The organism is Pricia antarctica (assembly GCF_900101815.1).
Classification (GTDB): domain Bacteria; phylum Bacteroidota; class Bacteroidia; order Flavobacteriales; family Flavobacteriaceae; genus Pricia; species Pricia antarctica.
Window position 1 is genome coordinate 1 of record NZ_FNAO01000007.1, and the last position, 57,671, is coordinate 57,671.

Below are 57,671 nucleotides of genomic sequence, written 5' to 3' on the forward strand. Positions count from 1 at the left end.
GCCAACAGTTGTCGCCGGAAATATCTTTATCATGGAAGCACCCATTGACCATGCCCTGTAAATTTCCGATGGGGTAAAGGCCCCCGGGAAAATAGAAATTTTTTTGTCCACACAGTTAAGGATAACTTTTTCATTAATAATGGGTGTTACGATAAACCGGGCCCCGGCATCAAGGGCCTTATCCAGGTCATTTTCGCTACAAACGGTTCCCGCCCCTATATTCATGCTAGTGGAATAATTATCAACGGCATACTTAATCATCTCTCCTGCCTGTGCGGTATTCATCGTTATCTCAATGGTCGTCAGGCCAGCGTCATAAAATTGGGGTAGAATATTTTTAAAATCATCAAAAGCCAAATTTCTTACTATTCCGACAATCGGGACTTTTGAAAACAGTTCCCAAGAAAATGGATTTTCTCTCATAAGCTTTGTCCCTTTGATTTTAACGATTCATATTGGAATATCTTGATCTGGCCTGCAATGGCGGCCTTATCGACCAGCTCACCGGAAATTAAAATAGTATCTTTTAACAGACCGAGTTCCTCCAAGGCCAATCTGTAAAGTTCATATAATTTGCTGTCGCTGCACAAAATCAACTGACACCCCATCTTTCGGCGAAGATGTTTTAATTCCTCTCCAATTAATAGCCCACTTAGAAAAAGGAAGTTCTGTTCCTTGTTCAACTTATCGAAAAGCCGGTTCGTCCTAACGGTAAATAAACTGTTCAGCACATTGGCGGATCTGGATTTCCCGACCCCTGATTTAAATGCATCCAGTTCCTTTTGAGAACATCTGTCCAGATCTATCGTTTCGACCGATTGTTTTAAAATGCTGTAATCGGCCATTAGGCCGAAAATCTCACCGGTCATAAAGGTCTGGAAGTCGATCAGCCGGTTATCCCTCAGCACAATATGTTTGGAATGCGTTCCCGGGAATATCAGAATAGATTCTTTTAATTGGTTCTTCGACAAATAAGCTGAGGCCGCCAACCCGATTAGCTGTGTCTCCTCGCCCCGCATTACATCGGTGTCGCTTTGGACACCCGAGATGAGCAGGATATGATGGGGGAAATCCTCCTGTGGATCAAGATGCACGATACTTGCTTCACTTCCGTCCACGGAAAAGGGTAATGTAGCATATGGGAGCTCCCTAAGGCCTATAGAGGAGGAGGCCATCCCTGAAATCACTATTGGAACGTTATCCAGTCCAATGGATGACGTATGGGATAATAGACCTATTTGCTCGCTTAACCGTTGCCGGAAAAAGCGATCCCGGGAACTGCTGCTCGTTCCTTCCTCGTTTTTCCAGGCATTGAAGGTTTCGGAGATACCATCGGTGGTACGCACTTCGCCGATAACTTGTTGATCAACAATGTTTACCAACTGTAACCGGAAAGAGGATGTGCCCCAATCACAGCACAATAAATAATTCTTCATCCTATCGAGTTTTTGTCATTATTGCCCTTCCTGCCCGCTCCAGGGAAGCGACCGGGCGAGTATGGTCAATAACAGTGGTGCAAATTCATTCCCCTGTCCTTATTTTGATTACTATCTTCTTTACCGGCGCATCGTTATCGACCTTGATTCCCGGACGATGGGCATCCTGCGGAAAGAAAATAAAGAACTGTTCCGGGTCCCCGATATAATATTTTCCTTCCCCTGTATAAAATGCTATGTCCTTAGGGCCGTCATAAGGCTCGGTAAGCTTCAGTGATGTAAAAGGTTCAATGCCCATCCATTCCTTCCCCTTGATGACGTATTGGATATCGCTATAATGCCGATGCGATTCCCACTTTCCCTGTTCGAATGATTTCCCGGGGCCTTCGGTTATGATAACGTACACATTTTTACCGTCTATTTGGAAAGTACCGGGCCCGATATCTTCAAGATCGGTTGTCCTCAGGTACTCAAAGGCTTTGTCCCATCCCGTTTTGTTGGCGCGGTATTGTCTTGCGAATTCCTTTTTATCTATGGACCGATGGGGCTTTAGCTGCAGCCCGTTCAGCCAATCATGGCCGTTGTACCACTGTAGGGTCTTTTTTGAAACGTTATTGTTTTCTTTCTGGGCCATAGTATTAAAGCTTATAAGGAAAAAAGAGATAAAAATTATCATTGTTAGTTTAAAGTGACGTTCCGTTTTCATATTGTAAAAAATTTAAGGTGAACATTAGATATGGTTGATAAACGTGTTACCAGTTATGGATGGAACCATCGGGGGCCTTCAGGACCGGATGCGAGAATTTCGACCCTTCGGTTATCTCCATTATAAGGTCGGCCTTCTTAGGATCGAACTTGACCCCCAGTCCCGGATTCGGGTTAAGGTACAGTTTGCCTTTCCTGAAGTCTATAAAATCCTCGTTGAAATAGGCCGGCCTTTCCGGTTCCCCTCCACCCAGTTCCATCATGCACCTGGATGGACTGCTCGACCCCAAGACGTGCACCAATGCAGCTGTTGCAAGTGGCCCGGTAAAGTGGGGTATCATGCCCACATAATGCGTCTCGCACATGGAAGCTATCTTCTTGAACTGCGAAAGACCGCCGGTATTGGGCACGGTAACACGGGAATAATCGATCAAGTGCTGCTCCACGAGCTCGTTGATGTCCCAGATATCCCCGAACTGCTCCCCTACGGCGATGGGTACCTTGGTCATGGTCCTCATCGTCCTGTAGGCTCCCGGGTTTTCGGACCTTATCAGGTCCTCTACAAAGTAGGGCTGCAGCTCTTCCAGTGCGGAACAGATCTTAATCGTCTCGGGAGGATCGAACCTGGTATGCAGGTCGATCGCCCAGTTGCCCTTGCCCCCCACGGCATTATCCATTCTTTTGCAGGATTCGATCGTTTTGTCCGCATTTCCATAGAAATCGAAAGGTTCTTCGCCATTGCCCCCTGTCGGGCCGATCCTATAGCACCTTAGCCCCGCCTCGATACAATCTATGGCTCTCTGCTCCGGTGTTGTGGCCATGGAGGCCCGGAAACCCGTGGCGTAGCACTCCACGGAATCCCTGGACGCACCGCCCATCAGGTCGTAGACCGGTACGTCGAGAGCCTTTCCCTTAAGGTCCCAAAGTGCCATCTCCAGCGCCCCCAGGGCATGAAGCTTTTCCCTTCCGGGGGGGTAGAACATGCCCCTGTATATATTCTGCCATATATACTCTATCCTGAAGGGGTCCTGCCCGATCATCATTCCGGCACATTGTTCGATCATGTCCCGGGAACCGCCCTCGCCGATACCGATGATCCCGCCATCGGTCTCTATCTCCACGATCCCCCGGGCCTGGTTGAACAGGGGCTTGTTGTACCCCGGGGCACCGTAATACCTGATCTTCGTGATCTTCATCCCGGAGCCCGCCTCTTCAAATTCAAGGCCGTCCCCCGCTCTAAGGAGCTGCAGACCACCAATTGCGGCCGCACAGCCTAGAAACCCAGATCTTAAAAAGTTACGTCTTTCCATGATTTCTTCTTGGTTTAAATGATATACATAATTTTTGGCGCTACCGATCTTATAAAGTCCCGGGATCCACCTAAGGCCTAACATGCCCTGTGCTATATATTTCTTCTGAAATAATCCTGTCCATACTTTAATCGGTCCTTTCTATATCTACAAATCGCATACCCGTTTTCAACAGTCTATAATCATCATGTTTTATAAAAGCATCGAATATTCCCGTGTTCTCTTCAAGATCCACATCGTAAAACACTAATTCGGTATCGCCTATATTGACCCCTTTTTCCTTTATTGCCTTTCCAAATTGAACGACCGCCTTGCCCGCCTCCTCAACGGGGTCGAAACGAAGCGTGATCTTGTATTTTCCCTGTTCACTGTGGACGATCCATTGTCCCCAGCGGCGACCGGAAAGAATTCCCGGTCCGCCCCAGTCGAACCTGGAAAGCACGGTCACTTTTTCGGCCGGATCGCCGATGTATATCGGCTGGACGCCGTTAACTCCATATTTGGCCCTGTCCTGGGTAACCTCCCTCCACCAGTTCTCATAGCTTGAGAGATAGTCATATACTATTTCGGGATGTTTTCCAGCTATATTGTACATCTCGCTGGAATCCTTCTGGACATCGTACAGCTCCAAACTCTCAAGTACGCTTTTCAGTTCACCGTCCCTTGGTTGAAAAATTATACCGTGGGGGTTATCCTGCGGGGCGACCAACTTGTACCGCGGTCCCCTCACCGCAAAATGCATGTATTCGAAGGGCACATCGGACTGATGCAGCTGAAAGTAGAGCAGGCGCTCCGGCAGGTCCGCCACCTTTTGTTCGATTAGCGGCAAGAGCGATAGGCCGTCGATCTCTACCCCATCCGCCGGCGATACCTTGCAAGCCTCCAAAAGGGTCGGCAGGACGTCGATCACGCACGCGGCATTGTCTATTTTTATCGCACCGGCGAATTTTGAAGGATATTTAATGAAAAAGGGAACGCGGATACCGCTTTCGTACACGCTTGTTTTGGTACCCCGTAGGTTGTAATTATACCTGCCAGGGATATTGTCGTTCTTCGTCCTGCGGTCCCTAGGGCCGTTATCCGACATAAAGATAACGATTGTACTATCCTCGATCCCCAGTTCCTTCAACAGCCCCATTACCCGGCCCACGTTTGCGTCGACGTTGGACACCATCGCGTACAATCGGGCATTGTTCTCGTGAAGGCCCATCTTCCTATAGGGATCCACCTTGTCGTCGTTTATGGTCAGCGGTAAATGTACGAGGGGGGTCGAAATATATGCAAGGAAGGGCTTTTTATCCTCGTGGCTTTGGCGTATGAACTGCATACCGGAATCAAAGAATATATCGTCGCAATATCCCTCATAACGTTTGGATACATTATTGTGCTCCAATATGGGGTCGTAATATGTATTACCCGGAGGACCCGCAGGCTGTCCGATACCCCCTCCCTTATGGACCAGCGCCTCTTGAAAACCGTTGTCCGTTGGCCTCATTGGGTAACTGTCCCCAAGGTGCCATTTTCCGAAAATCCCTGTTCGGTAACCGGAATCACCTAAAGTTTCCGCAATGGTCACCTCCTTGGCCTGCATAAGGCCTGCATAATAAAAAACACTTAGCATTCCAGTCCTATATGGCCACCTTCCCGTCATTACCGCGGCCCGGGTAGTAGAACAACTTGGGTATGAATAAAAACGGGTGAACTCGACGCTCTCCCTTCCCAATGCATCTATATTGGGAGATTTTACATATGGGTTGCCGTGGATACCAAGGTCCCCATAGCCCAGGTCGTCCGTCATGATCATGACAATGTTGGGACGCGATTGGGAATAGTTAAATTGGAATGTAAGGATAAAAATCAAGAAACAACCAATCTTAATTCCGTGGTTCACCAAAATAAATTTAAAATGAATCATTGTTTAGTTGTTAATTTGATACAAAAATGAACTGAGTATTAATAACCTGGGGTTTGCTTTAAAAGGGATGCGACCTTATGCCATCGTTCAATCTGGCAATGCAAAGGCGATATAATTATCCCCAGGCTTTAAGCCACGTGTTCCTCCTGCGGCCGCAATGACAATATATTGTTTATCATTTACTTCATAGGTAATAGGCGTGGCGAATCCAGCAGCGGGAAGTTGGTGCTCCCAAACGACTTTTCCGGTGGTTTTATCGAGCGCCCGTATTCTTTCGTCCCTGGTACCCGCTATGAATATTAGATCGCTCCCGGTCACAATAGGCCCCCCATAAATTTCCGTGCCGGTAATGGGTATACCGCGTTCGGTCAGTTCGGGAAACTCCCCGACGGGTACCTTCCATAGGTATTCGCCACTACTTATATCAATTGCGCTCACGGTTCCCCATGGTGGCTTAATTCCGGGGTAGCCCTGTTCGTCATAAACTTTGGTCCGGAGCTTTACATCATAGACCCCCTCAAATCCAAAAATATCCTTATCGGATTCACCAACGGCCGAATTTAGGTCGGAATGGGCTCCTCTGACTACTTCTGGTTCTGTTTGTTCCCTATATAAATAATCCATAATCAAATTTCTTTCAATATCCGTTAAATGGCCGAACGAAGGCATTCGTACTCCACCATTTAATAAAAGGCTCGCAAGATCCTTTTGTGGGTAGTTATCCTTGACATTGCTTATGTCCGGAAAATCGCGGCCATTGCCCTTTTTGTCCGATCCGTGACAAGACGCACAGTTCATAGCATATAGCTCTTGCCCCGAAAAGGCTTTTTCTTTCGTTTGATCCAACTTAGGGTTCTTTTCCATTGCAAGTATCCATGGATTATCGTTTGACGGTTGGTACAATATACCGTCTCGATCTATGGCGTTCCCGCCCCATTCAGCACCCCCGCTAATTCCAAAAGACAAGATTCCTTTCAGACTGGGTGGGGCCCACTTGTTATCCGTCCGGTAGCGCTCGAATATCTTCCTTGTATATGCTTCCGCTTCAGGGGAGATGTTCGAAATATCATCTTCCGTATACATTTGACGGGAAAATGGCAAAGGTTTTTCCGGATACTTTTGGGTGGGCCAAGGGTGTTCACCCGGAAGGCCGTTTGTTGGTACAGCCCTTTCCTCAATGGGAAAGACAGATACCCCGGACTCTTGATCAAGAACGTAGACCAATCCATCTTTAGTGGCCTGAACGACTACCTTCAACTTCTTTCCATCTTTGGTAATGGTCGTAAGGCTAGGCGGCTGTGGTATGTCCCTGTCCCAAAGATCGTGATGGACGGTTTGGAAGTACCACTTCAAACTTCCATCCTCGGCGTTCAAAGCAACTACACAATCGGAAAATAGGTTTTTCCCATCCCTATTTCCTCCATAATAGTCCCCGGAAGGCGAGCCTGTCCCGAAAAACACTACGCCTTCCTGTTCATCCAATACCATACCGGACCAATTATTCGCACCGCCATGTTGTTGATAGGCATTTGGGGGCCACGTTTCATATCCTTCTTCCCCGGGATGTGGGATGGTATGGAAAACCCACTCCAACTCTCCGGTAATTACATTAAATGCCCGTATCGAACCAGGTGCCGCATCTCCCGATTCGGATACTGCAGATCCAATTACCAGGGTATTATTATAGATGACCCCCGGCGATGTCGCCCGGACCCTTAATTTGTTCACGTCATTAGTTATCCCATCATCCAATCCCTCGCGCAGATCTACAATCCCATTGGCCCCAAAAGAGGATTTCAATTTACCCGTTTTGGCATCCACCGCATATAAATTTGATTCAACGGTATAAAATATTCTTTTATCCCCACCATCTTCCCAGTACATGACCCCTCTATTTATGTAGCCAACATCGTCCGGCGAAAATTTCCAGATTTCCTCTCCCGTAGCCGCATTCAGCGCAAACAGCCTCAGATCTGCCGTAGTCCCGTAAAGGATCCCGTCGACCACTATGGGCTGGCATTCTATCAGTCTCGGACGTCTGGTATTGTCTTTGGTTGTATCAGTGACCGATTGCCTGGTATCGTACATCCAGGCAACCTCCAACCTATTAACATTTTCTTTTGTGATCTGGTCCAAGGGGGAGTACCTGTTCCCGGCTTTATCGCCTCCATAGACCGGAAAATTCTTTCCTGTTGCATAAATCGATGGTATCGATTTTGAAGTGGGACCACCACATGAAAATAGGGTTACAAAAACTATTGAAAGTAATATGTACCTAATCGAGTTTTTAAACATAATTCTAAAAAGTATAAACTTCATAACAGCATCATAAAATCTATCATCGCAATAGCCCTCATTCTGCGCCCCATTGTTATTTTCTAAAAAGTAGGATACAAGATGAGTTTGACGTAGGCCCGGCAACCTTGCCCACACCCCATCCCTTTGGGACCGATCCTTCTTGAAAACCGCTCTTACCAATCAATGACCGAATTATCGTCCGGATCAAATTTGGGAAGATACGGTCTGGGTTCACCGACCTCGTTCATTAGTTTGTTCTCATCGATAGTAATGCCCAGCCCAGGTCCCGTAGGTATAGGCCGGTAGCCATCCACAACAGGGGGCAAGGGCACTGCCAGAAGTTCATGTTCCCTATTTCCCCTTTCCTGAACTAGGAAATTGGGAACGCAGGCGGCAATCTGGAGACTCGCGGCCAGCGAACAGGGGCCGTTCGGGTTATGGGGAGCAATGGGTGCATAATAGGCTTCCGCCATTCCGGCGATGATCTTTAGTTCGGTAATGCCCCCGGCATAATTGACATCGGGCTGAAGTATCATGGCCGCTCCCTTCTCCAATATTTCCCGAAAGCCCCACTTGGTGAAAATACGTTCTCCTGTGGCAAGGGGAACCAGTGTTTTTTTTGCAAGATCGGCCATTACATCTACGTTCAGGGCCTGCACTACCTCTTCCAGGAACCATGGTCTATGTGGTTCCAATGCTTTTATTAAAGAACTCGCCGTAGTGGGCTGGACGGACCCATGAAAATCGATGGCAATATCAACATCCGGATACTGTGCCTTAAGAGCGGCAAAGCGTTCTACCACCTCATCGATCATTTTAGTTCCCTCGTTATATTTGAAAGGCGATCGCGAGCCTTTCGGTCCGACCTTCATATGCCTCACGCCCGTCTTAAAATCGGGTTCTGTACCGTAGACCAAGGCCTTATCACGGGTGGGGCCTCCTAAAAGTTCATATACGGGTACACCAAGGGCCTTCCCTTTTATATCCCAGAGGGCTTGGTCAATTCCCGAGACGATGGCGGTCTTTATTGGTCCGCCCCGATAGAAAGCACCCCGGTGTATGGCCTGCCAATGTTTTACGACGGGACGCGGATCCTTTCCGATAAGGTAGGTGCTGCCCACCTCCATTGCCCCCGCCGCACAGGCCTTCGCATCGTCCTTGAGCATCTCGCCCCACCCGGTGATGCCGGCGTCGGTCGAGATCTTTACGAAGACCCAGGAGTTTTTTAGGACAAAGGTCTCTACCTTGGTAATCTTTATCTTGTCCTTGGGGCCGATCAGGGGAGTACCCACAAAAGGTTTTGGAGCAGCTGCGCTTAGACCGGTAATGCCTACTGTGGCCGCCACCGCCGTGGTGACCGTGCCCTTTAAAAAATCCCTTCTTTTGTTAGAATTATTGCCTAGTGTTTCCATATATGGTATTTAAGTTAAACATTAATATAAATTTATAAGATTGCCACAATTCATTGTTCTTTGCACGCCTCACGGGCAATCAACAAAAACGATAATACATCACCCGCACCATTTCATAGGGTACGTCAACGAGCTCGCTTCCCAAATTGGTCTGCGAGGGGTATGGGTACACCTTGCCCTGAGCCCCCTGAACGCCCCTTCCTGTAGAAAAAATCGGGCTGGTTTCGTCGGTTTTTTTTTGATATGTGGGTATCACTTCGGTGCCTTCGTACACGTTGACCTGAACGGAAAGAATGCCTGTGGCAAACACTATAAAAAAGATTGTTGCGTGAATTGGTAAAAGCCTTTGCGGATATTTTAATTTCATTGCTTTAAATTTATAAAAAGTGATATTTATTTTTTGATAATGAAAACCCCAAGATTCCTTGTCGAGCTATCCCGTGGATATTTCATACTTTTACCGTTGCTATATTAATAATAAACACAACCCCTATCCTATAAAAACGGTGTTCAAGGCTTGTGCAGAGTTTTGAATATACTTTGAATATCTGAAATGAAGGACGCCGAACGGTTGAAATATTGCCTAAACCAAATTGAGCGAAAACTGAATTGGGACAAATCGGTATTCTGGAAGGAACCTGAATTTGTTCAACTGGCCGAAATTATTTCCAAAGCTTCGGATATTTCGATCAGTCCACATACTTTAAAACGGCTTTTTGGAAAAATTAAATACAAGGCGTATTACAATCCGCAGCGCGCTACCAAGAATGCCTTGGCAAAGTATCTCGGATTTTCCGACTGGATGGGTTTCGTCGATCATTACAACGAAAAAATAGATAGGGAAAACGTCCCTCCAAAAATTTCCTTTTGGAAAAGTAAGCTTTTCAAAGCTGGACTACTTTTAGTATCGGGCATTTTGATTTCATTTGTATTCATGCAGTGGTTTATTGCGGCCGACCCTCGAGAAGGCCAAGATGAAACACTTCCTTTTACATTTGACCTGACAGATTCGATCGGCCCGGTACCCTATACCGTCTCGGTCAATTACAATATTGAAAAATTCCCCAATGACAGCACGTATGTCAATTTTGATTTTACACACCCGCTGTTCGGCCCACAAATTATAAAGTTAGATCAAGAACGGTCACTTCATAATTATACCTATCAAATTCCCGGATATTATCAAGTTACATTGCAAGATAACCGACATTCGCTTTCTACCCGCAACGTGCTGGCTACCTCGGATGATTGGGAGAGTTATTTGTATTATGAGGATAAACAAGGACTTTGGCTCGACAATAAAATAAAACCTTCTGAAAAAAGCGGGTATTTGTATTATAATCCAGAAACTTTGGTCGAAAACGGCTTTGATGTGAATGCGGTCTATTACACCATCCATCGATTTTTTAGGGAGTTTGAAATCGATGGGGATAATTTTGAAATGAAGGTCAGGTTCAAAAACTCGAAAGAAACCGGTGGAATTACTTGTTATGATTTTGTTACTCGATTGTATGGCAAAAACAATCTTGTCTATTTGAACCTAATGGAAACTGGATGTTCGGGATATTCGGGCATAAAAATAGGGGACACAGAGATTACCGGGGACCAAGAAAACCTTTCCGCCTTTACATTTAATGACGAAAGTTGGAATGTTTTGAATGTAGTGGTCAAAAATCAAAAGGTTCGTTTCTCCTTGAATGGTAAACTGATATATACAGGAGCTTACCAAGGGTCAAATGGTAAGATTGTCGGAATAGAGCATGTTTTCAAAGGTACTGGGATGCTGGATTATATTCGGTTAAAAGATTTTGGAACGCAAGTTGAGTTTTTTGATGATTTTGAGTAGGGAAACCTATTTTCGGCCGACGGATCACGTTATTGCTTGAAAATCAGTGGAAGTATGATGAAAAGGTAATTTTTGAGAGTTCTGCAGGAAAGCCAATTTTTTTCCAATAATAAAAGAATTGCCGTTGGAAACTCATTGTACTCATGATTCGTTTTTACTTCCTTTAGGAAATCAGCATTGTCTGCAAGCAGTGGTTGCACAATTTCAGGATGCTTGCCAGCTAGATTATGCAACTGCATACGGTCTTTTTCAATATCGTACAATTCCGTTCCGTTCACCAAGCGCCATTTAAATTTAATAATACAGTATTTTCAACATCATGGGGAGTGCGCCAGTCTTGTCGACTATGCACAAAAATGGAGCGTTCACTTAACTCTTTTGACTTACCCATGAGTAACGGAGAAAAGTCAACGCCATCTAATTTGACATTCTCATCAATTTTTAAATTGCATAACCCTGCCAAAGTGGGCAGCAGATCTATATGGGCCGTTACTTCATTGATATCTTAACCTCCTTGTACTTTACCATCTTTCCATCGGATAAAAAACGGTACTCTATGACAACCGTCGGTTCTATCGTTCTTTTTACCTCTCAGGCCCATATTAAAACCTATTTATCCATCTTTGCTTATGCCATCGGAAGTGCCATTGTCGGTCATAAAAATGAGTGTAGTATTATCAGCGAGCTTTTTCTTTTTTAGTAATTTCTCTAGCTTCCCGAAATTTTCGTCAATGTTGGTGATCATTCCATAGAACTCCGGATTCACAATTTCCTTTACCTTTAGATGTTGATAGGGTTTTGCATACTTTTCATCCACATAAATAGGGCTGTGTGGCGCATTCGAAGGCAGATAAATAAAAAATGGTTTACCTTTATTAATCTCCATAAATGTCATGGCTTCTTGAAACCAAACATCTGTACAATAGCCCTCGAATTGCTGTGGTTGATGATTTACATAAAAACATCATTGAAATAATTATTGCCCCAATAATCCGATAATTCACCAACACCGCCCGCTTTGTGATGAACGGCAACATCAAAGCCTAGATCCGTTGGTCGTACAGGATACTTATCACCTAAGTGCCATTTGCCAAAAATGCCGGTTGTATATCCGTTTTGTTTAAAAATTTGGGCCATTATATTTGCATCCTCCGAAAGTACATCCCTACCCTTATAGGTAGCCAAAGCCCCGTTATTAATTGGGTAACGCCTGGTCAGATTGCCCCTCGAGTGGGCGTACATACAGGATTCACATGAAAATCGGTCAGTCTTACGGACTGCTTGTAGAAAGTATCGATATTTGGAGTTTGAATCCATGGGTTTCCGTGGGCACCGAGTTCTCCGATACCTTGGTCATTAGTTAATATCAGGATGACGTTTGGTTGTTTTCCGTAGTCAGAATGAGTTTGTGAAATTCCCATGAGGGAAACCAAACCAAAAAGCAATAGGAAAATTTTTCGTATAGTTTAATTTATTTTGAATCCCATTCAAGTCTATCAATACTGATACCACGATAGGGCCATTCTACGCTTGATATGTACCACTGACCATCTTCCCCTTGAAAAATTTCCGGGGCATGAGCTTTTAAAATGGTTATTTCATTTTCTTGATCTATACCAAAATCGGTCAGGTCATCCGAATTGTACACATAGGCCTTCTGGGTGTAGGCACCTTGAATTTCCTTTCCGTCCCAGTCGTCTTCCCAAGCACAAACAAATAGGTAAAACGTGTTATTATGGAAAAGTAAAGTGGGCGATTCAGGGTCGAATTTGTTGGTCTGGAGTATGGTACTAGGGTCACTCCAGTTCATAAAATCTTTTGATGTGACCATTCGAACACTTTTAATGGAGCAATAGGTAAGATAATAAATACCCTTATAAAAAAGCAAATTTGGGTCGCGGGCACCGTCAGCATCTGAAAATAGTTCTCCTTTTGGCTCCCAATCATACAAATTTGATGATACAGCAAGCCTTATGGGGCTATGTCCATATACCATTTGATACAGTGCGTCTTTTTTAATGATATAGGGAGCGTGGTTGGCGGGTATTTCGCCCGGTCGGTCTTTTGGGGTCAATACTTTTGAAAGGTCATTATAGTGATGTTCTTTAACAGTTTCCTTAAAACTTGTTGTCAATGATACGGCGTGAAAAGAAGCATATTCGCCTTGGTGAATGCCCTTATTCAAAGGTTTGGTCTCAACAAGTGGATGCGTAATACCGAAGATGTGCCACTTGCCATCATCGCCTTTTACAAATGTATGGTCATTGGGTACCCATTCATCGTACCACTTGTCCTCCTTCAATTCTGGTGTGTCAGGGCCACAAAAGTAATCCCCGTCGGGTTTGTAGATCCGTACATATTCGCTGGCTTGTTTTGGTACTAATATATCATCTTGCGCTCTAAGATTTGCACAATATGCAATTAGCATCCCAGTACAAAGAAAAAGTTTAAGGTAGCTGGTCATGGCATTTTAAATTTTAATTCCCGTTCAGTTTTTTTGTTTCATTTGCAATACGCTCCCGCTGCTTGACACTTCACCCGTATTTCAATAAATATTCAAATATCGGAGTGCTGTGATAGCCTTTTATCTGCTTGTCCTCAATTTCTTGACTTAGATCGCAATCAAAGCGAACCAAGATTACATGATTCTTTTTCCAATAACGGTTAGGATTGAAAAAATGGGAAATACCCCATGTAATTCCCTGACCGTTTTCGGTATCCGTAAAGGCATCGGGTTACAAAGGGACCGGCGGCATCTAACATTAGCTCGACAGAAGTTGCAATTTCAAAATTCATCCAATCTTTGGCAAAGTTCAGGCATCGATATATAAACGGCTCATTCTTGTACATGTTTTTATTGGTGTCGGAGTGCCTACGGTGGCATCGTTATCGGAGTTGAACGGCATGTTGCAATCGTGACCAAAACGGGCCATTTTATCAATATTCGGGGTATGTATGTTCGGATGTCCATAGGCGCCGCTGTCGTCCGAAACCATATCATCGGCTATTATGAAAACGATATTCGGGCGTTCATCCCCTTAATTTTCAATTTCTTTTTTTGATGAACAGGCCGTTGTGAAAATAGTAATAAACAGTAAAGCGGAAAGTTTGAAGCTATTCTTCATAATGCATTTAATTCGAATATGAATTCAAGTTGACCCGCAATAGGTAATCATCTGCGGTTATGAACACATACCTTTCATCGTCGCTGAGTTCACAATTCCATGTATTTTTATCGGTTCTGATCGTATGCCTGAAAATAGGGCCTGGGAAATCTGGTTCTCTTTTATGGCCGTCTTCTGTACGACTAACAACCAATTTAATTACAAGAAATGGAATTGACATAGGATGCCTATTTCGATTTTTTATACTGCTCTGTCATGGGATGAAAGCCGATTTCGACACCGTCCAACATTTGTTGGTATTGTTCGGGCCTTTCCTTTTTCACCCATTCGAGAACATCTACGGAAATCGCATGAACAGGATGGTATATGGTACTTCCCGGCTTCATCTCTATATCGTATTCGAGGGTTCTTTTTCGTAATTTGTCAAGGATATCACCGTACTCGGGGTTTTCCGCCAAATTGTGCAACTCTTGGGGATCCTTCTCCAAATCATACAGTTCTTCTTTTGGTTTTGTAGGTTCGAAGAATATTTTTTGGGCGTCGTTTAGTTTGCCCTCCTTTTTCAACCTCCGCATTACATGAACCGCAGGCCTATAGAATTCCAAATAGGCTTGGTGGGCATCAAAAGGGACTTCCGGCCTATCATTTCGGATGTAGGCCCATTTGCCAGAGGTGACTGCCCTTGATTTTTCTTCGATCTCGTCCCATAGGTCACGGGCGCCGTACACATAATCCCGTTTGAAATTTTTATCGAAAATAGGTTTACCGGTCATATATTCAGGTACTTCGATGCCGGCGAAATCGAGAATTGTGGCTGTAATATCGGTAGCCGATACGACATCTTTCCGTATTCTATCTCCATCCAAACCTTTTGGGGAATACACGATAAGCGGAATATGAAGACCGGGATCCTGTAGGTATCCCTTGCCACGAATATTACAACGTCCATTATCACCAATAAAGATAACTATCGTATTATCGGCCATGCCCTTATCTTTCAGTTCTTGAAAAATCATGCCCACTTCATTGTCGAGGTACTCGATTTGGTCAAGGTATTTCGCCCAGTCCAAACGGATGATAGGATCATTCGCCATGAATTTCGGCAGTTCTACCTCGTTCGGGTCGACTGGGTGTTTCGATTGCTCCCTGACCTCGTTCCACCAATCTCCTCGGTGGCTCGCAACAAGCTGAATCTGGGCAAAGAAAGGTTGATCTCCCTTTTCAAAAGTGTCGTATTTATCGAAGATTCCGAATTGTGTTTTTCCGTCCCACGGGCCTAAGGGCTCATGCTTAAAATTGACATCTATTTTTCGCCCTTTTCCCATCACGCCATGATGCCCTAAAATTGTGGTGTATCCAGCCTTACGAAGCCAATAGGTAAAGGGTTTGAAATTTTCGTCGAGCGGCACGTCGCGATTACTCCTATGGTTGTGGGCATTGATCTTTACCTGGTGGGTACCCGTTAACATGGCAGAACGACTGGGCGAGCAGATAGGGTTCGTAACAAAGCAATTATCGAACCGAATACCTTCTTCGGCCATTTTGTTCAGGTTCGGGGTCTTGACGGCTTTCATTCCATAGCATTCGAGATCAAGGCTCATGTCTTCGGCCATTAACCAAATGATGTTTGGCTTCGATTGGCTAAGCCTATTAGATTTTTCTTGGGCCAAAATGGTGCATGCGAACAAAAGACAAATGTGGGTAAATGCAAAATTATTCATTTTCGAATTTTAGTTGTTAGAGATGCCCTTTCAAGAATGTGAATTACATTTTCTATATTCAATTCCATATTTTCGTTCTAAAATGTGGGTACTGCCTCTGCCTCCCATGCGGCCAATTCTTTCTTTAGATTGGACTCTTGCTCCAAATTTTCACCTATCAAATTGTGCTGTTCCGAAAGATCTTCCCTTACATTGAACAGTTCAAATTTTCCACTATGGTATTTGACCAGTTTCCAATCTCCCGAAATGACCGAAGCATACTGATCTTCATAACTTCGAAAAAAATAAAGGTTTCGCTTTGCCAAGATGCCGCCTTTTATGATAGGCATAAGGCTTTCCCCATTGATCCAATCGTCGGTACAGGGCTCGCCGGAGGCGATTTCAATGAGGGTGGGATAAATATCCAACGATTGCACCGGAATATCGGTCGTCGTATTTGGCTTGGTAAGTCCGGGGTAATCAATGATAAAAGGCACTCTCGCCCCGCCTTCCCCTAGGGTATTGCCTCCGGTTTTGCCGCCGCTCAATGGCGACTGATCAAAAAAACCACCTTGATCGGAAATCAGCAATACTACGGTGTTTTCGGCCATTCCTTTTTCTTTAAGCGCTTTTCGAACCCGACCGACGGACTCGTCCATGGCCGTAACCATGGCGGCATAATTGGCGAATCTATCTTCTAAGCCTTTCTTCTTATATTTTTCCACGAGATCTTTGGGTCCCTCATGTGGGCCATGAACATTATAGTACCACAACGAAAGCATAAAAGGTTGTGCTTTGTCATAGGTGTCTATAAAATTTTCGGCCTTGTCGGTCAAGACATCCGTAAGGTACTTATTTTTTGGAACGTCTTCCAACGGATTGTCTATCTTAAAATAAGGGGGATAATAATTGTTGGGGTGGCCCGCGTTCGCCGTACCATATTGTTCGTCAAAACCTTGTTTTATAGGATGATACGGCTCATGGCCCAAGTGCCATTTACCAATGAACATGTTGTAGTAACCATATTCCTTTAGACGTTCCGCATAGGTTATCTCTTCCAAAGGTAACCAATTATGGGAAGGCATTTGAACAGGGTCCTTTGGCCATAAATGGAATTCTTCATCCGTTCTGCCATTTTTAAAGCCTGCCTCATCTCCTCCCGGAATATGCCGTACCATTTGAAAGCGGACGGGTTCTTTGCCGGTCAATAATGAAGCGCGACTCGGGCTACAGGTGGGTGTTGCAATATAGGCCCGCGTAAATTCGAGTCCGTTTTTTTTCAATTTGTCAATGTTCGGTGTATGGAAGAGTTTTGTCCTGTACCCAAGATCTACCCATCCCCAATCGTCCACAAATAGCAAAACGATATTGGGCTTTTCAACAGTTTGGGTCGTTTCTGCCTGAGCTGTTTCCTTTACCGATTTTTTATCGGCCTTGCAGGCTACTGAAAATGTCAGTAGGATTGTGACTACGGCTGTAAGTGTGCGGTTGTTTTTCATTTTGTTGATTTAGAAAATACGTTATTCAATAAAAAAGGACGATTCAGGAATCTTGGACTTTGCCATCGAAGGCCCTTTCCATTGTAGGTCAATGGTATTTTCTTTATTAGGTTTATTTTGATAGTATACCCGAATTGGGTGGTAGCCGGCTTTCAAGTTCATTTTGCCCTCTCGTAGCGTTCCGGCGGCATAGTCATAATCGGCATCGATGACGCTGGCCTCATGAATACGGACGAAAGTTTTGTTAGTCGCATTTAGATAAAAGGTATATGCTCCATTTTCAGGAATTTTTATGTAACCCTCAAAAAGATAGACATTGCCCTGATTGCTATCGATTTGTTCCGGCGCTGGTGATTTAACAGTACCTTGTGCTACGGCTGTTAAGGTAGTTACCTGTGGCAACCAGGGAGCCTTGCTTTCATAGGCCCTCCACTTCACACCATTTTTTACATTTGAAATATGACTTGCGGGCACCAACTGGTCATCATAGGGCCGGGCTGCGGTACTATTAGGCATTCGCACTTGTAGTACGCTCTCTTTCATTTGCTTCTGTAGTTCGGCCATATCATTATTGCCAGCTAGGTTTTTCGCCTGATGGGTATCTTCGATAACGTTATAGAACTCGAAATCGTCGTCGGCATCTTGAATGTTATAGCGCAGACCTACGAGGTCGCCAACGCGCATCATTTGCATCTGCTTTCGAAGCCTACCACGATTATTGGGTGAAAATTCATTGTACTCGGGTGTTTTACCGCCTTGATTGTACTCCACATAAACGAGGCTTTCTTCCTGTTCTCCTTGTCCGGTCAAACTCGGTAGTAAAGATACGCCATCGCTATTGATGGGCGCCGGTAGGCCTGCGGCATCGGTAAAGGTGGGAAGCCAATCGTATCCGATACTTGGGGATTCCACGAGCTGATCGGCAGGAATTCTGGAAGGCCATCGAGCGATGGTCGGAACCCGTTCGCCACCTTCGAGGACATCTCTTTTTATGCCATCGAAAGGACCGAAACTATTGAAGAAATTGGCGGCAAAATCTTCGTCTGGTAGATAACTTTCTATGGAAGGCCCATTGTCGGAAGTAAAAATGACCAAGGTATTTTTATCTATATCAAGATCCGCCAACAACTGAAAAATATCCCCCACGGCATCATCGATTCTTCGGGTGCTGGTCGCATAGCGTTTATACACATTCGGCCAAGCTACCTCTGCGGTTTCGGGATTGTTGTCATGGTCATAGGTGGCATCCGCATAGTCCGGATGGATCCAAGAATCAACTTCCCCCGAGGCACTATTAATCATGTTTCCCGGTTTTCCCAACCATTGCAACCCCCCGTTAAGACCACCACCTTCGGGATATGCCTGTGTTGGAATTTCCGTAACGGCATGTGGGGTGTCATAGGCCAAAAACATAAAAAATGGGGTATTTTTTTCGGCGGTTGTCTGTTCGACGATCCATTTTTTGGCAACGGCGGTCCAGAGATCTCCGGTATAGCATTTATCCAGACCTTTGCTTACCTCATTTTTATTTTCATACACTTCTTTTGCGCCACGGTAGACGCCTTCTACCGGATAATGCTCGTGTCCGTCTACATGGCGCATATATCCATAGTAATAGTCAAAACCTCTATTTAATGGATGTGCCGGCCATGAATCGCCATCTTCCGACCATCGACTGGATCCCATTAATCCCCATTTTCCGATGGCGGCGGTTGCATACCCCGCCTTTTGCATGACATTGCCCACCGTATGGTTATCGGCCAAGGCTTTGTCGAATTGCCCATCGCGCACATTGGCATGGCCCTGACTTAGCCCGGACAGGAAAGAAGATCTCGACGGTGCGCAAACTGGTGCCGCGGTATAGTGATGGGTAAGCATAGCACCTTCTGCGGCCATTTTATCAAGATTGGGTGTCTTGGTCCACGGTTCACTATGATCGTTCTCTTTTTTACGCTGGTTTTGAAAAAACACCCCTACGTCACCATAACCAAGATCATCGGTCAAGATGTAGATGATATTCGGTTTTTGAATGGCCTGCTCCGTCTTTTGTAAAATAACATTTTCCTTTTTCCCGGAACACGAAAACAGGATTGAGCTGGTGACGATTGCTGTTAGAAGTTGCGTCGTGAATTTGAGTGTAGTCATCTGCTTTTTAGTTGTGAATTGAATTTGTCTTAGGCTGGATATTCCAATTAATCTATGGAAATTCTTTCAAGACAAGAATTTCGTTCCTTTTTACTTTTACTGTTAAATTTAATATTCTACAAAGCTGATTTTGATTATGTTACTTAAACTTTGAAAACCCTTTATTTCCTTTGATTTTTAAACGTTCTCTGGAGGAAGTGTCAGCGTTTAAAACCTTTGTTGAGGTTCCGTCATAGGTGTTCTTCAACACTTCAACATTTTCACAATTTTTAAAATCGAATTGTGATGCATCGGGGTATAAAGAGGGAGCCGTTTTGGTCTGCTTGATGGTATTTCCTGTAATAATTAGGCCGTCGACACGATCCGCCCACACGATACGATTGTCAAAAGTGGCGATGGTATTGTTCTCGAACCGGATATTGCGATCGTACAATTCAGTCTGGTCAAAACTTTTTCCAAGACGGGGCGTGATGTTCAGTACGGCGTGCTCCATACCGCTATAGGCGCAGTATTCAAAATTGTTATTATGGATCAAAACGTCTTCAACGGCACCCGATTCGAACCAAAAATAGGTTTCCCCTCGAAAGAAGACAGAGGACATCATGGAAGAAAACTCGTTGTTTTCGATTAGGATTTTCAAGGGTGTCTTTAAAACAATATTACGGGCCCTATGATCTTTTATGATACAACCACGCATCGTAAAGGTCGGGTTCCATGTTTTGTTTTCCAAAATATCACCTTGGGCCAGATTTTCGGGAAGTTTGTTCTTAAAGCGGAGCTCGGAATATTTTTCGTTTACAACGGAAACCACGACCACCTCATTTTCAGATGCCCTTTTCGGACTCGGATTTTGAATAAACCATATTCTATCGCCCACCCCTGCAAATTCGAATCCCATCTGCTCAAAGTGCTTGAGTTCGATTCGAACGGTATGGTCATCCAATATTTTATCGACTTCTACATAGGTGCCATGAACATTGGTACCATCGTCGAGCATGTGTTTAAAGGTGCAGTTTTCTATTAGAATATCACCTTTGCAATTCGCGAAATGCGTAGCATCGGCAATGGTCGAAACGACACGGTCGGAGCCTTCACGAACATAGATGCCACATTTGGAAATGGTTATATTTTCGGTTCGTTCGAAGAGAAATCCCATCCCTAGTGCATGATGAATGGTAATATCTTCAAAATGGATGTACTTTGATGATGTTACTTGAAAGGCCGGTGCATAGCGATTATGGTCATGGTCTCCTTTTGAATTTAGAATCGAACCAATAGGTGGATACTGTTTTAACTTCTCATGAAACCGTAATATGCCATTGGGCCGTTGCTCTACCCAACGGGGTCTGCTCGACATGTCCCAAGCCCCGTGTGCCACTCGTTTGTGTTTGGCATCGAAGGCAAGGGTGCTTCCCAATTCGGGAAAAACAAAGCCATCGATATTGGGGAAAAGTATGCGATCGTTTTTCAATTCCCACGAAAATCCCTCAGTAAAGGGCTTAAGATCGCGCCATCCTTCTTTTTTATCCACGGCAATAACTTCCCCTTGAAAGACAAAGGGAATGTCCCAATCTAAAATCAAGTTTTTAACGTTCACCTTACCGCAATTGTTGAATTGAAAAGGTGCCACCTGACCATGGAAAATAAACTCGGCACCATTACCTTCAATTTCAACGGAATCGAAGTCCTCGAACAAAAAAACGATACTTTTTAGTCCGTTCCCGTGGTTGGTGATATAGGTGAATTTTTCTAGGGCGTAATCGGGTAAGAAGGAATAGGTTCCCTTTTCGAAAACCAGTTTTACCGACTTTTCGGAAATATTTTCTAGTGCCTCCCGGAGTATGGGAGTCATATCGCCGGGCTCCGGTTTTATCGTGATTGTCTGTTGGGCGCTCGCTGAAATGGTTCCAAGAAGGAGGAACATAATATAGAGACAAAACCTATGGCCGATTTTTTTATTCATTCTTAGTGTTCTTTACAAATTTACCCCTGTTCCTTGCAAAGAACTATCGTGATCCCACGTAATCAACCAGGGATCTCTCGTTTCTTTTTGGAAGGTTTTCATCTTAACGATCAGTTCATCAAGTTTTTGTTTATAATCGGGGTTGTATGCCAAATTCTTCAGTTCATCAGGATCTTTTAAGAGGTCGTAGAGTTCAAATTCGGGTCTAAACAGATAGTTTTTCACCTTGCGCTTGCCAAAATACTCCTTGTCATTGCGATAAACTTCCTGCCAAGTGGATGCCGCCCACAGATCGGATGCAAAGGGGTATTCGGCACGCCATTCTATATTTCGTATCAACTTATAATTGCCGCTACGAACTACTCGCATGGGGTAGTACATGGTAATCTCATGAAAAGTATGCGAGGCGTAAACTTCGTTCCAATCTTTTGGGTTATCCTCATTAAGTACATTTTTAAATGACTTGCCATGTAATTTATATGGCTTGGGATCTATCTTGGCCATGTCTATTATGGTTGGCGTAAGATCGGCCCACGTAATCATCGCATCTACCACATAGCCTTTCTTTTTTACGAACGGGTCTTTGACGATACAGGGCAGTTTCATGCCCGGTTCGTACAAGGTTGTTTTTGCCCCAGGGAAGGCCATTCCGTTGTCGGAGATGTAAATTACGATGGTGTTGTCCGCTTTTCCGGAATCTTTCAATAGTTGCATAAGCTTGCCAAAACCTTGATCTATTCTTGAGATGCTTTGGTAATACTGTGCAATTTCTTCCCTTGATTCCTTACTGTCCGGTAAAAAGTCGGGAACAAGCACATCTTTAGGGTCGTAAGTGACGGTTTCAACACCGGGGTAGCCCTCTGGTCTGTTTCCGAAACTGTTCGGGGCATCCCAGCGCGATGGGTCGGTCGAGTTCGCACGATGGGGATCATCGGTACAGAAATAAAGAAAAAATGGTTTTTCACTTGTTAACACGCCTTGACATTTTTCGGCCATTTCATACGTGCTTCTGGGGTTTGCCTCGAGTACCTTTTGAAAGTGGTATACTGATTCCGGTGCTAAATGGTATTTTCCGATCCTTGCGGTTTCATAGCCCGATTTTTCCAGTATTTTAGGTAATGATTTCACAGTATCATAGGTACTAAAATGATGGTAATCATGTACATGGCCATAAGAGCCTGTGGCATGGCCATATTTGCCCGTAAGAATTACCGAACGACTGGCAGCACAACTGGCACTGGTACAATAGGCATTGGTAAAGCGGGCACCTTCGGCGGCCAGCTTGTCCAAATTGGGGGTTTTGATTACGGGGTTGCCATAAGCCCCGATGGCATCGAGGCCGTGGTCATCGGCTACGAATAGGATGATATTGGGACGATTCAAGTTCTTTGTGCTAATAGCGCTTTTTTGTGCCTCCGATTTCTCGGCACACGAAAAAATTATTGTGAACAGAATTGCCAATATGCCAAGGATAGATAATTGGTTTGTAGTTCTTTTCATTTTAATTCTTCTGTTTATTTTTTTCAAGGGAATGGTTCTTCTCACAATATTTATCTTAAAGCGACCAAGCTTTCCCTCCCGTCATTTTGTTCAGATCTCCACAAGAAACATATTCTCCCGGAACCGGTAAATAGGCAAGTACTTCTTCACCCACATATTCGGTACATTTGTAGCCCCAGATGGTCAAATCCCTTATTTTTGACGCATACGGAAGTTCTTTTTTACCCTCTCCTTGCAATGCGGCCAACATGACCGGGGCAAGATCTTCCGTTACAAGTTCACTCGCTTTTGATTTCCCGGAAGCTTTTAGGGCTTTGGCCGTCAACTGATCCAGGGTAGCTTTAAGCTGATCCTGCTGTTTTTTCTCCATGACCTCTTTCGCAAAGCTGTCCAAAAAAACATGAACGTTTACTTCGGAAGCCGATTTGGTATCGGTTTTGGGGAGTATGGCATCTACCAGATTTTTAAGAACAGCACCTTGCTCTGGCGATAAGAATTCAGGTGCACAAACTACTTTTTGATTGCCCTGGCAACTTTGTACAATACCCATGAATATCGGGGCCGCAATTACGTAGCCCATCGACATGCCCATTTGCATCAATGCTTTTCTTCTATCCATCATAAGTTTCCTTTTTTAAGTTCTTGTGCCGCATGATTGGCCGCCCGTGCGGTAAAGGCCATGTAGGTCAGCGATGGGTTTACGCAACTTGCGGACGCCATAAATGCACCATCGGTGACATACACATTGGGTACGGCATGTACTTGGTTATGCCCGTTCAGTACCGATGTCTTGGCACTTCTTCCCATTCGGGCAGTCCCCATTTCATGAATTCCATGACCTATGTTGTACTTGCTGTTATTCGTATTAATATCTTCAAATCCGGCTTTTTTTAACATTTCGGCAGCTTGCGTAACAATGTCCTCACGCATTTTAAACTCGTTGTCCCGTATTTCGGCATCAAAGGTTACGGTGGGCAATCCCCATCCGTCCAATTTGTCATAATCAAGGGTCATACGGTTATCTTCATACGGAAGAATTTCTCCGAAACCACCTACGCCCATTGTCCATCCGCCGGGTTTTAAAATGGCCTCTTTCAAAGCGACGCCCATGGATAGTTCGGCAACGGAATCTTTCCAGTTTTTGCGACTCGCACTGCCTTGGTAGCCGAAGCCACGTATATAATCTTTGCTTTTTGATTTTGCATCTATATTTTTAAATCTGGGGATATAGACTCCGCCCGGTCTTCGGCCTTTGTAATATTTATCATCATAACCATCGATTTTGCCATTGGCCCCGGCACCCAGGTGATGGTCCATAACGTTTCTTCCGACTTGATCGGAATCATTGCCCATTCCGTTAGGAAAGCGGTCCGATTTAGATTGTAATAGGATAGAGGCAGATGCCATGGACGAAGCACACAAAAAGATTACTTTGGCATTAAAAACTAACTCTTCTTTGGTAAGCCTATCGATTACTTTGACCCCGCTCGCTTTTTTGGTATCTGGATCGTAGATAACCTCGGAAACGATCGAATCGGGCCTTAAGGTTAGGTTGCCTGTGCGTTCGGCAGCGGGTAGGGTAGAGGAATTGCTACTGAAGTATCCGCCAAAAGGGCAACCTCTTGAACAGCGGTTTCTAAATTGGCATTTGGTACGGCCCTCGAAGGGTTTGTCGCCTGTTATGTGGGCAATTCTACCCGCGGTAATTATTCTACCGTCAAGATTTTTATAAACCTCGTCCCTGAAATGTTGTTCCACGCAATTGAGTTCCATCATCGGTAAAAACTGACCATCGGGGAGTTGGGGGAGTCCTACATTTTCACCCGAAACTCCAATATAGGTCTCCACTTTATCATACCATGGTGCAATGTCTTTATAGCGAACCGGCCAATCGACTCCGTGCCCATCATTTTTATTCGCTTCAAAATCAAGATCACTCCAGCGGTAACTGTGCCGGCCCCAGGTTATCGAACGCCCACCAACGTGGTAGCCCCGCATCCAATTAAAGGGTTTGGTCTCGTTATACGGATGGTCAAGATCGTTTACGAACCACTTATAGGAATCTGGACTTTTTCCCTTATTGGTTCTACTTTGTTTGGGTCGTTTTGCTTTTTCGGCTATGGAGAGTTCTTCGCCATGGGGAAAGTCCCACGGGTCCATATTGGCAGTGGTATAATCCTTTATATGCTCGACCATTCTGCCACGTTCCAAAATCAAGGTTTTTAGACCGTTTTCGCAGAGCTCCTTGGCCGCCCAGCCACCACTAATACCTGTTCCTACCACAATCGCATCGTAGGAATCTTGTTCTTCATTAAAATAAAATTTACTCATTTGGTGAATGTTTTAAACGGATATAGTATTAAATGCTTCGAATGTGATTAATCTAAAGTCAAGCCAAGACCTTCGAGCAATCAAATGTATCTTTTGAACTACGTCTTCGTTAAAAAAGAATGGTTTTGAGAAGTAGTTTTCTTATGAGTGCCATGGTCTTATACGGTATTGTTGATATGAGTTCAAAAGAAATCCAATTTTATAAAATAAAAGTATTTAGGAGTTTATATTATGTTTCTCTGCGTAAATGGGAAAATGAGTTGGAAAATTCAAAACGAGCCTATTGAAATTGCCCAACACGAATCATTTATCGGAAAGGCCCTTGTTCTTTTTAATGTGTATCATGGTGTTATTGTCAGATTGTTCGATTCTAAGAGGCCAGGTAAAACCGTTGAAGGTGTTTTTCGTTATTGTTACATCTTCACAATAATCCAAACTGATCGGTGGCAATTTTGAACCTGTCGGATAATCGGTGCTGAGGTCTATCGTATTTCCTTCAATAAGCAGACCCTTTACGGATCGGGCATGCACCAACAATCCATTATAACTTTTAATCACATTATTGGTAAAGCGAATATTCTGATGGTATTTCTCATCGCCCAAGCGCTGTTCATCGGTAAGCATGGGCGACACAAACAGGGGATAGCCCTCACCATCGCCAAATCCAATATCTACGAAGGTATTGTTGTTTATGGTAATGTCGCGAACCCCACCGGACTCATACCAGGCTTTGTTGTCGCCTTCGATAAGAATACCATTCATTTGGGAGGAAAAATAATTGTTCTCGATTAATACCTTTCCCTTGGTCGAAATAAGGGCGCTGCGCGCCCGGTTCTCCCTAACAATGTTCTTCGTCATTACTATATCAGGGTTCCAGGTAATATTTTCAAAGGAGAGCGGACCCGTTGGTAGATTTTCAGGAACTTCGGAAACCGTAATCAGCATGCGGTTATCATTTAGAATTTTTATGTCATCAACGGTAGTAGCGGAAATCGGTAAGACGGTTTCCCGCGAGGTAAACATAATGTTATCGCCCGGTTCGGCAAAGGTCAATCCCCATTGTTGCTGATGGCTAATGGAACACATAAACGTATTGTCACCTCTGTTTTCATCGATATTCACATAGGCCCCATGTACGTTGATACCGTCATCGAGCATATGTTGCAATAGACAATTTTCGACCTTGATCAGGCCCTTACAACCCAAAAAGTGCGCGGCATCGGCACGTGTTGAAAAATTGCGGATTTCCCTAGAGGTTACCACCAATTTATTTAGCGTAATATTTTCGCAACGTTCGGCGATCAGGGCCATACCTCCCGCGGCATAGACCGTTACGTTTTGAATAAAAATGTCTTTTGAATTTGATGCGTGTATGGCCTGTGCAAACCTATTGCCACCGGGGCTTGGGCCATAGGTGGCAAATAGGGTGCCTATCGGAGGAGTTTCCTTAGTGATATTCGTAAACTTGGCCTTGTTATAGTCCAACTTGACAATTTTCACATCGCTTCCTGAATACTTTAAAAAATAATCTTTGGTATTCCAAATGGGTGCCCTTGTTTTTGGGTCGAACGCAATATTCTGGCCGATACCATCTTGCCAATCGTAATGATTGAACAGGATTTCGTTATCCTTTACCTCAAATCCGAATTTTGGATTGGCAACTTCTGCGATAAAGGAATTCTCGTTCGTGTCGTTCTCGATTACTTTTAATTCGTTGACAAAAGATTTTTCCCAATCGATGCTGAAATTCTTCAAGACGGTATTGGTCGAACCGTCGATTATTATGGGACAGATTTTTCCATGGAACATGAAGGTCGAACCATTGCCGTCTAACGTAAGATTCTCAAAACCGAACAGCGGAAAAGCCATACGTTTAATACTATTGTCGTGATTGGCTACCGCCCGATAGGCTTCCACCGCATTTTCAGGATAAAATTCATATTGTCCCTTTGGAAAAAACAAGGTCACGTTCTTTTTCCCTTTTAAAGATTCCAGTAGTAGGTTGACATCAAGTGTGACATCCTTGCCCGGTCGAATACCATGATCGCCCACATTGATTACCTGTGCGTGAATAGCGCCCATAAGAAAAAAGTAAACTGCCGCCGTATATAGGAATTTGATCATGTGATTGGTTTTTAAATATTAAGATTACCTCGCCAATTACGAATTAGGAGGCAGTGGAATTTGATTTTCAGTGCGCCATTCGACCAATTCTTTTGTCAATTGTTGCGTAAGCTTTGGCTTCACCTCTGCAAGGTTAATGGCTTCGGAATGGTCTGATTTCAGATCATAAAGTTCCAGTTTGCCATCGGCCAAAAATTGGATCAACTTATAATTCCCCTTCCGGATTATGGAACAGGTACCATGCTTATATTGACTGGCAAGGGGCCAAAAAAGAGGTCTTTCCGAAGAGGATTCAGCATCCTTTTGAAAAAGATCAGTGAGTGAGTTACCGTCCAATTGTGCTTTATAATCGATGCCGGCTACATCCATTAAGGTCGGAAAATAATCAAGTACCGAGATAGGGGCAGCGGTTCTTCGAGCTCGTATTTTACCGGGCCAATTAATCATGGCGGGTACTTTGATCCCACCTTCATAAATTTCCCCTTTCGCACCCCGTAATAGTTTGTTTTCCGAAGCTATAGGGTGGTATCCGTAATCCGAAGTGAATACGATCATGGTATTCTCCCGAAGATCATTTTGATTCAAATAATCGACAATTTTCTTCATATTGTCATCCATAGATTCCACCATCGTGGCATCGAAAGGTACCTCCCACATTTTTTATAAAACCCCTGCCTTCGGGATAGTATTTCATCACGGCTTTGGTCTTATGGTTCTGTACCCAACTGAAATCCCCCGGATCAGGCTGGCATAATTTTTTCTGGATAGGCCAATTCATGGCCAGTTCTTTTTCGGGATAGGGGCCGACGATATGCCATTTGCCCAAATGAATGGATTGGTAACCGGCAGTGGCAAGTGGCTCCGCATAAATCGGATGTTCGCGACCGACCGTCCACCGAGAGAAAATGTTTTCCTGTGCATCGCCTTTTTCCAGTACGGGTACGGTATAGACCCCCGTGCGAAAAGATTGCTTGCCGGTAAGCAAGGCTGTTCGTGAAGGGGAACATGTGGGATACATATAGGCATTATCAAAGATCAGGCTTTCTTTGGCTAGAACATCAATGGCAGGGGTTTCGAAATAGGTTGAACCGTTAAAGCCAACATCGGCATAACCAAAATCATCGGCCAGTACGAAAATAATGTTCGGGGGTTGTTCTTGCCCATGCATGGGAAAACCTAACAACAAGGACAGATAAAATACGAAGGCGTAACTTACTTTCATTTGATTGAGGGTCTATTTCTGTTTAACATAATCGAGGGCCGGTAAACGTTTGCCCGTTTTATAGTCCAATCGCTTTCCGTAATAAATATAGTTGTCGAAAACGTCTCCATTGCCCAAGGTGCGCGGATCTCCCTGAGAAACAAGTTCTTTTTCCATGGTAGCCCTGAGTTGTTTCATTTCTTCGGCATATTCGGGCAGGCCGGCCAAATTTTTCATACAATGGGAATCTTGCTGAATGTCGTACAGTTCCTCCTCCGGTCGTTTGTCGAAGTTCATTTCAAAAAAATGGTATTCATCATCCTCGGGTTTAAGGTCCGTCAGGTAGCTTTTGGTGGGAGAGCCATCGCAATTTAAATAATCAAATTCGGGATTGCCGACGGGCCACCGTTCGGGTTTGATATTGTGGGAATAGAGATATTTGGACGTACGAATGGCGCGAACAGGATACCCCAGATCGATGCCGTCTTCATTGGAACGACCCACATCGTGACGTTCCTTGCCCAGTAAGGCATGGTCGCGAGCGGCATCGATCTGTCCCGATTTCTGGGAGGTTAGAATATCTATAAAACTGCTTCCGGTCATTTGAATATCGCGTGTTGTTCCGGTAACTTCCATAAATGTGGGTGCCAAATCGGAAAAACTGACAAAATCATCGACCGTACGGCCCGAGAGAATTTTGCCTTTCCAATAGGCGATCAGGGGAACATGAAAACCTTCTTCATAAATCTGCCCTTTTACACGCGGGAAGGGCATGCCATGGTCGGAGGAAATCACGACGAGCGTATTGCTTAACAATCCTTTTTCTTCCAAGATCTTTATTGCCCTGCCCACTTGGGTATCGAACCATTCCACCTCATTGGCATAGTCCAAAAGGTCACCTCTGATAGTTTCGTTGTCGGGGTAGAAGGGAGGCACATCGGCTTCTTCCAGTTTTTTGCCGGCTTTTTTCCAGGAATCCAATTCATAAAACCGATGAGGTTCTTTAGCGCCCAACCAAAAGCAAAAAGGGGCATTAGATCCATTTTTATCCAAAAAGGTCTCGAAGTTGCCGCTGTAATCGATATCCGAGATTCCCTTGTAGGGAGGGGTAAGTGTCAATTCATTATACTCCGGCCCGGCCGGATTGTCTTCGGTGTCGTAAACGCCTGGTCCCCATCCCTTACCGGTATAGCCAACATGATACCCCTTTCGTGCCAGCAGGGCCGGATAGGTCTTGAACTCTGAAGGAAAACGGCCATTGTGGTCCGTCGCTTCCTTGAGTTGCCAACTGTATTTGCCGGTGAGTATGCACGCACGCGCCGGCGAACATTTAGGGTTTCCGTTGTAGGCATTGTTAAAAACAAGGCCCTGCTTGGCCAAGCTATCGATAGCTGGGGTGTTGATAAACGTATCGCCATAAGCCCCAAAACTTTTCATAGAGGCATCATCGGCGATACAAAACAGGATATTGGGTTTTTTAGTGGAATTTTGACCATTTATGACACTTATTGATATAAGCAGAAAGAGGCCGAGTGTAATGTTATGTTTTTTGATGTTTCGCATATCTTGTTTTAATTTAGGATAAAGTAAATGGAAAACTGGCTAGGTAATGTCGTTGATGGTAAACGGATTGTATCTGGGAGTATATTTACATTTTTTTTGCTTGGCTATATTTTCCGGGAGATACCTTATACTTATTTTTAAAGAGCTTACTGAAATGAGTACGACTTTTGAAGCCGATCATAATGGAAACTTCATTGACCGATAGTTCTTGTTTTTGAGTTAAGAGTTCTGCAGCCTTTTTTAATCGGTACATTTTCAGTAGTTCAAAAGGAGTATGGTTTGTAAGTGCCTTTACTTTTTGGTAAAAATGGGTTCGATTTAAGTATAATTTTCTAGCAAATTGGTCGATTTCCAAATCTTGATTATCCAAATTCTCGGCCATTAGATTGTACAACTTTTCAAGAAAGGCATTGTCATTTCTATTGTTGATGTCATTATCATGTGTAAGTGGAATTCCTACCTCGAACCGCTCACGTAATCTTGTTTTGTTTTCCAACAGACCCTCACTTTGGGCAATCAGCTGTCGAACATCGAAAGGTTTTTTAATATAGGCATCGGCACCATCGCGAATACCCCTGATATGGTCGTCTATGTCTGTTAGCGCTGTCAAAAGAATAATGGGAATATGGCTTGTTGCCATATCTGATTTGATTTGTTTGCAAAGTTCAAGGCCGTTCAATTTAGGCATTTGAATATCGCTCACGATTAAATCTGGCCATTCATCCTCCATTGCACTTAAACATTCCTGACCGTCATTGAAGGTTTTGACCTTATAGAATTTAGATAGAAATTGTGATACATAATGTCTCATATCCGCGTTGTCCTCTACATAAAATATGAGATTTTCAGTATAATTTCCACTTGCCTTTATTTGTGCGGTATCGACTTTTAGATCTAATTGACTTTGAATGGAAAATTCTTTTTCAGCTAACAAAATGGTCTGCTCTCGTCGCTCTTGATCTAAGGCTGATTCTTTTTTAACTATGGGCAGACGAACATGAATCGTTGTGCCTTTTTCCAATTTACTTTCTGCCTCGATATAGCCGTAATGCATTTCGATCAGTCTTTTCGAAAATGCTAGGCCAATTCCAGAACCTGTGGAATGTATATTGTTCTTGTTATGTGATTGGTAGAACCTTTCGAAGATATGTGGAAGATCTTCTGCATCGATTCCTTTTCCAGTATTTTTTACTGACACAATTAAGTCCTTATCATTACTCTCATATTCTATGGTTATGTTGGCGTTGTCGCTAGAATATTTAAAAGCATTGCTCAATAAATTGTTGAATACTTTTTCTAATTTATCTCGATCCGCTGAGACTACAATATTGGAATGCTTACCAATAACCTCCAATTGTCGATTGTTGTTTGTGGCCAAAAACCTAAAGTCAATAAGTAGGTCTTCTAAGAAGACATCAAAATAAAATCGTGTATAATTCATTTCGATGAGGTTGGCTTCGGCGCGCTCAAAATCGTGTACTTGATCGACCAAGTGTGTTATTTTCCGAGATTGTCTCTGAATGATATTCAATTTCTCCTTGACATCGGCATTCCCTTTATATCTCTCGGATAATATTCTAACGGGGCTGGTTATAAGATTAAGAGGAGTCTTTAATTCGTGGGAAATATTCGCTAAAAAGCGGAGTTTGGCTGCATTCACTTCCTTCTCCTTGTTTTTTTCAAGTTGTTCGATTTCGACATTGTGCCGTAACGATTGTATTTTTAAAATGTAATACAATACTATACCGAGAATTAACAATGCCAGTAGGGCATAAAGCAAATAGGCTAACGGGGTTTTCCAAAAAGGGGGGGCTATAGAAATATTCAGAATTTTGGGTTCGGTCCATTCCCCGATGGAATTTGATGCCGCCACCTCAAGTTTATATTTTCCCGGTTGCAGTCCGTTATAATTCAGGATGCGCTGATCCGATGGTGCTTCGATCCAGTTAGTATCAATGGGCAACAATTTATATTTTATAAAGTGATTTTCCGGGGCGGCATAGTGCAGTGCATGAAGTTCTACGGAAAAAACGTTCTCATTATATTTTAAATTTAATGTGTCGGTATTGGAGAGCCGTTTTGGCAGAATAACCCGTCCTGCCAAGGTATCCATGGGGCGGATCGTTTTATTGAAAATTTTTAAATCTCCGAATTGCAAATTGGGAAGTTGTTCCTTGTCCGGAATATTCCCTGGTTTAAAATAACAAAATCCTTCAAGGCCTGTGACTACGAAATATCCATTGTCCAGTAGTGATGCACCATACCAAAAGTCTTCAAATGGTAATCCGTCTTCTTTACTGAACCGCCTAAATTTTTGTTCTTTGGTATTAAATTTATTCAGGCCTATATTTGTCGTAACCCACAGGTTTTGTTCATGGTCGATTAGAATGCTTTTTACCACATTGTTGGAGAGACCTTGTTTTTCCGAAAAAGACAAAAATTCCGGTTTTCCATCACTTTTCATCACTTTGCAGATTCCCGCACCCTCAGTACCTATCCATAATTCTCCCCTGGAAGAACGTACGATGTTCGATACAAAATTATTTGGCAACGCCCTATTGGACCCATCATTTCGATATTGGTCTATTTGGATCGCCGCCATTGGACGATTGTCCTTAACAGCTAACCTGAACAAACCATCTTCTGCAGTTCCGAGCCATATGTAATCAAATAGAGGGTCGGCATAAACATATCGTACCAACGAGAGTTTGGCATTTCTAAAAAGTGAATGGTCGTTCAAAGCTTCGATATGTAAAACTTTCCCGAAGGGATTTAAGGTTATCCTATACCCCCCATTTCTACAACCCAGCCAGATATTGCCTTTTTTATCTTCGGTTATTTTGTACGGTTCCGTGGCATCGAAGCCTGGTAGCGAAGAGGTATCTATGCGCTTTGGAACCAGTTCGCCGGCATCTAATTTAAAATACCCTACGCCCGTGATTTTAAACCATGTATTTTTTTTGGAATCCACATAAATGGCAGATACACGAGATAAATACGATTCATTTAATGTAAAAGCAAGCGGGTCAAAATTGCCCGATATTGTATTGAAGAGCGCCAATCCCCCGCGATTTGTGGTTAAATAAAATCTATTCTTATCTAATTTTGCTAGTTGTCTTAAATGCCCGTTGCTTACTCCGAAATTAAATTCAATTTCTCCATGAACCGATTTGAACGGATTGCCAGTTTGGGCGAACCTGTATAGTCCCTTGTCAAAAGTGCTCAACCAAAACCCATTATTCTTTGTTGACATGAAAGCGCTGACCCGAAGCAGCCCGGTCGAGGACTTAAAAATCAAAAAATTACCAAGACTGCCCGATGCTAGTGACTGTATCGTATCGATGCGGATAGCCCCTTCGTTCAGGGTTCCCAGCCAAAGATGGCCTGTCTCATCAAAAGTGGCACTGTTAAAGTTATAGGTGTTTAAAATGTTAATTCGAAGTAGGTCATAGGTATACTGCTTTCCTTCTTTTTTAAAGGATATAAGGGCTATCCCGCTGGACAAAGTCACGAGAAGGGTATTGTCGGTAATTTTGGTAATGGACCTGCTAAAGTCAATTTCGCTGGGTAATATCTTTTGAAACTGACCGCTTTCAGGGCTAAAACCGATTAGTCCCTTCGAAGTCGCGTACACGTAATGATCTCCGTCCAAAGTTACCGGACTAAAAAATTCTATAGGCCCATCAATAAAATCTTCCGGAGGTAAAAACTGCCCCCTTAATGTATAGTCTTTATTAAAGACGAGGATACCCTCTTTTTCGGTGGCGCAGAGCACAAAACCTGTATCGTCGATGGTGATGTCTCGGATAATAGGTCCTTTGACGCCCTTTTTTGCAAGCAGATTGGAATAGATAGTGTTAAAATTTTCAGAAGTATAGTGGTACAGCGAAATACCCGAATCGGTTCCTATCCATATATTTCCTTTAATGTCTTCTTTGATCGCCCTGACCCGGTTATTGACAAGGACGATATTGTCGACTTTGTTTTTAAAGGTTTTTAAGTCGTAACCGTCATATCGATTAAGTCCATCGTAGGTGCCTATCCACATGTATCCCCTTGAATCTTCCAAAATTGACGTGATGCCGTTATGGGCCAAGCCTTCAGAAATAGTTAGGTGTTGGGCATAGTCTAGCTTTTCTTCTTGTCCATGCGCCAAAATGGCAAGCAGAAAAAAAAAGAACAAACCAATCAATCGTCTACATTTGGTATGCATTAATTCAAGAGCTAATTAGTTTCGAAAATAGTAATATAAATAAAAAATAATTCTGATTTCCAACGTCTAAGTTAACGATTGATCATTTAAATGGAAGACATTAAAAATGTTTGAATCTTTATACTTTAAATTGTGTAAACGCCATTACGGCAAAATACTTTAAATTGAGTATACGCCGTTAGGGCAAATTCTTTATCCTAATTAATTTTTGATTACTTCTTTAATCTGTACTATGGGAGACAAAACAATTATTAATAGAGACAAAGAATTATAGCTTAAAAATAACTTTGTGCTTGTTATTCCATTCGTCAAAATACTTTACCTAAATAAAAATAAACCCCCAACTGAGGGTATTAAAATGACAAGAAAATTATGAAAAAAATTATTTTAGTTTGCCTAATATTCTTTATTGCCATGTCATCCTGTAAGCAGGGGCCTGAAAACAAGAGTAAAGTTGAAGATGTAGAAACAAAAAAACCAAATATCGTTATCATCTATGCCGATGATCTAGGGTACGGAGAACTTGGGGCGTATGGAGCTACGGAACTAAAAACGCCCAATCTTGACAAGTTGGCCAATGGAGGGGTACGTTTTACCAATGGGTACGCTTCTTCCGCTACTTGTACCCCAAGTCGGTATGCGCTATTGACAGGAAGTTATCCTTGGCGCAATAAGAGCGCAAAAATCCTTCCCGGTACGGCTCCGCTTATTATCGATACGGCCCAGATGACCATACCCAAAATGCTGAAAGGCAAAGGATATCATACTGGAATCGTTGGTAAGTGGCATTTGGGGCTTGGGACCGGAAATGTAGATTGGAATCAAAAAATTGCACCTGGGCCGAACGAAGTGGGATTTGATTACAGTAATATTCTGGCTGCGACCCAGGATAGGGTTCCCACGGTGTATATTAAAAACGGACATGTGGTCAATCTTGATCCTAACGACCCGATTGAAGTCGATTATAAGAAGAATTTTGCAGGAGAGCCAACAGGTTTGGAAAATCCTGAACTGCTTAAAATGAAATGGCATCATGGCCACAACAATAGTATTGTAAATGGAATACCCCGAATCGGATTTATGAAAGGTGGTGAAGCTGCCAAATGGGTGGATGAAGATATGGCGGACACTTTTTTGAGCGAAGCGCAACACTATGTCAAGGCGCACAAAGACGAACCCTTTTTCTTGTATTACGCCTTGCAACAACCGCACGTGCCCCGTACCCCTAATCCTCGTTTTGTTGGTTCATCTGGCCTTGGACCACGAGGCGATGTCATCGTGGAGGCCGATTGGTGCGTTGGCGAATTCGTTAAAACTCTTGAAACTGAGGGGTTATTAGAGAATACACTAATTATTTTTTCGAGTGATAATGGACCGGTACTCAATGATGGCTATTATGACGATGCCGTTGAGAAGCTGGGCAATCACAAACCTGGAGGTCCCTTGCGAGGCGGCAAATATAGTTTGTTCGATGCAGGTACACGTGTCCCGTTCTTTACCTATTGGAAAGGCCATATAAAACCTATGGTTTCCGATGCTATAATTTCCCAATTAGATTTACTTTCTTCCTTAGCTGAATTGGTCGATAGCCCTGTGAAAGGAGAGGATAGTGAGCCGTTGTTAAACGTTCTTTTAGGCGAAAGTGACACTGGTCGGGATGAAATGGTGCTTGAAGCCACTTCAAGAACCGCATTTCGAAAAGGGGATTGGGTTATGATTCCACCCTATGATGGCCCGGCGATTGCCAAAGAGGTGCAAATCGAGCTAGGTAACTCAGATGAATACCAATTGTATAATTTAAAGGAGGATATCGCACAGCCAAATAATCTCGCTTCTGCCAATCCGGAAAAACTTCAGGAAATGATAACCGCTTTTGAAGCTATCAGAGGAAAAGAGTATAAAAAAACAGAACAACTGGAGCTAAAATGACCTTCATTTGAGACCACTTTGGAAATATACTACTGAAATAGGTCTCATATCCTGATACCTTATAAATGGAATCAAAAAAAGATTTTGTCACGCAATTAATCGTCGAATCGCCAGGAAGGATAAATCTTATCGGAGAGCACAACGATTATAACAATGGTTATGTACTACCTGCCGCAATCGATAGAACGATAACATTTCGAATGGGAAAGAACGGGTCAGAAAAGCAATGTCGAATTAAGAGCAAAGGTTACGGTGATATACTTTACGTAGACCTTGGAAATATTGCGAAAAGCAACGAAGGATGGCAAAATTATCTTTTGGGCGTACTCTATGAAATTGGCCTTCGAACTGATAAATTAAAGGGATTCGATTGTACAATAGAAAGTAATTTGCCCATTGGGTCGGGAGTTAGTTCTTTGGCAGCCTTGAAGTGCGGTCTTGCTTATGGCCTCAACGAACTTTTCGGGTTAGGGTTGTCCAAACTTGAAATCATAAAATTATCGCAGACCGCAGAACACCAAGTGATGGAACTACCATTCTATATAAGGAATGAACATTATGAACTTCACTAAATAATTTAATTTTTCTCCTCTTCAACTTGAGTTTTGGGAGCAAACTCAACGTTGATAATCAAAATTTCCCTAGCTCCTGCGGAAGTAGGACAACCAATTATCTCCAATCCTTACCTTTTGGACCCACTACGCTGGTCCGCTGGGGATTCTTTCCGTTCCAGTTTTCCATGCCCTCTTTCAGCGGTACAGGATCGCGAGCGGCGAAAAGCCGCTCACCCTCTCTTTTCCTTACCCAAAAAATTTAAAGATTTTAAACTTCATTTTACGCAATCTTAATAAAACAATCTTAATTAAGTTGAATGAACAATTATCGGAAAAAAGATAGCTTTTTTCCGATAATTACAATTTGTATTACTATTTTAAACATTTGTTGAGCAGGCTTTTGAAAATAAATCGGAATTTAGGGGCAACAATACTATAGTTGGAAACTACCTGATTTTAACCGTAAAAATGTAACTTAAAAAACTAATAATGAATTTTAGAAATTTCACCGCCTTATGCTTAGTGATTACTACTTTGGCTTCGTGCGGTAACCAAAATAAGAAAGAAAAGACTGAGATAAGTGAGACAGATACCACCGAGGTTTTTAAACCCAATTGGGAATCAATAAAAGCACATTACAAAGACCCCAAGTGGTTCAGCGATGATAAATTTGGCATTTTTATACACTGGGGGGCATATTCGGTGCCCGCTTTTGGTTCGGAATGGTATCCGAGACAAATGTACATGGATACCGCCACCTTTTCTGCACAATTAAAATTGGGGGAAAAAGGGCCGAATGCCACATATACCTATCATAAAAAGACTTGGGGCGACCAGAAGGAGTTTGGATACAAAGATTTTATTCCTATATTCAAAGCTGAAAAATTCGATGCCAAAGAATGGATTGATCTTTTCAAGAAATCGGGTGCGAGATATGTAGTTCCCGTTGCCGACCATCACGACGGATTTGCCATGTATAACTCCAATACCACCCGATGGAACGCCTTCGAAATGGGTCCCAAAAGGGACGTGTTGGGCGAACTCTTTGAGGAAGGGCGCAAGCAGGGCCTTAAAATGGGCGCTTCGTCACATTTCGCCTTTAATTGGTCATTTTATAACAAAAAGGACAAGTTCGACACCGTAGAACCCGAATTTGCCGACCTCTATTCCAGCAAGGGCAAGGATCTTGAAGAACCGGTCTCCGAGAAATTCAAGCACCGTTGGTGGGACAGAACCGTTGATTTAATCGATAATTATCAACCCGATATTCTGTATTTTGATTTTTATGTAGATATCGACGACTTTGCCGATTTGCGCCCAAAATTGGCAGCCTATTATTATAATAAAGGAATCGAATGGGGAAAAGAGGTCGTTATCAACGACAAAAACTTTGACCATGAGGCCTTTCCCGAAGGAACCGTAATCTACGATTTAGAGCGAGGAAAGTTACCGGGCATTAGAAAATTGCCTTGGCAGACCGATACATCCATTGGTAAAAATTCATGGTCGTATGTGACCGATTGGGATTCAAAAACCCCGAACCAATTAATCGATGATCTGGTGGATATTGTTTCCAAGAACGGAAATTTATTGTTGAATGTGGGGCCGAAGGCAGATGGTACCATACCGGACGATCAAAAGAAAATTCTCTTACAGATTGGTGCTTGGCTTGCGACAAATGGAGATGCCATTTATGGTACCCGGTATTGGAAGACTTTTGGTGAAGGTCCGACTGAAGTTAAGAAGGGACACCATTCCGAAGGAAAGAACAAAGAGTTTACGGGCCAAGATATACGTTTTACCCAGAAAGGGAATACTCTTTATGCCATTATGTTGGCTTGGCCAAAAGCTGGCAAAATCAATATTGAATCCCTGGGCAGCAAAAGTGAATATGCCAAAGATCTTAATATTAAGGGGATCCGGCTTTTGGGAAGCGATGCCAAAATCAGTTTCGATCAAACTGAAAACGGGCTTTCTATTGAAAACCTAGGGAACAAAACTGGTGATTATGCGCATGTTCTAGAAATTACGATGTGATGGTGTTACCCTGATTGTATGTCTCATGGCGGCACGTATGTCTTGGTAGGACTTTCTAAAGGCCAACTGACCTTTTCACATGCCGCTATACATGCCAAAGAAACGACGCTTATGTGAAGCAGAAATGCGACTCTGGAAGATTTTGAACATGTAATCTCGGTTCTGGAAAAGGGCGAATTCCCCAAAAATTCGTTTATTACTCACAACGTTCGTTACGATCAAATGATCGACCAATTCGATAATTGGTTAGATCCGGCGAACGGCGTCATTAAGGCAACAGTCGATTTTTATGGGGACATTTTAGTATAAAAACCATTGATGCATCCGTACCCACATGGTATTTAAATCTTTGAGACCTTGAAAAATACAATTATCAATCATCCCAATACGTATCGATGACCTCCTGGATGTGCGGATAGTTTTTGTCCGTTTCATTTAGGTCTTCCCTTAATTGAAGCAATTGTTTTTTCAAATCTAAAATCGTTTCTTGATATGCAGGATCTTTATAGGCATTGTTCATTTCTTTGGGGTCTTTTTTCAAATCGTAAAATTCCCAAGCCGGAGGGGTATGGTTGGTAAAATCGTTGCCCCAGCTCTCTTTGTTCCATACGGCATTGGGGTCATCGGTATCGACCCAATATTTTCCGTAGAAAAAGATCAGTTTATACTCCTTGGTACGGATTCCGAAATGTGCCGGGTTTTGGTGGCGGTGAGCCAGGTGCATCCAGTATCGGTAATAGGTGGACTGTTGCCAACCCTCAGGTTCTTTTCCGGTCTCCAGAATTTCCTTGAAACTCTTTCCCTGCATATAATCGGGAGTTTTTCCACCGGCCATTTCGATTAGCGTAGGTGCGAAATCCGTATTGTTGATGATGGCATCGGTATGGCTTCCCGCCTTGATTTTTTCAGGATATCTTACAAAAAAAGGCATCCGCATCGATTCGTCATACATCCATCGTTTGTCAATATAATCATGTTCACCGAGCATAAAACCTTGGTCGCCGGTGTATACAATGATGGTATTTTCCAACAGACCTTCTTCTTCCAAATAATCCAATAACCGTTTAACATTATCATCGACTCCTTTTACACAGCGTAGATACCGTTTTAGGTATTCTTGATAGACTTTACTGGTATGTGCTTTTTCTTCAGGAGAATTCTTGAATTTTTCGATTTGCTTGCCATGGTAGTCCTCGGCGTTGCCATAATTTTTATAAATAGTACTATCGATGTATAGGTTCATCGCCTGGTTACGGATTAGATTTCGATGCGACACCGAGGAGCCGAGAATGCGGGTTAAAGAATCGTTCTTGCCCCGTGTTCCAACTGATCCATTATTACCATTGTCATAAAGACTTTCCGGCTCAGGAATAAAGGTATTTTTTAGATAATCATCGTATCTGGGAGCATTCTCAAAATCGTCATGGGGCGCCTTGAAATGGTGCATTAAGAAAAATGGACGGTTTGGGTCCCTTTTGTTCTTTAGGTAATCTAAAGTGGCATCCGTGATTTTATCCGATGAATGGCCAGATGTCTTGACTACGTTTTTTGGCCAGGCTTTGTCGCCCTGAACAAGAAATTCAGGATCAAAATACTGTCCTTGTCCCGGTAACACATAATAATAATCGAATGATGCTGGCTCCTCATGCAGATGCCATTTGCCCACAATGGCGGTCTGATATCCTAATTTTTTCATCTCTTGGGGCAAATATTGTTTCTCGACAGGCAGCATCCCCTCAAGGTCGAGCACTCCATTTGCTTGGGAGTTCTGGCCTGTGATAATGGCGGCCCTACTAGGTGTGCAAATCGAATTACTAACAAAACAATTGTCGAAAATCATTCCATCGCTTGCAATCTTATCAAGGGTGGGGGTAGGGTTTAAACTAGCCAAACGGCTACCGTATATTCCGAAAGCTTGGGTCGTATGGTCATCGGCCATAATGTAAATGATGTTGGGTCTTTCTACATCATCGGGAGTCGTCTTTTTTGGATTACATGATAAAAATAAAACAGTGCAAAGCAGGAGGTACTTGTAATTTTGAATCATAATTTCTTAGTTAGTATTGTATTCGTCGAGTGATTCGAGTGTCAATGGATCGTTCATTTCTTTTTGCAATTGCAAAAGACTATTAAAAAGTTCCGTTACTTTGGTTTTATACTCCGGATCTTCGGCCAAATCATTCATCTCCTCTGGATCCTTGTTCATATCGAACAACAGCACCTTGTTCAATTTTGGATATACAAGTAATTTGAACCCGTCTTTTCGTATCATGCGTTGAAAGTTGATGTAACCGTTGTAAATGGCCTCGTAATGACTTTTCGTGCGACTACCATCAACCAGATCCATTACGCTATTAAAAAAGACATAATCGGGTTTTTCAACACCGGCTATTTCTAAACTCGTGGCCATTGCATCCTGTAAATAAATATTGGCATCGACTTTTTTATTTTTTGGAACGTCCGGTCCAACGATCATGAACGGCGAGCGTATGCTGTGATCAAATTGTGTCTGCTTTCCTAAAAGGCCGTGCCTACCCATTGCCAATCCATGGTCCGATGTGAAAATGATATAGGTATTGTCCATCTTACCCGTTGCTTCCAATCCATCCAAAATTTCACCGATCTGCTCGTCCATATGTGTAATCAAGGCATAGTATTCATGAATATGGGTTTTGATGGCAAATTCCGTTCTGGGAAACGGGGCAAGTGCCTCGTCCCGTAACCCTGGTCCGTTACCTATACTGTCTTTAAAGGGATACATGGGCAAAAAACTATCCGGAACACTAATATCGTCCAGCGAATACATGTCCAAATATTTCTGGGGTGCTTGCCTAGGGTCATGTGCCGCGTTAAAAGCCAAATACATAAAGAAGGGATTTTCACTTTTTTTGGTCTGCTCGATAAAACCGAGGGCATCGTCCTTAAGTACTTCGCTCCAATGTTTGCCGCCTTCCCAAAAACCGCCGTATTTCATATCGGTGGGTGACCAAGTGGTATCATTTTCACTAAGGGGCCGGTTATACCCGACCGCTTTGATCTCTTTTTCAGATTTTCCCTCTTCAATCATCTTATTTATATATGGTATAGTGTTCATGTGGCTCCAAGAATCCCGTGGCATTCCCGGTCGCACATGTTCTACATGCTGAAAAACACTGGTTGCAGGAGCGTCGACATGCCATTTTCCGGTCATATAAGTGTCATAGCCTACACTTTCCATGAGTTTGCCCCAAGTTTTGTCCATGTCTTTGCCCGCTACCCAACCCTGTCTAAATTTATCGACGTCCCATACACTTCTGCCGGATATGATCATGGCCCTTGATGCCGCGCAGACCGCACCGTTCCAAGCGCCCATGTTATAAGCGTGCGTAAAGGTTGTTCCGTCATTTACCAAACGGTTCAGGTTCGGGGTCTTGACTTCTTTGTTGCCCAATGCACTAATTGCGGTGTAAGTCAAATCATCGGCAAAAATGAATACTACATTTGGCATTGTCGGGGGTACTTCCTTTTTTTCGGATTTACATCCAACAAAGGCAATCATAATCAGTGCTACTACTAGTTTCTTCATTTTTCAATTTGAGTGTAATAGGATGGTATTTTTTTTGCCATTGGAATCTATAAAATTACTTTCAAGTCTGTAACTTCCTTTTGTAAGCTTTCCTTCTAAAACCGCAAAAGGTCGGTTTTCATCGACGTTGGCCTTTAAAGCAACATCGCCCAAATTGACAATTGCCTTTGTAGGATATATTTTTCGTCCTTGGGGCAAAACATCCCGAAAAGAAGTTTCTGCAATTTCTTCTGCGGAAGCATTTAGCGCCAAACCTGATTCGGGAGGATATCGGTATAACTGGAACCTGTAATTTCCATCTTCGACCACCTTGAAACTATAATAGCCTTCAAGGGCTTTCTCACCCTCCCGAATCAGCCTCTGGTTCCATGGAATCGCATTTTCTGAATGAATATCATGCACGGTAACCATAACCGGGTTCGCTTCTTCATACCCTAGAGGAATTTCGGCATACGGTATATAAGCTTCAATATCTGCCCACCACATGTCATAAAAATCCTGCATTTTTTCGACCCGATCGGGATGCTCCGCGGCAATATCATTGTTTTGACCGGGATCTTCAACGGTGTTATAGAGCTCGGCCTCATTCACCAAACGCCATTTGTTCTGCATAACGCATGGGTTTCGCCCTTTTATAGGACATTGGTTTGGTTGAGTGTCGATGACCAACATGCGATTGGTACTATTTTCTGTTCCGGCCACTGTCTTTACTATGCTTTTTCCATATAGCGGTTTTTTGGCCTTGAATTCTATTCCCGTTGCTAAAGTAGGCAGAAAATCTACATGGGCGACCAAAAAAGGGTATCCCGATAAGTCCATCGCATTTCTACGCGCCATTGCCGATGGCGATTTAGTGGTCTAACATACCCATCAAATCTGGCCCGATGATGACCAATACATCGCTTAACAGTGCTTTATTTTTCGTAATTTACTATTACTATTTTTTATAATATGTCAAACGTTCGGGAAAAAGACAATACAATTGAAAGATGGTTCAATCTGCATGCCGATGAACTATTCAGTTGGGCTTTTCACAAAACATCCTCCAAAGAAATAGCCGAAGACCTGGTACAGGAAACCTTTTTATCCGCTGTAAAGGGCTTCAAAAATTTTAAGAATGAAAGTAAACCCAAAACCTGGCTTTTTGCGATATTGAACAATAAAATAATCGATTTTTATCGTAAAATGGCCAAATCATCTGCTATAAACGGTATAAGTGCAGAACAAAAATTTATCAAGCAGACCAACTCTTTTTTCGATTCAAACCAAAATTGGAAAATTACCGGAAACGAAGTTGCATGGGAAGAAGAAGTCCACCTTTTGGATAACAGTGAATTCAAATGAGCAACAACAGGTGTATGCGGCAGTAATTTCGGAATACGATGCCCGAATCGGGGAATTGTTCGACACCTTAAAAGTATTGGGAATCGATGAAAATACCCTGGTTGTTTTCTCTTCTGATAATGGACCGGAAATAACGGGAACTAAAAAAGTTACTGAAGATAATTCCACTGGCCCCGGTTTGGGCACCTATTATTCGGTAGGTGAAACAGGGGGACTCAAAGGGCGTAAGCGCTCCCTCTTCGCGGGGGGTGTTCAAATTCCATTTTTAGTGCGTTGGCCCGGTAAAGTAACCGCTGGAAAGGTCGATAAAACAACGGAATTGGCCAGCGTAGATCTGCTGCCAACTTTTTTGGAACTGGCAAGAACCTCGTTTCCCAAGGATTACGAACCCGATGGCGTGAGCATTGCATCTGCCGTTTCAGGGAAGGCCTTTGATCGACAAAAGCCCATCTTTTGGGATTGGCGTTATTCCAGCGATCGACCCCATTTTTGGCCAAGTGCGGCCGTGCAGCAAAACAACTGGAAACTGCTGACGAATAATACATCGGGAAGAACCGAACTTTATAATATTGCTTCCGATTGGTCTGAGCAAAAGGACCTGTCCGCTGAAAACCTGGAAAAACGTAAAGAACTAATGGAAAAGCTCAAAGCCTTTGAAGAGACAATACCCAAAAACCCTCCTGAAAATTGCTTTGCGGAAATGAGAAAAAACTTGGAATAGCAACGGCAAACATACTAAAATTGTTGTTCTAAATAGGTGGTCGAATCAAACAGAATGGGTGTTGCCACGATACTTTGAACATGCATCGGTTTGGGATTACTTGAAACAAAATAGTCCCTGAATACCCGAAAGCGACATCTGGATTTGACAGAATGATTAACTAACGAAAATAATGTAATGATGAAAGTACCAAAACGAACGATGAACAAGTATTGTTTTATACTGCTGGTAGCATTGGCTTTTTTGTTCTCATGTAAAGAAAAACAAGAAGAACCCATAAAATCGGAAACAAGGCCAAACATAATTCTGGTGATAACGGATGATCAAGGGTATGGAGACTTGGGCAGCACGGGTAATCCAATTATAAAGACCCCAACGATCGACAATTTTTCAAAGGAGGCGGTGGCCCTTACTAACTACCATGTAGGTACTACCTGCGCCCCGACTAGGGCAGGTTTATTGACCGGCAGAAATTGTAATAGAAATGGCGTATGGCATACTATTATGGGGGCTTCCATTTTGAATAGGGACGAAATAACGATGGCAGATGTGTTTCACCAGAACGGCTACAAAACAGCGATGTTCGGCAAATGGCATTTAGGGGATGAACATCCATTTCACCCCTATGAAAGAGGGTTTGATGAGACTTTTTATCATGGAGGTGGCGGTGTAGGGCAAACTCCCGACTATTGGAACAATGATTATTTTGGCGATACCTATTTTAGGAACGGCATCCCGGAAAAAACCGAGGGTTATTGTACGGATGTCTGGTTTAATGAGGCGCTAAAATTTATAGCCGATAAAAAGGACGAACCCTTCTTTTGTTACCTAAGCCTCAATGCGCCCCACGGACCGTACAATGTGCCAGAGGAATATTACAGTTTGTATAAGGATGAAACGGCTATAAGTGAAACCCAAAAGCGTTTTTATGGCATGATTACCAATATAGACGACAATTTTTCCAAACTCCTGAAAAAACTTGATACCTTGGGTATTGCAGAAAATACAATCGTAATATTCACCACCGACAACGGTACGGCGGCAGGCTATAAGGTCGATGATAAAACTGTTAAAATTGATGGTTATAACGCAGGTATGCGGGGTATAAAAGGCAGTGAATATGATGGAGGGCACAGAGTACCTTTTTTTATTAAATGGCCGGATAGGAATATTGGAGGTGGAAAACAACTTTCGAATCTCACAGCGCATGTAGACATGCTGCCAACCCTAGCCGCATTGGCAGACATCGATTTTAAGCCGGTAAAAACTATGGATGGCAAGGACATCAGCAGCTACTTACTTGGCACGGATGATATTCCGGACAGAATGCTGGTCACCGACACACAGCGCGTGCCCTGGCCTATTAAAGGAAAACAAAGTAGCGTAATGGATGGAAACTGGCGACTTGTAAATGGTAAGGAACTTTATAATATAGAAAAGGACCCTGGTGAAGAAATGAATCTGGCCGACCAAAATTCGGACAGGGTCAATAAAATGAATGCCTTTTACGAAAACTGGTGGACAGATGTTATAAAAGAGACAAAATATTCGGTTATAGATATAGGAAGTGGCGGAACAGATGTGCTAACCTGTCATGATGCGCATACAACAGATTATTATCCCCCGTGGAACCAAGAATTGATCCGGGAAGGCAAACCAATGAAACCGGCACCCTTTTCTGTAAATTTTGTAAAAACAGGAACCTATAAATTTTATTTGGGCAGATGGCCTCGGGAAAGCGAACTTGCTTTGGGCGACGAAGTGCTTGACGAGATACCGGCCACACCGTATACCGATGGCAGAATCAATGGCAAAGCAATGAATTTTACCAAAGCCCATTTGAAAATAGGAGAAAAGCAGGTAGAAGTGAACGTGGATAATACCGCCAAGGCTGCAATACTTGAGATGGAGGTTCGCCAAGGGGAAACAGAACTATTGGGATATTTCGATATGACGGACGGTACGCCAAGCAACGCTTTTTACATCGATGTAGAATTCGTCGATTAAACCAATTTAAAATCATTTACAGCAAGACTTCCTCTATGTATTAGAAAAATCGTCAATCTTAGGGTCAACTAAAGAAGCAAATGACCATAAATAGTTTGTATGAAAACTAGGATACATTTCGCACCCAATTACTTCTACGACCCAACGCATCCCATTACCATTGCGCTCATTGGAGTAGGAGGGACAGGCTCTTTGATGTTGGCAAGGTTGGCACGTATAGATTTTGCATTACGCCAGATAGGACACCCAGGGTTGCATTTAGTCGCTTATGATTCCGATGTTGTTGAAAAAAACAATGTTGGCAGACAGTTATATACACTTTGTGATATTGGGGAGTATAAAGGGGTCAATGCCGTCAATAAGGTAAACGTTGCCTTTGGGCTTCAATGGGATGGTATTCCTATGGATTCGCTCCCTGATGGCGAGGATGTTAGGGCGAACATCATAATTACTTGCGTAGATAATGCACGATTTAGAACGCTATTGTCAAAATCGCTTCATTTTCCTTTCAAAGGTTCTGAATATCAAACCATGTTCTATTGGTTGGATATTGGAAACAGTAGGGATACAGGGCAGTTCGTTTTGGGAACGTTGTTCAAGGAAGAAAGAAACATTGATGGGGAGGATTTTGAATTGGTGGACAACTTGAAAAACATTATCGACTTTTTCCCCGATCTGGATGCGCAAGATACACCTATTCTGCAGGGAGCGGGATGTGCTTACTCCGATAAGTTGAACGAGCAATCATTGTTTATTAACGATGTGTTGGTTGCCCATGCTTCTGATTGTTTGTTTCGGTTGCTTTACCATAAACTAATCAAAAAACATGGCGCATTTGTGAATTTGGAATCGGGTAAAGTAAGCTCTATCAGTATTTGAGTTTCAAGATAAAAGTTAAGGGAATAAAATAGAATTCGATTATGGAAAGACTAAACTACAAGGGTATAAAATTGAAATAGAACGGGAAGATTACCCTCAAAACCTGTTAAATGATTGGGACGGCCACGTATTATTTTGTCTACATCATAGACGATATGATTTGCAAAACGACACCGATTTCGATACCGATGAATTTGAGCATTGGAATGTGGTGAAAGAAGCGATTGAAGATGAATAGAGTCCATTGGTACTATTGCCGGTCTATTTGTACGATCATGTCGGTATAACCATTAAATCCAGTCCATTCGGTTGTCGGTGGGATAGCGGTCAAATCGGATTTGCTTTTATAGATAGACCGACAATGAAACAATGGGGCTTAAATGAAGGCGACAAAACTGCCGACGAATTGGAAGAAATAGTTGTAGGTAATGTTCAATTGTACGATGACTATCAAAGGGGCAATGTTTTCGGATATACCATAACGACACACATGGGAACATTTTGGATAGTTGTTGTGGTTATTATGGTGATTTGGGCAAAATGGATATGGTCGAGGAAGCCAAATCTATTATCGATAATGAAATAAAACAAAAGGCAATGGAACACATTTTAAGAGTAAAGAAGTGGATAAGGTCACAAGTTCCTTTTATTTATAGGGAATCATTCAGGCAAATTCAATCATAAATTTTAATTCCAATAGTGAGGTAGATATAAATGAAAAGATAGGTCGGTGGGAAAATGTCCCTGATTTCTGCTTTAACCAAGGTAGTCTTACAATTTTTTAAGCAAAGTTGGATTGATAAGGAAAACTACATAATGTTTTACCTATGTTTTACCTACGAATAAAAAAAGGCCTCCAATTTCTTGAAGGCCCCGTATTTAATGGTAGCGTGAGGGGGACTTGAACCCCCGGCCTCCGGGTTATGAATCCGACGCTCTAACCAGCTGAGCTACCACGCCATCGCGTTTTTAAAACGGCTGCAAATATAGAATTTAATTTTCGCTTCTTCAAAAATCCTTTCCTAAAAAGATTCTTTCGCTTTTGTTTTTTTATCATGGGGAAATCTATATATTGCCCGAAAGAAAATATCCCAAATGGACGATAAAATAAAATTTCAACTTGAATTCGTAATACAGTCATCACCGCAGTTACTATATCAGTATTTATCTACCCCATCTGGACTTTCAGAATGGTTCGCCGATAACGTGAACTCCCGTGGCGAAAAGTTTACGTTTATTTGGGACGGTTCTGAAGAAGAAGCAAAATTGCTGAAGCGCAAGAGCGATGAATTTGTAAAGTTCGCTTGGGAAGAATCTGAAGATGGTTCTTTCTTTGAAATGAAAATTATCGTTGACGAAATTACCAAAGACGTATCCCTTTTTATCACCGATTTCGCGGACGAAGACGAGGTAGAGGAATCGAAAATGTTATGGACCAACCAGGTTTCGGATCTGAAGCAGGTGTTAGGGTCGAAATGATGGGTTGTATTCGAAGTCCCGATTTTACGTATCTCGATCGGTTACCACCTTATATTTTCAGTTTTCAAAAAGTGTAGGGGTATATGAGTTCCTCAAAAGCACGGTTTTCCAATTATGACTTTTGCCTACTGATTACGTCTTAACTGAATACCTCTTAACTGATTACTTCTTAACTGATTACATCCTACTGACTGCTACCTTATGGTCAATTTCAACGGGGAGCTTCTCCCCACTACCGAAACATTTTTAGACCACCAAAATCGGGGATTACGCTATGGCGATTCGCTTTTCGAATCGATGCGGGCGGTCAGTGGAAAGTTATTTTTCTGGGAAGACCACTACCTTCGCCTGATGGCTTCGATGCGCATGCTACGTATGGAAATTCCGATGGATTTTACCATGGAATTTCTCGAAGAAAATATTCTTGGGGTCATCCTTGCCAATGATTTGGACCAAAGTGCGGCCCGCATCCGCCTTACTGTCTTCAGAAGTGATGGTGGACTTTATCTACCCGAAACTAATGTGATATCCTATATCATCGAGGCCAAAGCCTTACAAAATCCTTTTTATGTTTTAGAGGATAATCGCTACGAGGTAGAACTTTTCAAAGATTTTTACGTGAATCCCGATATGCTATCCACCTTAAAAACCAATAATAAGATTATCAATGTGGTCGGTAGTATCTTCGCACAAGAAAACGATTACGATAACTGTTTGCTAATCAATACAAATAAACAGGTGGTCGAAGCCTTGAACGGCAACCTCTTTTTGGTCAAAGGGAACACTGTAAAAACCGCTCCATTGAAAGATGGCTGCCTAAACGGAATCATCCGTAAAAAATTGATGGAAATAATTAACAAATTGGAAGGTTATGAACTAGAGGAAAACTCCATTTCGCCCTTCGAACTCCAAAAGGCTGACGAGCTTTTCATTACGAATAGTATTATCGGAATTCGGCCCATTACAAAATATCGCAAAAAGGAATTCGGTAATGTGACCGCAAAGAATTTGTTGGGTAAGCTGAACGCGGTGGCACGGTTGGGGTAAAAATTCAGTTCAAATTCGGATTTTCAGGAGCATTCGACCAAAGCAGATAATTACCCCCAAGCTCCATCATCTTTTCTTTCCAAAAGGCATCTGAAGATTTATGGATGATGGCGCTTTCGTAATCGTTTTTGACCACGACCCACGATTTTGACAAAAGTTCTTGATCTAATTGCAACGATGACCAACCTGAGTATCCCAAAAAGAATCGGATATCCCCTTCGGATATAATCCCTTTATTGATAAGGTCTATAAGGTTTTCAAAATCGCCGCCCCAATAGATACCATCGGATATTTCAATACTGTTGGATATCAAATCCGGCACTTTATGGATAAAGTATAGATTGTCTTGCTCCACGGGACCGCCATTGTACACTTGAAAGGGAATTTCGATTTCGGTAACCAGATCGTTGATATGGTAGTCCAACGGCTTGTTTAAGATAAAGCCTACCGAACCCTCATCGCTGTGTTCGGCCAATAGTACGACCGAACGGTTGAACGATACATCGCCTGTCAAGGTGGGCTCAGCAATGAGCAGTTTGCCCTTTTGTGGTTTTAGGTCGACCATGGTTTTTCGGACTTCATAGCTCTAAAATAAGACAATTCCTATAAATACCAATTACCTTTTAAAAAAAAGCATCCCGCAATTGCGGGATGCTTTCTAAATATAATATGATACCTACTAGTTTACCGAACTTGCCAAATCAGAACCTGCTTTGAACTTTACTACGTTCTTTGCTGCGATCTGAATCGTTTTTCCTGTAGAAGGGTTTCTGCCTTCCCTTGCGTTTCTTTTAGATACGGACCATGATCCGAAACCTACCAACGATACGCGGTTTCCTTTTTTAAGAGATCCTTCAACGTTGCCCAAGAAAGACTCCAATGCTTTTTTTGCTGCGGCTTTTGTGATGCCTGCATCTGATGCCATAGCATCGATTAATTCTGTTTTGTTCATAGTAAATAAATTAAAAGTTGTTAAAAATGCGTTTAAACGTTCAACAAATTTATACGGATTTGCCGTCAACGCAAGTAAAATAGGGGTAAATCCCTGTTTTTGTTGATAACTCGGGTTGTTTGTTAATAAAGTAAGGCTTTTTTTACGATTCTTGCAGCCCAATGGTAGCGGGGCTTTAGGTCACAATGGCATTTTCTTTGAAATTGAAGCCATTCAACAGGTCTTGTGTTTTCATCTTTCGTTTACCCGGTAATTGGATTTCAAGAAGATGTATAAACCCATTTTCGACGGCAACTTTCAGCATTTTGTTGTCGATCAGAACCTTACCTATGTGTTCATGATGGGTTATTTTTTCTTTGGACGCCTCATAAATTTTCAAGGCAATTTTTTCGTCGCAGTTGACCAAGGTAGTCCATGCTGTAGGATAGGGGCTTAGTCCCCTTATCTTATTATGGATGGCTTCCAGGGAATCCGACCAATCGATCTCGCAGGTTTCCCGATGTATTTTATGGGCTATTTTCAGGGAGGATGTATTTTTTTGCATTTCGGTTCTTACCGAACCCTTTTCAATCTGTTGTACGGTTTTAACTACAAGACTGGCGCCCATATGCATCAAACGATCGTGTAAGGTGCCGGCGGTATCGTTTTCTGCTATCGCTGTTTTTTCCTGAAGGATGATTTCCCCGGTGTCAATCTTATCGTCGATAAAAAAGGTCGTCGCACCGGTTTCCGTTTCCCCATTGATAATGGACCAATTGATGGGTGCCGCGCCCCTATAGTCGGGCAATAGGGACGCATGAAGGTTGAAAGTACCGTATTCGGGCATGGCCCAAACCGCCTTCGGCAGCATCCGGAAGGCCACCACAATCTGAAGATTAGCGTTCAAAGCCTTTAATTCGGACAGAAAATCCTCGTTTTTCAGGTTGGTAGGCTGCAGCACGGTAAGACCTTTGGATATCGCATATTTTTTAACATCGGATTCCTGTAATTGTCTACCCCTTCCCGCAGGTCTGTCAGGGGCGGTTATAACGCCAACGACCTTGTAGCCTTCGTCCCGTATTTTGGCTAGGGTAGCCGTAGCAAACTCGGGCGTGCCCATGAAGATAATTCGTAAATCGCGCATTTGGACTGATGGTTTAGTATTGATTATAAAAATAGTGATCGTTATTTCTGTAGAGGATTAAACCTCGAGTGCCTGGCACCTTGGCTATCCTATTTCATACTCATTCTTCGTATTCACTTTGATCTGGCCATCTTCAAGCATCATTTGTAGTGTCTTCAATATATCGGGTTCACTATGGTCGACCATGTTGATCAGGGTTCTTGAAGTACGCCCTTTTTCTTTTAGAACAACTGCTATTTCTGAAGATATAGTTTTAAAATCAGCCGATTTCGCCTGTTGATTTTTTCGGCATACATCGCAAATACCACAATTCTGAATCTTTTTTTCGCCAAAATAGCTTAAGATCTGTTTGCTTCTGCAAACCGTGTTCGTATGTAGGTATTGGAGCATCTGATCGATTTTTGTGACTTTGATCTGGTTACGTTCCTCGACCTGTTTGGCAAAAACGTTTATCGTACGGTCATCGTCCCTTGGTACCAAGAAAGTTATTTCGAGATCGGTCTTTTTTAATATATAATCGATGATATCATCCTGTTTTAGTTTTTCTAAAACAGAGAATACCCGCTTTTCGGAAACCTTGGTTTTTTTGGCGATCAACGATGGGTCGATTTTAGTCTCAAAATCGAAGATGCCGCCGTAAGTTCTGAGAATAGTCTGAATTATCGGTGCGGAAGCGCTATTTTTCTCGAGATATTCAAAAATGGAATTTTGGGAAACGATAAACCGAATCTCCGTTTTTTTGAAAAATGATTCTGAGAGCGCGATAACGGAATATTGATCTAGCACCCGCAACGCATTGTAGGTAAGAAAGGAATTCATTCCGTAGGCCGCAACAAAATCCTTGAAAGGGAATTGAAAAATTTCGTCGGTACTTTCCCCGAGCGATATCTGAAAATAGTTGTTGAGCTTATTGTAAACCTTCTTAAGGAAGGCCGCATCGGGCAAGGTGCCAAGAAACTGTTGCCGCATCCGGGCAACATCGGAAGCATTGGTCAAGAGTATGGCTTTTGCGGGGGCACCATCCCTTCCGGCCCTTCCGGCCTCTTGGTAGTAGTTTTCAAGGCAATCTGGAATTTGAAAGTGTACCACCGTGCGCACATCCGGTTTGTCAACCCCCATACCAAAGGCATTCGTGGCCACCATTACCTGAACTTGGTCGGTCAGCCAGCGCTTCAGTTTTTCCTGTTTCTCTTTTTTGGCGATGCCTCCATGAAAAAAATCGGCCTTGCAACCGTTTGCTTTGAGGAACCGGGCGATATCTTGGGTCATCCTGCGTGTGCGCACATAAACGATGCCGCTTTGCCGGGTTTTGGCGAAAAGTTGTTTCAGCCGGTAGTGTTTATCCTCGCACCACAGAACGCCAAAGGCAATGTTCGGTCTCGAAAAGGAATCTTTTACGATCAACGGCTCGGTAAACCCAAGATTATCAATGATGTCATTGGCTACCCGTTCGGTCGCTGTCGCGGTAAGGGCGATTATCGGCGTTTTGGGAAGGAGTTCCCGAAGTTTGGCACATTCCAAATAGGCGGGCCGAAAATCATGGCCCCATTGCGAGATACAATGCGCCTCATCGATGGCGACGAGGTTGACGTTCATCTGCCTTATTTTATCCTGTACTACCTCTTGTTGCAGGCGTTCGGGGGAAAGATATACGAACTTGTAGCCTCCGTACAGGCAGTTGTCCAACAAGGTGATAAGCTCGTCGAAAGGAATACCACCGGTCAAGGCCATCGCCTTTATCCCTCTCTCCTTTAGGTTGTTGATCTGATCATGGATAAGGGCGATCAAGGGTGAAACTACAATACATAGACCATCCTGCGCCATTGCAGGTACTTGAAAACAAAGAGATTTACCCCCCCCGGTAGGCATAAGTGCAAGAACGTCTTGCCGGTTCAAGACGGCATCGATTACTTTTTTCTGGGAGCCCCTGAAATTGGAAAATCCCCAGAACTCCTCTAAAATTTTATCAGGATCTTTATGCATTATTTGGGATTTACCAAGTCCAGAATAAAATCCGTTCGCTCCATTACGCTTCCTTTAGGAATAAGTGTGATTTCGTATCCAAAATTTCGATAGGTCTTTTCCAAAGCGGTAAAAATACGTTCCGATGTTGAATAGGATTCAAAACGTTCGGCGTCGGTAGCATATATTTCGCGCCAAGGGGGCATGAGCAAAACCTGATCATAGCGAAAGTTGTGTGCAGGATGTTCGAAAACATCCGTATACTCTTGTCCGAAACACGTCATATACGCATGTACATCGGGAATGCCACGATCAAAGAAAACCATCTTTTCTTCCATTTTTTCTACGGATCGGTACTGTGCGATTCTACCCTTTAGCAGTTTGTTATTGAATTCCACGGGATCTTTTACCGATAGAATGGGATTAACCATAATCGACTCCATATTTTTGGCAGCTGCCTCGGCCACCGTCAGGCTACGTACGAGTTCAGGGATACAAAAGCACCCTCTTTTTTCCAACTCGAGGATCACCGAGGTTTTTCCGGTACTTGGGCCGCCGGTTATCACTATTTTTTTTGTATTCAATAGAAAGTTTTTACCATAACAAAAATACGGATTCCCGACAAATTGAACGCTGATGAGCCTGACCCCCCCCTGCAGGTAGGCAGATCGAGCTAGTTTATACGGATAGAATCCTAATAAATCATAACAATCCACCTCCTCTAGGTTCCTTTGAACCAGAGTGTATTCGAATTGATGCATATCACAATCGGGAGTTCATTATCTTTGTCGAAAAGAAAAAGTATGGATACCAAAAATCCCGAAGAATTCTACAAACGATTACAAGAACAGTTAGCGGAAAGTACGGACTGGCCGTCGGATTATCTCTATAAATTCATTGTGGAAAGCGATCCGTCAAAGATTGAGAAGATCCATTCGATCTTTGATAATACCGGTGCTGTCATCGAATCGAAACAATCCAAAAAAGGAAAGTATACCAGCGTGTCCATCACGGTCAACCTCAAAAACCCGAAACAGGTCATTGATAAATATAAGGAAGTAGGGGAGATTGAAGGAATTATTTCCTTATAAAAGAGAAGCCCAAGCCCAAGCCCAAACTTCAATATTACATACAAACTCAAGCAAGTACATAGTGGCAAACCACCCATTCCATCACAAATAATACAAGGAAATAGCATTTCAGCCATAATTTTATTAATTTGCGTGCGTTATTAAAGAACTCGCTAGGAGTTCGATACTTCTCTTTTATTTTTAAGCAAAACACTTCAATTTGAATTTAGTAGAAAACCTTGAGTACAATACCGAGCGGTCACACCTGATTATTCCCGAATACGGGCGCCATTTTCAAAAAATGGTAGATCACGCCGTGTCCATCGAAGACGAAGAAGAACGAAACCGCGTTGCACAATCCATAGTTGCCGTAATGGGTAATTTACAACCCCACCTGCGCGATGTGCCTGATTTTCAGCACAAACTTTGGGACCAGTTGTTTATTATGTCCGATTTTAAATTGGATGTAAAATCACCTTTCCCCATTACGAGTAAGGAAGTCTTGCAGCAACGGCCCGAGGCTCTGGAATATCCACAAAATCATCCTAAATATCGTTTTTATGGCAACAACATCAAGCGAATGATCGATGTGGCCGTAAGTTGGGAAAAAGGGGATAAGCGCGAGGGACTTGAATATGCCATTGCCAACCACATGAAAAAGTGTTACCTGAACTGGAATAAGGACATGGTCGATGACAAGGCAATTTTTAAACACCTTTACGAACTGAGCGACGGTCAGATCGACATGGCCGCTGAGGACGAAACCCTCACGGATAGCGGACAGTTCTTGAACAAACGAACGCCAACGAAGTCCTCACGCAGCAGCAACGGGAAGAAAAATTCACGTAGTAATAACAATAATCGCGGTAAAAAGCGTTATTAATAGCAATCAACCTACAATTCACCACGTATCATGGGCACTTTTAAAATAGAGGGCGGCCACCCACTCTCCGGAGAGATTACGCCTCAGGGAGCCAAGAACGAAGCCTTACAAATTCTTTGCGCGGTACTGCTTACAGCCGAAGAGGTCACCATCAATAACATTCCCGATATTGTCGACGTCAATAAATTGATTTCCATTTTGGAAGATTTGGGAGTAAAGGTCCAAAAAAAGTCCAAGGGATCGTACACTTTCAAGGCCGATGCCGTTAATATGGATTATTTGCAATCCGCGCAGTTCAAAAAGGATGGCCGCGAACTTCGGGGCTCTATCATGTTGGTCGGTCCGCTATTGGCCCGATTCGGGAAGGGTTACATTCCAAAACCCGGTGGAGACAAGATTGGCCGCCGTAGATTGGATACCCATTTCGAAGGCTTTATTAAACTTGGCGCCAAGTTCAGATATAATAAAGAAGAACATTTCTACGGTGTCGAGGCAAAAAAACTCAAGGGTGCCTATATGTTGCTCGATGAGGCGTCGGTGACCGGAACGGCGAACATCGTCATGGCCGCTGTTAGGGCCGAAGGAAAAACCACGATCTATAATGCGGCTTGCGAGCCTTATTTGCAACAATTGTGTAAAATGCTCAATCGCATGGGCGCTAAAATTTCGGGAGTAGGCTCCAATCTATTGGAAATAGAAGGGGTAACCGAACTTGGGGGAACGGACCATACCATGCTTCCCGATATGATCGAAATCGGCAGTTGGATCGGTCTTGCGGCTATGACCAAAAGTGAACTGACCATTAAAAATGTAAGCTGGGACGATTTGGGACAGATTCCCGAGGTATTCCGAAAATTAGGGATACAACTGGAACGCAAGGGGGAAGATATTTTTATCCCCAAACATACCGACGGCTATAAAATACAGAAGTATATCGATGGCTCAATCTTGAGCATTGCCGATGCCCCATGGCCGGGACTCACTCCCGATTTATTGAGTATTATCTTGGTTATGGCCACACAATCCAAAGGCGAAGTGCTCATTCATCAAAAAATGTTCGAAAGCCGTTTGTTCTTTGTGGATAAGTTGATCGATATGGGAGCAAAGATTATTTTATGCGATCCGCACCGCGCCGTGGTCATCGGGCATGATTTTAAGTCCACTTTAAAAGCCACTACAATGACCTCACCCGATATCAGGGCAGGAATTTCATTGTTGATTGCGGCGTTATCCGCAAAAGGCACTTCTACCATTCATAACATTGAGCAGATCGATCGAGGTTATCAAGATATTGATACACGCTTGAGGGCTATCGGGGCTAAGATTTCTAGGGTTTAAAAAAGCTTTCAACCGTATTAGGTTATATTGATTCTAGTCTAAGATTGGGTTTTTCACAGATTTTTTCGAACCCTTCTTCCAGAGGTCTAACCGCTGTTAATAAATATTTGAATATTGCGTTTAGTTTCCTTCCTTTGTGTATAAGCCTGCTTTGCCCTATAGGCGCAAATTAAATGATCGTAGAAAATCCAAAGTTGCTTATATGAGGTAGTTGGCGATGCATGTCCAAAAATCTTAACTCATTCTTCGATTTTCAAATGGAAATGCAATAATAAAATAGCAGTATGAAAATCAGGATAAAGGGAAACTCTGTTCGCTTTCGATTGACCCAAACCGAGGTAAAGACTATTTGTGAGAAAGATAGGGTAACGGAAAAAACGCAATTCAACGAAGCACAATTTATATATGGCGTGAAGGCTTCCAACGATTATGATAGTTTACACGCATCGTTCTTTGATCACGGCATAATGCTGTTCGTTCCCAAGGATGCCCTAA

The 57,671-nt window shown here is 43.0% G+C and carries 47 protein-coding genes, 1 tRNA gene and 2 pseudogenes (1 of these 50 running past the window's edge); 16 read left to right on the plus strand and 34 right to left on the minus strand.

Annotation, left to right across the window (positions count from 1 at the left end; all coding sequences use genetic code 11):
- The 8 genes from BLT07_RS13895 to BLT07_RS13930 all read right to left on the minus strand — a co-directional run.
- The coding region (locus BLT07_RS13895) for a bifunctional 4-hydroxy-2-oxoglutarate aldolase/2-dehydro-3-deoxy-phosphogluconate aldolase (RefSeq protein WP_091869943.1) at positions 1-423 on the minus strand (423 nt) is incomplete at its 3' end.
- Positions 420-1,436 carry a 2-dehydro-3-deoxygalactonokinase gene (locus BLT07_RS13900; RefSeq protein WP_091869946.1) on the minus strand — a complete coding sequence of 339 codons (1,017 nt, stop codon included), beginning with the start codon at positions 1,434-1,436 and terminating at the stop codon, positions 420-422. The genes BLT07_RS13900 and BLT07_RS13895, both read right to left, overlap by 4 nt.
- 85 nt (positions 1,437-1,521) lie before the next feature.
- Positions 1,522-2,070: a NanQ anomerase/TabA/YiaL family protein gene (locus BLT07_RS13905; RefSeq protein WP_175455333.1), complete on the minus strand. Its 549-nt coding sequence runs from the start codon at positions 2,068-2,070 to the stop codon at positions 1,522-1,524.
- A gap of 118 nt (positions 2,071-2,188) precedes the next feature.
- Positions 2,189-3,451: a mandelate racemase/muconate lactonizing enzyme family protein gene (locus tag BLT07_RS13910; protein ID WP_091870985.1), complete on the minus strand. Its 1,263-nt coding sequence runs from the start codon at positions 3,449-3,451 to the stop codon at positions 2,189-2,191.
- A 127-nt stretch (positions 3,452-3,578) separates the two neighbouring features.
- Positions 3,579-5,366, minus strand: a complete 1,788-nt coding sequence (locus BLT07_RS13915; protein ID WP_091869952.1) for an arylsulfatase — start codon at positions 5,364-5,366, stop codon at positions 3,579-3,581.
- A gap of 87 nt (positions 5,367-5,453) precedes the next feature.
- Positions 5,454-7,661, minus strand: coding sequence for an outer membrane protein assembly factor BamB family protein (locus BLT07_RS13920; protein ID WP_091870988.1), 2,208 nt, complete (start codon positions 7,659-7,661; stop codon positions 5,454-5,456).
- 176 nt (positions 7,662-7,837) lie between these two features.
- The gene (gene dgoD, locus BLT07_RS13925; protein ID WP_091869955.1) at positions 7,838-9,076 is read right to left on the minus strand and encodes a galactonate dehydratase; all 1,239 of its coding nucleotides are present in this window, start codon (positions 9,074-9,076) and stop codon (positions 7,838-7,840) included.
- 79 nt (positions 9,077-9,155) lie between these two features.
- Entirely contained in the window at positions 9,156-9,443 is a 288-nt protein-coding gene (locus tag BLT07_RS13930; RefSeq protein WP_091869958.1) for a hypothetical protein, read from the minus strand.
- Positions 9,444-9,629: 186 nt separating this feature from the next.
- Between BLT07_RS13930 and BLT07_RS13935 the strand changes: the two genes are divergently transcribed.
- Positions 9,630-10,922 (plus strand): hypothetical protein, encoded by a 1,293-nt coding sequence (locus tag BLT07_RS13935; RefSeq protein ID WP_091869961.1) that lies wholly within the window; start codon positions 9,630-9,632, stop codon positions 10,920-10,922.
- 29 nt (positions 10,923-10,951) lie between these two features.
- On the opposite strand, the gene BLT07_RS21390 is transcribed toward BLT07_RS13935, so the two are convergent.
- The 17 genes and pseudogenes from BLT07_RS21390 to BLT07_RS14005 all read right to left on the minus strand — a co-directional run bounded on the left by BLT07_RS21390 (position 10,952) and on the right by BLT07_RS14005 (position 34,286).
- Positions 10,952-11,200, minus strand: a complete 249-nt coding sequence (locus BLT07_RS21390; protein WP_245726553.1) for a hypothetical protein — start codon at positions 11,198-11,200, stop codon at positions 10,952-10,954.
- A 335-nt stretch (positions 11,201-11,535) separates the two neighbouring features.
- A complete protein-coding gene (locus tag BLT07_RS21395; protein WP_245726554.1) occupies positions 11,536-11,808 on the minus strand; it encodes a sulfatase-like hydrolase/transferase in 273 nt (90 codons plus the stop codon).
- Between the two features lie 65 nt (positions 11,809-11,873).
- Positions 11,874-12,343 (minus strand): annotated as a pseudogene (locus BLT07_RS21400) (sulfatase-like hydrolase/transferase).
- A 50-nt stretch (positions 12,344-12,393) separates the two neighbouring features.
- Positions 12,394-13,386, minus strand: a complete 993-nt coding sequence (locus tag BLT07_RS13945) for a family 43 glycosylhydrolase (protein WP_091869965.1) — start codon at positions 13,384-13,386, stop codon at positions 12,394-12,396.
- A gap of 349 nt (positions 13,387-13,735) precedes the next feature.
- Entirely contained in the window at positions 13,736-13,942 is a 207-nt protein-coding gene (locus tag BLT07_RS13950) for a hypothetical protein (RefSeq protein ID WP_139205148.1), read from the minus strand.
- 332 nt (positions 13,943-14,274) lie between these two features.
- Positions 14,275-15,735, minus strand: a complete 1,461-nt coding sequence (locus BLT07_RS13955) for a sulfatase family protein (protein ID WP_317040771.1) — start codon at positions 15,733-15,735, stop codon at positions 14,275-14,277.
- Between the two features lie 110 nt (positions 15,736-15,845).
- Complete coding sequence (locus BLT07_RS13960) at positions 15,846-17,246, minus strand: sulfatase (protein ID WP_091869974.1); 1,401 nt, start codon at positions 17,244-17,246, stop codon at positions 15,846-15,848.
- A 21-nt stretch (positions 17,247-17,267) separates the two neighbouring features.
- Entirely contained in the window at positions 17,268-19,391 is a 2,124-nt protein-coding gene (locus BLT07_RS13965; protein ID WP_091869977.1) for a sulfatase-like hydrolase/transferase, read from the minus strand.
- Between the two features lie 139 nt (positions 19,392-19,530).
- The gene (locus BLT07_RS13970) at positions 19,531-21,243 is read right to left on the minus strand and encodes an alpha-1,3-galactosidase-related protein (RefSeq protein WP_139205149.1); all 1,713 of its coding nucleotides are present in this window, start codon (positions 21,241-21,243) and stop codon (positions 19,531-19,533) included.
- A gap of 123 nt (positions 21,244-21,366) precedes the next feature.
- Complete coding sequence (locus BLT07_RS13975) at positions 21,367-22,854, minus strand: sulfatase family protein (protein WP_091869982.1); 1,488 nt, start codon at positions 22,852-22,854, stop codon at positions 21,367-21,369.
- Positions 22,855-22,909: 55 nt separating this feature from the next.
- Entirely contained in the window at positions 22,910-23,476 is a 567-nt protein-coding gene (locus BLT07_RS13980; RefSeq protein ID WP_245726556.1) for a gluconate 2-dehydrogenase subunit 3 family protein, read from the minus strand.
- Positions 23,473-25,185, minus strand: coding sequence for a GMC oxidoreductase (locus BLT07_RS13985; protein WP_091869985.1), 1,713 nt, complete (start codon positions 25,183-25,185; stop codon positions 23,473-23,475). Before BLT07_RS13985 ends, BLT07_RS13980 begins: the two co-directional genes overlap by 4 nt.
- Positions 25,186-25,488: 303 nt before the next feature.
- Complete coding sequence (locus BLT07_RS13990; RefSeq protein ID WP_091869987.1) at positions 25,489-27,309, minus strand: alpha-1,3-galactosidase-related protein; 1,821 nt, start codon at positions 27,307-27,309, stop codon at positions 25,489-25,491.
- A gap of 36 nt (positions 27,310-27,345) precedes the next feature.
- Complete coding sequence (locus tag BLT07_RS21215) at positions 27,346-27,966, minus strand: sulfatase-like hydrolase/transferase (protein WP_217633321.1); 621 nt, start codon at positions 27,964-27,966, stop codon at positions 27,346-27,348.
- Entirely contained in the window at positions 27,920-28,531 is a 612-nt protein-coding gene (locus BLT07_RS21220) for a sulfatase-like hydrolase/transferase (RefSeq protein WP_217633322.1), read from the minus strand. Before BLT07_RS21220 ends, BLT07_RS21215 begins: the two co-directional genes overlap by 47 nt.
- 12 nt (positions 28,532-28,543) lie before the next feature.
- Positions 28,544-30,073, minus strand: coding sequence for a sulfatase family protein (locus tag BLT07_RS14000; RefSeq protein ID WP_091869992.1), 1,530 nt, complete (start codon positions 30,071-30,073; stop codon positions 28,544-28,546).
- A gap of 85 nt (positions 30,074-30,158) precedes the next feature.
- On the minus strand, positions 30,159-34,286 hold the full coding sequence (locus tag BLT07_RS14005) for a hybrid sensor histidine kinase/response regulator transcription factor (RefSeq protein ID WP_091869994.1): 4,128 nt from the start codon (positions 34,284-34,286) through the stop codon (positions 30,159-30,161).
- Positions 34,287-34,658: 372 nt separating this feature from the next.
- On the opposite strand from BLT07_RS14005, the gene BLT07_RS14010 reads away from it, so the two are divergent.
- From BLT07_RS14010 to BLT07_RS21405, 4 genes and pseudogenes are all read left to right on the plus strand, one after another.
- A complete protein-coding gene (locus tag BLT07_RS14010; protein WP_091869997.1) occupies positions 34,659-36,215 on the plus strand; it encodes a sulfatase family protein in 1,557 nt (518 codons plus the stop codon).
- Positions 36,216-36,280: 65 nt separating this feature from the next.
- A complete protein-coding gene (locus tag BLT07_RS14015) occupies positions 36,281-36,787 on the plus strand; it encodes a galactokinase family protein (RefSeq protein WP_091870000.1) in 507 nt (168 codons plus the stop codon).
- A gap of 471 nt (positions 36,788-37,258) precedes the next feature.
- Positions 37,259-38,806, plus strand: coding sequence for an alpha-L-fucosidase (locus BLT07_RS14020; RefSeq protein WP_091870002.1), 1,548 nt, complete (start codon positions 37,259-37,261; stop codon positions 38,804-38,806).
- Positions 38,807-38,818: 12 nt separating this feature from the next.
- Positions 38,819-39,115 (plus strand): annotated as a pseudogene (locus tag BLT07_RS21405) (alcohol dehydrogenase); the annotation flags it as partial.
- A gap of 64 nt (positions 39,116-39,179) precedes the next feature.
- Here BLT07_RS21405 and BLT07_RS14030 read toward each other — a convergent pair.
- The 3 genes from BLT07_RS14030 to BLT07_RS14040 form a co-directional block, all read right to left on the minus strand.
- The gene (locus tag BLT07_RS14030; RefSeq protein WP_245726557.1) at positions 39,180-40,745 is read right to left on the minus strand and encodes a sulfatase family protein; all 1,566 of its coding nucleotides are present in this window, start codon (positions 40,743-40,745) and stop codon (positions 39,180-39,182) included.
- Between the two features lie 114 nt (positions 40,746-40,859).
- A complete protein-coding gene (locus BLT07_RS14035) occupies positions 40,860-42,371 on the minus strand; it encodes a sulfatase family protein (RefSeq protein ID WP_091870008.1) in 1,512 nt (503 codons plus the stop codon).
- A gap of 3 nt (positions 42,372-42,374) precedes the next feature.
- Complete coding sequence (locus BLT07_RS14040; RefSeq protein ID WP_091870011.1) at positions 42,375-43,208, minus strand: alkaline phosphatase family protein; 834 nt, start codon at positions 43,206-43,208, stop codon at positions 42,375-42,377.
- A gap of 114 nt (positions 43,209-43,322) precedes the next feature.
- Between BLT07_RS14040 and BLT07_RS14045 the strand changes: the two genes are divergently transcribed.
- The 5 genes from BLT07_RS14045 to BLT07_RS14065 all read left to right on the plus strand — a co-directional run bounded on the left by BLT07_RS14045 (position 43,323) and on the right by BLT07_RS14065 (position 47,908).
- Positions 43,323-43,715: a sigma-70 family RNA polymerase sigma factor gene (locus BLT07_RS14045; protein WP_091870014.1), complete on the plus strand. Its 393-nt coding sequence runs from the start codon at positions 43,323-43,325 to the stop codon at positions 43,713-43,715.
- The gene (locus tag BLT07_RS14050) at positions 43,702-44,436 is read left to right on the plus strand and encodes a sulfatase-like hydrolase/transferase (RefSeq protein ID WP_175455334.1); all 735 of its coding nucleotides are present in this window, start codon (positions 43,702-43,704) and stop codon (positions 44,434-44,436) included. Before BLT07_RS14045 ends, BLT07_RS14050 begins: the two co-directional genes overlap by 14 nt.
- 177 nt (positions 44,437-44,613) lie before the next feature.
- The gene (locus tag BLT07_RS14055) at positions 44,614-46,443 is read left to right on the plus strand and encodes an arylsulfatase (RefSeq protein ID WP_091870019.1); all 1,830 of its coding nucleotides are present in this window, start codon (positions 44,614-44,616) and stop codon (positions 46,441-46,443) included.
- 99 nt (positions 46,444-46,542) lie between these two features.
- Entirely contained in the window at positions 46,543-47,322 is a 780-nt protein-coding gene (locus BLT07_RS14060) for a PRTRC system ThiF family protein (protein ID WP_091870022.1), read from the plus strand.
- Between the two features lie 361 nt (positions 47,323-47,683).
- Positions 47,684-47,908, plus strand: coding sequence for a hypothetical protein (locus BLT07_RS14065; RefSeq protein ID WP_091870025.1), 225 nt, complete (start codon positions 47,684-47,686; stop codon positions 47,906-47,908).
- A 297-nt stretch (positions 47,909-48,205) separates the two neighbouring features.
- Here BLT07_RS14065 and BLT07_RS14070 read toward each other — a convergent pair.
- Positions 48,206-48,282 (minus strand) — tRNA-Met (locus BLT07_RS14070).
- A 135-nt stretch (positions 48,283-48,417) separates the two neighbouring features.
- Between BLT07_RS14070 and BLT07_RS14075 the strand changes: the two genes are divergently transcribed.
- On the plus strand, positions 48,418-48,801 hold the full coding sequence (locus BLT07_RS14075) for an START-like domain-containing protein (protein ID WP_091870028.1): 384 nt from the start codon (positions 48,418-48,420) through the stop codon (positions 48,799-48,801).
- Between the two features lie 201 nt (positions 48,802-49,002).
- Positions 49,003-49,848 carry an aminotransferase class IV gene (locus BLT07_RS14080; protein ID WP_091870031.1) on the plus strand — a complete coding sequence of 282 codons (846 nt, stop codon included), beginning with the start codon at positions 49,003-49,005 and terminating at the stop codon, positions 49,846-49,848.
- Positions 49,849-49,852: 4 nt separating this feature from the next.
- Here BLT07_RS14080 and BLT07_RS14085 read toward each other — a convergent pair whose 3' ends face one another.
- From BLT07_RS14085 to BLT07_RS14105, 5 genes are all read right to left on the minus strand, one after another.
- Positions 49,853-50,413 carry a YqgE/AlgH family protein gene (locus BLT07_RS14085; RefSeq protein WP_091870033.1) on the minus strand — a complete coding sequence of 187 codons (561 nt, stop codon included), beginning with the start codon at positions 50,411-50,413 and terminating at the stop codon, positions 49,853-49,855.
- A 114-nt stretch (positions 50,414-50,527) separates the two neighbouring features.
- Complete coding sequence (locus tag BLT07_RS21745) at positions 50,528-50,800, minus strand: HU family DNA-binding protein (RefSeq protein ID WP_091870995.1); 273 nt, start codon at positions 50,798-50,800, stop codon at positions 50,528-50,530.
- A 175-nt stretch (positions 50,801-50,975) separates the two neighbouring features.
- The gene (gene fmt / locus BLT07_RS14095; protein ID WP_091870036.1) at positions 50,976-51,923 is read right to left on the minus strand and encodes a methionyl-tRNA formyltransferase; all 948 of its coding nucleotides are present in this window, start codon (positions 51,921-51,923) and stop codon (positions 50,976-50,978) included.
- A gap of 84 nt (positions 51,924-52,007) precedes the next feature.
- On the minus strand, positions 52,008-53,906 hold the full coding sequence (locus tag BLT07_RS14100) for a RecQ family ATP-dependent DNA helicase (protein WP_091870039.1): 1,899 nt from the start codon (positions 53,904-53,906) through the stop codon (positions 52,008-52,010).
- Positions 53,906-54,469, minus strand: coding sequence for an AAA family ATPase (locus BLT07_RS14105; RefSeq protein ID WP_245726558.1), 564 nt, complete (start codon positions 54,467-54,469; stop codon positions 53,906-53,908). The genes BLT07_RS14100 and BLT07_RS14105 overlap by 1 nt, the downstream gene beginning before the upstream one ends.
- Positions 54,470-54,688: 219 nt before the next feature.
- Here BLT07_RS14105 and BLT07_RS14110 point away from each other — a divergent pair, with 219 nt between their 5' ends.
- The 4 genes from BLT07_RS14110 to BLT07_RS14125 all read left to right on the plus strand — a co-directional run.
- Positions 54,689-54,976: a DUF493 family protein gene (locus BLT07_RS14110; RefSeq protein ID WP_091870044.1), complete on the plus strand. Its 288-nt coding sequence runs from the start codon at positions 54,689-54,691 to the stop codon at positions 54,974-54,976.
- Positions 54,977-55,175: 199 nt separating this feature from the next.
- Positions 55,176-55,838, plus strand: a complete 663-nt coding sequence (locus tag BLT07_RS14115; protein ID WP_091870046.1) for a DUF4290 domain-containing protein — start codon at positions 55,176-55,178, stop codon at positions 55,836-55,838.
- Positions 55,839-55,868: 30 nt separating this feature from the next.
- Positions 55,869-57,176: a UDP-N-acetylglucosamine 1-carboxyvinyltransferase gene (murA, locus tag BLT07_RS14120; RefSeq protein ID WP_091870049.1), complete on the plus strand. Its 1,308-nt coding sequence runs from the start codon at positions 55,869-55,871 to the stop codon at positions 57,174-57,176.
- Positions 57,177-57,460: 284 nt separating this feature from the next.
- Positions 57,461-57,671, plus strand: partial view of a DUF7009 family protein gene (locus tag BLT07_RS14125; protein WP_091870052.1) — the 5' portion only. 188 nt of this gene lie beyond the right edge of the window; only the first 211 of its 399 coding nucleotides appear in the window; its start codon is at positions 57,461-57,463; its stop codon lies beyond the right edge, outside the window.

Coding starts and splice junctions, on each gene's coding strand:
- BLT07_RS14055 (WP_091870019.1), top strand. CDS start 44,614: ATGATGAAAGTACCAAAACGAACGATGAACAAGTATTGTTTTATACTG.
- BLT07_RS14085 (WP_091870033.1), bottom strand. CDS start 50,413: ATGGTCGACCTAAAACCACAAAAGGGCAAACTGCTCATTGCTGAGCCC.
- BLT07_RS13930 (WP_091869958.1), bottom strand. CDS start 9,443: ATGAAATTAAAATATCCGCAAAGGCTTTTACCAATTCACGCAACAATC.
- BLT07_RS14080 (WP_091870031.1), top strand. CDS start 49,003: ATGGTCAATTTCAACGGGGAGCTTCTCCCCACTACCGAAACATTTTTA.
- BLT07_RS14100 (WP_091870039.1), bottom strand. CDS start 53,906: ATGCATAAAGATCCTGATAAAATTTTAGAGGAGTTCTGGGGATTTTCC.
- BLT07_RS14010 (WP_091869997.1), top strand. CDS start 34,659: ATGAAAAAAATTATTTTAGTTTGCCTAATATTCTTTATTGCCATGTCA.
- BLT07_RS14020 (WP_091870002.1), top strand. CDS start 37,259: ATGAATTTTAGAAATTTCACCGCCTTATGCTTAGTGATTACTACTTTG.
- BLT07_RS14005 (WP_091869994.1), bottom strand. CDS start 34,286: ATGCATACCAAATGTAGACGATTGATTGGTTTGTTCTTTTTTTTTCTG.
- BLT07_RS13985 (WP_091869985.1), bottom strand. CDS start 25,185: ATGAGTAAATTTTATTTTAATGAAGAACAAGATTCCTACGATGCGATT.
- BLT07_RS13975 (WP_091869982.1), bottom strand. CDS start 22,854: ATGAAAAGAACTACAAACCAATTATCTATCCTTGGCATATTGGCAATT.
- BLT07_RS13970 (WP_139205149.1), bottom strand. CDS start 21,243: ATGACTCCCATACTCCGGGAGGCACTAGAAAATATTTCCGAAAAGTCG.
- BLT07_RS13945 (WP_091869965.1), bottom strand. CDS start 13,386: ATGACCAGCTACCTTAAACTTTTTCTTTGTACTGGGATGCTAATTGCA.
- BLT07_RS13900 (WP_091869946.1), bottom strand. CDS start 1,436: ATGAAGAATTATTTATTGTGCTGTGATTGGGGCACATCCTCTTTCCGG.
- BLT07_RS14015 (WP_091870000.1), top strand. CDS start 36,281: ATGGAATCAAAAAAAGATTTTGTCACGCAATTAATCGTCGAATCGCCA.
- BLT07_RS13980 (WP_245726556.1), bottom strand. CDS start 23,476: ATGATGGATAGAAGAAAAGCATTGATGCAAATGGGCATGTCGATGGGC.
- murA (WP_091870049.1), top strand. CDS start 55,869: ATGGGCACTTTTAAAATAGAGGGCGGCCACCCACTCTCCGGAGAGATT.
- BLT07_RS14065 (WP_091870025.1), top strand. CDS start 47,684: ATGAAACAATGGGGCTTAAATGAAGGCGACAAAACTGCCGACGAATTG.
- BLT07_RS14040 (WP_091870011.1), bottom strand. CDS start 43,208: ATGGCGCGTAGAAATGCGATGGACTTATCGGGATACCCTTTTTTGGTC.
- BLT07_RS13915 (WP_091869952.1), bottom strand. CDS start 5,366: ATGATTCATTTTAAATTTATTTTGGTGAACCACGGAATTAAGATTGGT.
- BLT07_RS14035 (WP_091870008.1), bottom strand. CDS start 42,371: ATGAAGAAACTAGTAGTAGCACTGATTATGATTGCCTTTGTTGGATGT.
- BLT07_RS13935 (WP_091869961.1), top strand. CDS start 9,630: ATGAAGGACGCCGAACGGTTGAAATATTGCCTAAACCAAATTGAGCGA.
- BLT07_RS21395 (WP_245726554.1), bottom strand. CDS start 11,808: ATGGAGATTAATAAAGGTAAACCATTTTTTATTTATCTGCCTTCGAAT.
- BLT07_RS14060 (WP_091870022.1), top strand. CDS start 46,543: ATGAAAACTAGGATACATTTCGCACCCAATTACTTCTACGACCCAACG.
- fmt (WP_091870036.1), bottom strand. CDS start 51,923: ATGCGCGATTTACGAATTATCTTCATGGGCACGCCCGAGTTTGCTACG.
- BLT07_RS13990 (WP_091869987.1), bottom strand. CDS start 27,309: ATGATCAAATTCCTATATACGGCGGCAGTTTACTTTTTTCTTATGGGC.
- BLT07_RS14045 (WP_091870014.1), top strand. CDS start 43,323: ATGTCAAACGTTCGGGAAAAAGACAATACAATTGAAAGATGGTTCAAT.
- dgoD (WP_091869955.1), bottom strand. CDS start 9,076: ATGGAAACACTAGGCAATAATTCTAACAAAAGAAGGGATTTTTTAAAG.
- BLT07_RS13910 (WP_091870985.1), bottom strand. CDS start 3,451: ATGGAAAGACGTAACTTTTTAAGATCTGGGTTTCTAGGCTGTGCGGCC.
- BLT07_RS14000 (WP_091869992.1), bottom strand. CDS start 30,073: ATGCGAAACATCAAAAAACATAACATTACACTCGGCCTCTTTCTGCTT.
- BLT07_RS21220 (WP_217633322.1), bottom strand. CDS start 28,531: ATGAAAGTAAGTTACGCCTTCGTATTTTATCTGTCCTTGTTGTTAGGT.
- BLT07_RS13920 (WP_091870988.1), bottom strand. CDS start 7,661: ATGTTTAAAAACTCGATTAGGTACATATTACTTTCAATAGTTTTTGTA.
- BLT07_RS21745 (WP_091870995.1), bottom strand. CDS start 50,800: ATGAACAAAACAGAATTAATCGATGCTATGGCATCAGATGCAGGCATC.
- BLT07_RS14075 (WP_091870028.1), top strand. CDS start 48,418: ATGGACGATAAAATAAAATTTCAACTTGAATTCGTAATACAGTCATCA.
- BLT07_RS13960 (WP_091869974.1), bottom strand. CDS start 17,246: ATGAAAAACAACCGCACACTTACAGCCGTAGTCACAATCCTACTGACA.
- BLT07_RS21215 (WP_217633321.1), bottom strand. CDS start 27,966: ATGTGGGAGGTACCTTTCGATGCCACGATGGTGGAATCTATGGATGAC.
- BLT07_RS13905 (WP_175455333.1), bottom strand. CDS start 2,070: ATGGCCCAGAAAGAAAACAATAACGTTTCAAAAAAGACCCTACAGTGG.
- BLT07_RS14110 (WP_091870044.1), top strand. CDS start 54,689: ATGGATACCAAAAATCCCGAAGAATTCTACAAACGATTACAAGAACAG.
- BLT07_RS14030 (WP_245726557.1), bottom strand. CDS start 40,745: ATGGCCGATGACCATACGACCCAAGCTTTCGGAATATACGGTAGCCGT.
- BLT07_RS13965 (WP_091869977.1), bottom strand. CDS start 19,391: ATGACTACACTCAAATTCACGACGCAACTTCTAACAGCAATCGTCACC.